The 55,536-nt window shown below is 71.0% G+C and carries 53 protein-coding genes and 2 pseudogenes (2 of these 55 only partly in view); 33 read left to right on the top strand and 22 right to left on the bottom strand.

Translation table 11 applies throughout. The annotated features are described in order from the left end of the window. A protein-coding gene (locus ACFY3D_RS22755; protein ID WP_389982070.1) for a TIGR03617 family F420-dependent LLM class oxidoreductase crosses the window boundary here: on the top strand, positions 1 to 977 show its 3' portion. The gene continues 64 nt to the left of window position 1, outside the view; only the last 977 of its 1,041 coding nucleotides appear in the window; its start codon lies beyond the left edge, outside the window; it ends in the stop codon at positions 975 to 977. Next, the gene (locus ACFY3D_RS22750) at positions 974 to 1,459 is read left to right on the top strand and encodes a nuclear transport factor 2 family protein (protein WP_389982067.1); all 486 of its coding nucleotides are present in this window, start codon (positions 974 to 976) and stop codon (positions 1,457 to 1,459) included. Before ACFY3D_RS22755 ends, ACFY3D_RS22750 begins: the two co-directional genes overlap by 4 nt. 62 nt (positions 1,460 to 1,521) lie before the next feature. On the opposite strand, the gene ACFY3D_RS22745 is transcribed toward ACFY3D_RS22750, so the two are convergent. Then, the gene (locus ACFY3D_RS22745) at positions 1,522 to 2,028 is read right to left on the bottom strand and encodes a flavin reductase family protein (RefSeq protein WP_389982064.1); all 507 of its coding nucleotides are present in this window, start codon (positions 2,026 to 2,028) and stop codon (positions 1,522 to 1,524) included. Positions 2,029 to 2,321: 293 nt separating this feature from the next. Here ACFY3D_RS22745 and ACFY3D_RS22740 point away from each other — a divergent pair, with 293 nt between their 5' ends. From ACFY3D_RS22740 to ACFY3D_RS22730, 3 genes are all read left to right on the top strand, one after another. Continuing rightward, entirely contained in the window at positions 2,322 to 3,632 is a 1,311-nt protein-coding gene (locus ACFY3D_RS22740) for an aspartate aminotransferase family protein (RefSeq protein WP_362901351.1), read from the top strand. A gap of 142 nt (positions 3,633 to 3,774) precedes the next feature. After that, a complete protein-coding gene (locus ACFY3D_RS22735) occupies positions 3,775 to 4,875 on the top strand; it encodes an RNA polymerase subunit sigma-70 (protein ID WP_389982061.1) in 1,101 nt (366 codons plus the stop codon). Positions 4,876 to 4,926: 51 nt separating this feature from the next. Next, positions 4,927 to 5,649, top strand: a complete 723-nt coding sequence (locus ACFY3D_RS22730; protein WP_389982058.1) for an alpha/beta hydrolase — start codon at positions 4,927 to 4,929, stop codon at positions 5,647 to 5,649. Positions 5,650 to 5,765: 116 nt separating this feature from the next. Here the strand turns inward: ACFY3D_RS22730 and ACFY3D_RS22725 are convergent, their stop codons facing one another. Together ACFY3D_RS22725 and ACFY3D_RS22720 are read right to left on the bottom strand one after the other, a co-directional pair. Beyond that, entirely contained in the window at positions 5,766 to 6,593 is an 828-nt protein-coding gene (locus ACFY3D_RS22725) for an SAM-dependent methyltransferase (RefSeq protein ID WP_389982055.1), read from the bottom strand. Positions 6,594 to 6,998: 405 nt separating this feature from the next. Beyond that, a complete protein-coding gene (locus tag ACFY3D_RS22720) occupies positions 6,999 to 8,171 on the bottom strand; it encodes a UDP-N-acetylglucosamine--N-acetylmuramyl-(pentapeptide) pyrophosphoryl-undecaprenol N-acetylglucosamine transferase (RefSeq protein WP_350947222.1) in 1,173 nt (390 codons plus the stop codon). 269 nt (positions 8,172 to 8,440) lie between these two features. On the opposite strand from ACFY3D_RS22720, the gene ACFY3D_RS22715 reads away from it, so the two are divergent. The 5 genes and pseudogenes from ACFY3D_RS22715 (at position 8,441) to ACFY3D_RS22695 (ending at position 12,502) form a co-directional block, all read left to right on the top strand. Continuing rightward, positions 8,441 to 9,667 (top strand): leucine-rich repeat domain-containing protein, encoded by a 1,227-nt coding sequence (locus ACFY3D_RS22715; RefSeq protein ID WP_389982052.1) that lies wholly within the window; start codon positions 8,441 to 8,443, stop codon positions 9,665 to 9,667. Between the two features lie 217 nt (positions 9,668 to 9,884). Then, positions 9,885 to 10,286 (top strand): annotated as a pseudogene (locus ACFY3D_RS22710) (cellulose binding domain-containing protein); the annotation flags it as partial. Between the two features lie 51 nt (positions 10,287 to 10,337). Next, complete coding sequence (locus ACFY3D_RS22705) at positions 10,338 to 11,540, top strand: cellulase family glycosylhydrolase (RefSeq protein ID WP_389982509.1); 1,203 nt, start codon at positions 10,338 to 10,340, stop codon at positions 11,538 to 11,540. A gap of 203 nt (positions 11,541 to 11,743) precedes the next feature. Then, positions 11,744 to 11,872, top strand: coding sequence for a hypothetical protein (locus ACFY3D_RS22700; protein ID WP_389982049.1), 129 nt, complete (start codon positions 11,744 to 11,746; stop codon positions 11,870 to 11,872). Between the two features lie 39 nt (positions 11,873 to 11,911). Further along, the gene (locus ACFY3D_RS22695; protein WP_389982046.1) at positions 11,912 to 12,502 is read left to right on the top strand and encodes a DUF4865 family protein; all 591 of its coding nucleotides are present in this window, start codon (positions 11,912 to 11,914) and stop codon (positions 12,500 to 12,502) included. 14 nt (positions 12,503 to 12,516) lie between these two features. Here ACFY3D_RS22695 and ACFY3D_RS22690 read toward each other — a convergent pair whose 3' ends face one another. Then, positions 12,517 to 13,161 (bottom strand): LysE family translocator, encoded by a 645-nt coding sequence (locus ACFY3D_RS22690; RefSeq protein ID WP_362901337.1) that lies wholly within the window; start codon positions 13,159 to 13,161, stop codon positions 12,517 to 12,519. A gap of 47 nt (positions 13,162 to 13,208) precedes the next feature. Between ACFY3D_RS22690 and ACFY3D_RS22685 the strand changes: the two genes are divergently transcribed. Next, positions 13,209 to 13,373, top strand: coding sequence for a hypothetical protein (locus ACFY3D_RS22685; protein ID WP_389982043.1), 165 nt, complete (start codon positions 13,209 to 13,211; stop codon positions 13,371 to 13,373). A 154-nt stretch (positions 13,374 to 13,527) separates the two neighbouring features. Continuing rightward, a pseudogene (locus ACFY3D_RS22680) lies at positions 13,528 to 14,771 on the top strand (RNA-guided endonuclease InsQ/TnpB family protein). Positions 14,772 to 15,038: 267 nt separating this feature from the next. On the opposite strand, the gene ACFY3D_RS22675 reads toward ACFY3D_RS22680, so the two are convergent. Continuing rightward, positions 15,039 to 16,151, bottom strand: a complete 1,113-nt coding sequence (locus ACFY3D_RS22675) for a winged helix DNA-binding domain-containing protein (RefSeq protein WP_389982040.1) — start codon at positions 16,149 to 16,151, stop codon at positions 15,039 to 15,041. Between the two features lie 116 nt (positions 16,152 to 16,267). Continuing rightward, on the bottom strand, positions 16,268 to 17,065 hold the full coding sequence (locus tag ACFY3D_RS22670; protein ID WP_389982037.1) for a GNAT family N-acetyltransferase: 798 nt from the start codon (positions 17,063 to 17,065) through the stop codon (positions 16,268 to 16,270). A gap of 126 nt (positions 17,066 to 17,191) precedes the next feature. Here ACFY3D_RS22670 and ACFY3D_RS22665 point away from each other — a divergent pair, with 126 nt between their 5' ends. Both ACFY3D_RS22665 and ACFY3D_RS22660 read left to right on the top strand, forming a co-directional pair. Beyond that, on the top strand, positions 17,192 to 18,169 hold the full coding sequence (locus ACFY3D_RS22665; protein ID WP_389775180.1) for a tyrosine-type recombinase/integrase: 978 nt from the start codon (positions 17,192 to 17,194) through the stop codon (positions 18,167 to 18,169). A 268-nt stretch (positions 18,170 to 18,437) separates the two neighbouring features. After that, entirely contained in the window at positions 18,438 to 18,911 is a 474-nt protein-coding gene (locus ACFY3D_RS22660) for a hypothetical protein (protein ID WP_389982034.1), read from the top strand. Positions 18,912 to 18,989: 78 nt separating this feature from the next. On the opposite strand, the gene ACFY3D_RS22655 is transcribed toward ACFY3D_RS22660, so the two are convergent. Further along, positions 18,990 to 19,790 (bottom strand): cellulose binding domain-containing protein, encoded by an 801-nt coding sequence (locus ACFY3D_RS22655; RefSeq protein ID WP_389982031.1) that lies wholly within the window; start codon positions 19,788 to 19,790, stop codon positions 18,990 to 18,992. 788 nt (positions 19,791 to 20,578) lie between these two features. On the opposite strand from ACFY3D_RS22655, the gene ACFY3D_RS22650 reads away from it, so the two are divergent. Both ACFY3D_RS22650 and ACFY3D_RS22645 read left to right on the top strand, forming a co-directional pair. Beyond that, positions 20,579 to 21,229, top strand: a complete 651-nt coding sequence (locus ACFY3D_RS22650) for a lysophospholipid acyltransferase family protein (protein ID WP_389982028.1) — start codon at positions 20,579 to 20,581, stop codon at positions 21,227 to 21,229. A 46-nt stretch (positions 21,230 to 21,275) separates the two neighbouring features. Further along, a complete protein-coding gene (locus ACFY3D_RS22645) occupies positions 21,276 to 22,934 on the top strand; it encodes a penicillin-binding transpeptidase domain-containing protein (RefSeq protein WP_389982025.1) in 1,659 nt (552 codons plus the stop codon). A 259-nt stretch (positions 22,935 to 23,193) separates the two neighbouring features. Here ACFY3D_RS22645 and ACFY3D_RS22640 read toward each other — a convergent pair whose 3' ends face one another. Beyond that, positions 23,194 to 23,481: a DUF3040 domain-containing protein gene (locus ACFY3D_RS22640; RefSeq protein WP_389982022.1), complete on the bottom strand. Its 288-nt coding sequence runs from the start codon at positions 23,479 to 23,481 to the stop codon at positions 23,194 to 23,196. Between the two features lie 504 nt (positions 23,482 to 23,985). Continuing rightward, a complete protein-coding gene (tuf, locus tag ACFY3D_RS22635; protein WP_389982019.1) occupies positions 23,986 to 25,158 on the bottom strand; it encodes an elongation factor Tu in 1,173 nt (390 codons plus the stop codon). A 474-nt stretch (positions 25,159 to 25,632) separates the two neighbouring features. On the opposite strand from tuf, the gene ACFY3D_RS22630 reads away from it, so the two are divergent. Together ACFY3D_RS22630 and ACFY3D_RS22625 are read left to right on the top strand one after the other, a co-directional pair. Next, on the top strand, positions 25,633 to 25,815 hold the full coding sequence (locus ACFY3D_RS22630) for a hypothetical protein (protein ID WP_362901322.1): 183 nt from the start codon (positions 25,633 to 25,635) through the stop codon (positions 25,813 to 25,815). Positions 25,816 to 26,053: 238 nt separating this feature from the next. Then, complete coding sequence (locus ACFY3D_RS22625) at positions 26,054 to 26,344, top strand: DUF1905 domain-containing protein (RefSeq protein ID WP_389982017.1); 291 nt, start codon at positions 26,054 to 26,056, stop codon at positions 26,342 to 26,344. 167 nt (positions 26,345 to 26,511) lie between these two features. On the opposite strand, the gene ACFY3D_RS22620 is transcribed toward ACFY3D_RS22625, so the two are convergent. After that, positions 26,512 to 27,654 (bottom strand): sigma-70 family RNA polymerase sigma factor, encoded by a 1,143-nt coding sequence (locus ACFY3D_RS22620; RefSeq protein WP_389982015.1) that lies wholly within the window; start codon positions 27,652 to 27,654, stop codon positions 26,512 to 26,514. A 113-nt stretch (positions 27,655 to 27,767) separates the two neighbouring features. On the opposite strand from ACFY3D_RS22620, the gene ACFY3D_RS22615 reads away from it, so the two are divergent. Further along, positions 27,768 to 28,622, top strand: a complete 855-nt coding sequence (locus ACFY3D_RS22615; protein WP_389982013.1) for an alpha/beta fold hydrolase — start codon at positions 27,768 to 27,770, stop codon at positions 28,620 to 28,622. A gap of 64 nt (positions 28,623 to 28,686) precedes the next feature. Here the strand turns inward: ACFY3D_RS22615 and ACFY3D_RS22610 are convergent, their stop codons facing one another. Further along, the gene (locus tag ACFY3D_RS22610; RefSeq protein WP_389982011.1) at positions 28,687 to 29,646 is read right to left on the bottom strand and encodes a helix-turn-helix transcriptional regulator; all 960 of its coding nucleotides are present in this window, start codon (positions 29,644 to 29,646) and stop codon (positions 28,687 to 28,689) included. 82 nt (positions 29,647 to 29,728) lie between these two features. On the opposite strand from ACFY3D_RS22610, the gene ACFY3D_RS22605 reads away from it, so the two are divergent. The 5 genes from ACFY3D_RS22605 (at position 29,729) to ACFY3D_RS22585 (ending at position 34,145) form a co-directional block, all read left to right on the top strand. After that, positions 29,729 to 30,475 (top strand): alpha/beta fold hydrolase, encoded by a 747-nt coding sequence (locus ACFY3D_RS22605; RefSeq protein WP_389982009.1) that lies wholly within the window; start codon positions 29,729 to 29,731, stop codon positions 30,473 to 30,475. Between the two features lie 215 nt (positions 30,476 to 30,690). Then, positions 30,691 to 31,662, top strand: a complete 972-nt coding sequence (locus ACFY3D_RS22600; RefSeq protein WP_389982007.1) for an ABC transporter ATP-binding protein — start codon at positions 30,691 to 30,693, stop codon at positions 31,660 to 31,662. Further along, entirely contained in the window at positions 31,662 to 32,387 is a 726-nt protein-coding gene (locus tag ACFY3D_RS22595; protein ID WP_389982005.1) for an ABC transporter permease, read from the top strand. Before ACFY3D_RS22600 ends, ACFY3D_RS22595 begins: the two co-directional genes overlap by 1 nt. 103 nt (positions 32,388 to 32,490) lie before the next feature. Beyond that, entirely contained in the window at positions 32,491 to 33,543 is a 1,053-nt protein-coding gene (locus ACFY3D_RS22590) for a sensor histidine kinase (RefSeq protein WP_389982003.1), read from the top strand. Further along, a complete protein-coding gene (locus ACFY3D_RS22585; RefSeq protein WP_362925698.1) occupies positions 33,540 to 34,145 on the top strand; it encodes a response regulator transcription factor in 606 nt (201 codons plus the stop codon). The genes ACFY3D_RS22590 and ACFY3D_RS22585 overlap by 4 nt, the downstream gene beginning before the upstream one ends. Positions 34,146 to 34,238: 93 nt before the next feature. Here the strand turns inward: ACFY3D_RS22585 and ACFY3D_RS22580 are convergent, their stop codons facing one another. Further along, complete coding sequence (locus ACFY3D_RS22580) at positions 34,239 to 35,129, bottom strand: SGNH/GDSL hydrolase family protein (RefSeq protein ID WP_389982000.1); 891 nt, start codon at positions 35,127 to 35,129, stop codon at positions 34,239 to 34,241. A 164-nt stretch (positions 35,130 to 35,293) separates the two neighbouring features. On the opposite strand from ACFY3D_RS22580, the gene ACFY3D_RS22575 reads away from it, so the two are divergent. Continuing rightward, positions 35,294 to 36,523 carry an isochorismate synthase MenF gene (locus ACFY3D_RS22575; protein WP_389981998.1) on the top strand — a complete coding sequence of 410 codons (1,230 nt, stop codon included), beginning with the start codon at positions 35,294 to 35,296 and terminating at the stop codon, positions 36,521 to 36,523. A gap of 327 nt (positions 36,524 to 36,850) precedes the next feature. Next, positions 36,851 to 37,405, top strand: a complete 555-nt coding sequence (locus ACFY3D_RS22570) for a GNAT family N-acetyltransferase (protein WP_389981996.1) — start codon at positions 36,851 to 36,853, stop codon at positions 37,403 to 37,405. A 20-nt stretch (positions 37,406 to 37,425) separates the two neighbouring features. Here the strand turns inward: ACFY3D_RS22570 and ACFY3D_RS22565 are convergent, their stop codons facing one another. The 4 genes from ACFY3D_RS22565 to ACFY3D_RS22550 all read right to left on the bottom strand — a co-directional run bounded on the left by ACFY3D_RS22565 (position 37,426) and on the right by ACFY3D_RS22550 (position 40,130). Then, a complete protein-coding gene (locus ACFY3D_RS22565; protein WP_389981994.1) occupies positions 37,426 to 38,070 on the bottom strand; it encodes a response regulator in 645 nt (214 codons plus the stop codon). Beyond that, positions 38,061 to 39,164 (bottom strand): sensor histidine kinase, encoded by a 1,104-nt coding sequence (locus ACFY3D_RS22560; protein WP_389981992.1) that lies wholly within the window; start codon positions 39,162 to 39,164, stop codon positions 38,061 to 38,063. The genes ACFY3D_RS22565 and ACFY3D_RS22560 overlap by 10 nt, the downstream gene beginning before the upstream one ends. Beyond that, positions 39,148 to 39,309, bottom strand: a complete 162-nt coding sequence (locus tag ACFY3D_RS22555; protein WP_389981990.1) for a hypothetical protein — start codon at positions 39,307 to 39,309, stop codon at positions 39,148 to 39,150. The genes ACFY3D_RS22560 and ACFY3D_RS22555 overlap by 17 nt, the downstream gene beginning before the upstream one ends. A gap of 95 nt (positions 39,310 to 39,404) precedes the next feature. Then, the gene (locus tag ACFY3D_RS22550) at positions 39,405 to 40,130 is read right to left on the bottom strand and encodes a MerR family transcriptional regulator (RefSeq protein WP_389981988.1); all 726 of its coding nucleotides are present in this window, start codon (positions 40,128 to 40,130) and stop codon (positions 39,405 to 39,407) included. 87 nt (positions 40,131 to 40,217) lie between these two features. Here ACFY3D_RS22550 and ACFY3D_RS22545 point away from each other — a divergent pair, with 87 nt between their 5' ends. Beyond that, a complete protein-coding gene (locus ACFY3D_RS22545) occupies positions 40,218 to 40,694 on the top strand; it encodes a DUF6194 family protein (protein WP_389981986.1) in 477 nt (158 codons plus the stop codon). Between the two features lie 196 nt (positions 40,695 to 40,890). Here the strand turns inward: ACFY3D_RS22545 and ACFY3D_RS22540 are convergent, their stop codons facing one another. The 3 genes from ACFY3D_RS22540 to ACFY3D_RS22530 all read right to left on the bottom strand — a co-directional run bounded on the left by ACFY3D_RS22540 (position 40,891) and on the right by ACFY3D_RS22530 (position 44,506). Next, a complete protein-coding gene (locus ACFY3D_RS22540) occupies positions 40,891 to 41,526 on the bottom strand; it encodes a DedA family protein (protein WP_389981984.1) in 636 nt (211 codons plus the stop codon). 378 nt (positions 41,527 to 41,904) lie between these two features. Beyond that, the gene (locus ACFY3D_RS22535; RefSeq protein WP_389981982.1) at positions 41,905 to 42,534 is read right to left on the bottom strand and encodes a YigZ family protein; all 630 of its coding nucleotides are present in this window, start codon (positions 42,532 to 42,534) and stop codon (positions 41,905 to 41,907) included. Positions 42,535 to 42,577: 43 nt separating this feature from the next. Next, positions 42,578 to 44,506, bottom strand: a complete 1,929-nt coding sequence (locus ACFY3D_RS22530; RefSeq protein WP_389981980.1) for a sigma-70 family RNA polymerase sigma factor — start codon at positions 44,504 to 44,506, stop codon at positions 42,578 to 42,580. A 367-nt stretch (positions 44,507 to 44,873) separates the two neighbouring features. Between ACFY3D_RS22530 and ACFY3D_RS22525 the strand changes: the two genes are divergently transcribed. The 4 genes from ACFY3D_RS22525 (at position 44,874) to ACFY3D_RS22510 (ending at position 49,733) form a co-directional block, all read left to right on the top strand. After that, positions 44,874 to 46,295: a DUF1996 domain-containing protein gene (locus tag ACFY3D_RS22525; protein WP_389981978.1), complete on the top strand. Its 1,422-nt coding sequence runs from the start codon at positions 44,874 to 44,876 to the stop codon at positions 46,293 to 46,295. Positions 46,296 to 46,407: 112 nt separating this feature from the next. After that, on the top strand, positions 46,408 to 47,007 hold the full coding sequence (locus ACFY3D_RS22520) for a DUF305 domain-containing protein (RefSeq protein WP_389981976.1): 600 nt from the start codon (positions 46,408 to 46,410) through the stop codon (positions 47,005 to 47,007). After that, on the top strand, positions 47,004 to 48,374 hold the full coding sequence (locus tag ACFY3D_RS22515) for a ferric reductase-like transmembrane domain-containing protein (RefSeq protein ID WP_389981974.1): 1,371 nt from the start codon (positions 47,004 to 47,006) through the stop codon (positions 48,372 to 48,374). Before ACFY3D_RS22520 ends, ACFY3D_RS22515 begins: the two co-directional genes overlap by 4 nt. 372 nt (positions 48,375 to 48,746) lie before the next feature. Beyond that, positions 48,747 to 49,733 carry a sulfotransferase family protein gene (locus ACFY3D_RS22510; RefSeq protein WP_389981972.1) on the top strand — a complete coding sequence of 329 codons (987 nt, stop codon included), beginning with the start codon at positions 48,747 to 48,749 and terminating at the stop codon, positions 49,731 to 49,733. 81 nt (positions 49,734 to 49,814) lie between these two features. On the opposite strand, the gene ACFY3D_RS22505 is transcribed toward ACFY3D_RS22510, so the two are convergent. The 3 genes from ACFY3D_RS22505 to ACFY3D_RS22495 form a co-directional block, all read right to left on the bottom strand. Further along, positions 49,815 to 50,705 (bottom strand): hypothetical protein, encoded by an 891-nt coding sequence (locus ACFY3D_RS22505; RefSeq protein WP_362925722.1) that lies wholly within the window; start codon positions 50,703 to 50,705, stop codon positions 49,815 to 49,817. A gap of 433 nt (positions 50,706 to 51,138) precedes the next feature. Next, entirely contained in the window at positions 51,139 to 52,461 is a 1,323-nt protein-coding gene (locus ACFY3D_RS22500; RefSeq protein ID WP_362901278.1) for a lanthionine synthetase LanC family protein, read from the bottom strand. Positions 52,462 to 52,588: 127 nt separating this feature from the next. Beyond that, positions 52,589 to 53,425 carry an inositol monophosphatase family protein gene (locus ACFY3D_RS22495; RefSeq protein WP_389981969.1) on the bottom strand — a complete coding sequence of 279 codons (837 nt, stop codon included), beginning with the start codon at positions 53,423 to 53,425 and terminating at the stop codon, positions 52,589 to 52,591. Positions 53,426 to 53,555: 130 nt separating this feature from the next. On the opposite strand from ACFY3D_RS22495, the gene ACFY3D_RS22490 reads away from it, so the two are divergent. Both ACFY3D_RS22490 and ACFY3D_RS22485 read left to right on the top strand, forming a co-directional pair. Then, a complete protein-coding gene (locus ACFY3D_RS22490) occupies positions 53,556 to 54,293 on the top strand; it encodes a GntR family transcriptional regulator (protein ID WP_389981967.1) in 738 nt (245 codons plus the stop codon). Between the two features lie 148 nt (positions 54,294 to 54,441). After that, positions 54,442 to 55,536: the beginning of an AAA family ATPase gene (locus ACFY3D_RS22485; RefSeq protein WP_389981965.1), read on the top strand. Its footprint extends 1,185 nt past the window's final position; only the first 1,095 of its 2,280 coding nucleotides appear in the window; it begins with the start codon at positions 54,442 to 54,444; its stop codon lies off the right edge, out of view.

The following is a 55,536-nucleotide window of genomic DNA, read 5'->3' as shown; positions in this document are numbered from 1 at the left end:
CCGAACAGGTCGGTTTCGACGGCCTGTGGGCCAGCGAGAGCGTGACCGACGCCTTCCTGCAGTCGCAGGCGGCACTCACCGCCACCACCACGACCACGGTCGGCACCGCCATCGCCGTCGCCTTCGCGCGTAATCCGATGTCCACCGCCTACCTGGGCTGGGATCTGGCCGCGCTGTCGGGCGGGCGCTTCGTCATGGGACTGGGCACCCAGATCCAGGCGCACATCGAGCGACGCTTCTCCATGCCATGGAGCAGTCCGGTAGCGCGGATGCGCGACTTCCTCACCGCGATGGACGCGATCTGGACCGCTTGGCGCACCGGCTCGAAGCTGAATTACGAGGGCACCCACTACCGGCACACCCTCATGTCACCGGTTTTCACCCCGCCCCACCACGACCTGGCCATCCCCGTGATGATCGCCGCCGTCGGAGACAGGATGACCGAACTCGGCGGGGAGCTGTGCGACGGCCTGATCCTGCACGGCATGACCACCACGACCTACCTGGACGAGGTCACCCTGCCCGCGCTGCGGCGCGGCATGGAGACGGCCTCACGTGACCGCTCAGAGGTCTCGCTGTACTGTCCCGTCTTCATGGTGATGGGTGACACCGAGGAGCAGTTCGAGGAGATGAAGCGCAAGACCAGGGAGCAGATCGCCTTCTACGCCTCCACCCCGGCCTATCGCGGGGTCCTCGCCTCTGTGGGGTACGAGGAGCTGCAGCCCGAGTTGCAGGCACTGTCTCGCGCGGGCGAGTGGGCCGGGATGGGCGATCTGATCGACGACACCCTCCTCGGGCACATCGCGATCCTGGGGCGGCCCGAGGAGATGCCGAAGCTCTGCGGGGAGCGGTTCTCCGGCCGGCTGGACCGGATCTCCTCCTACCATCCGTGGCCGGTGGACGACGACCGGCTGGCCGAGATCCTCCGCGGGTTCGCGGGCGGAGCGGAGAACAGAGCACAGGAGGTGGCCCGATGAGTGGTCTCACCGAGGAGTCGCTGCGGCGGCTGGCCGACAAGGAAGCCGTCACCGAGGTGCTGCTGGCCTACTGCGACCTGGTGGACCGCGGCGAGGTGGACGAGCTGGCCGCTCTCTTCACCGAAGGCGCCTCGTTCGACTACGGCAACGGCGCGGTCTTCACCGGCAGGAAGACGCTGCACGCACTCTTCACCGACCGGCTGGGCCGGTACCGCGCCACCAACCACCACACGTCGAACATCCGGGTGGTTCTCTCGGGCGACTCGTCCGCTTCGGCCGTCAGCTACGTCTACGCCTGGCACGAGAGCGTGGAGAGCGGCGAGCAGCTGCACATCTGGGGGCGCTACACCGACACGCTGGTGCGGTCGGAGCAGGGCTGGCTGCTGGACACCCGCCAGGTGCGGGTCGCCGGCGCCTCGACGCAGCCCGCTTTCCCGCTGCCCGAGCGGTTCGAGAGGTATCCGCGCAGGGACCTCGGCTGACATGCGCGAGTGCCCTCCCGGCCTGGCCGGGAGGGCACTCGCACCATCTTGTGAGTCCGAGGTCAGAGGGTGATCGGCACGAGCTCGTGGTAGCGGCCGTCCAGGTAGGCCAGCGGGGCGTTGTCGTCGTCGGCGCCCATACGGGCCTCCACCATCCGCCCGATCACGATCGTGTGGTCGCCCGCCTGGAGGCGCTCGGTGAGCAGGCACCTCACCCAGGTGGCGACCCCGTGCAGCAACGGTTCGCCGGAGGGGAGGGTGGTCCACGTCTCGGGGTCGCTGAAGCGCTCCCGCGCGCTGCGCGCGAAGCGGGTCGCCAGGTCCGACTGCCCGGCCGCCGGCCAGTGGATGAGCACGCTCTCGGCTCCGGAAAGCGCCGCCAGGCTCGACGAGGTCTGCGCGATCGCGAACGACAGCAGAGGGGGGTCCATCGACACCGAGACGACCGAGGTCGCGGTGAACCCCACAGGCCCGCTCGGCGACGCGAGCGTGACCACGGTGACCCCCGCCGGATGGCGCCGGAACACCGAACGAAACGACTCGCCTGACACGGAGTGCTCAACAGTCACAGCAACCATCCCGCCGCTTCCAGATCGGTGATCGACTCACCGTGTTCACCAGCCGATTGAGGGACGTCCGAGCTCGAAGCGAGTCCGAGCAGAACCGGGTGACATAACCATCCAGTCTGGACATCTCGACCTTAGGGTTCGGCCGTGTCAATGTCAAGCAATTGCTTGCTTTACATTTTCGGACGCCGAGCGCACACCGCGCCACCGCGCGCGACCCGCCCAGGAGACCTTCGGTCATGAACGTCGGCAGGGCGGCGAACCGCCGTTGGATGGCCATGCCATCATGAGCAAATATGAAAAATGCGTCATTTTGGAATGATGTTGACCGTCACCTGATCCGCTACGGCGCGACGTTCACCCCGAAGGTCATCGAACGGGCGGCGGGGTCGTACGTCTACGACGACGCCGGGACGGCGATCCTCGACTTCACCTCGGGTCAGATGAGCTCGATCCTCGGGCACTCCCACCCCGACGTGGTCGCGGCGGTCTCACGGTCGATCTCCTCGCTGGATCACCTGTACAGCGGCATGCTGAGCCCGCCCGTCGTCGACCTGGCCGGCCGGCTCGCGTCGACGCTTCCCGAAGGCCTGAGCAAGACCCTGCTGCTGAGCACCGGCGCGGAGGCCAACGAGGCCGCGATCAAGATGGCCAAGCTCTACACGGGCGGGTACGAGATCGTCTCCTTCGACCGGTCGTGGCACGGCATGACCTCGGGCGCCTCCTCCGCCACCTTCTCCGCCGGTCGCCGGGGATACGGCCCGCCCATGCCGGGCAACCTCACGCTCCCCACGCCGAACGCGTACCGATCCCCCTTCCGTCACGCGGACGGGTCGTACGACTGGGAGGCCGAGCTCGAGTACGGGTTCGCCCTCGTCGACCAGCAGTCGTCGGGAAGCCTGGCCGCGTGCCTGGTCGAGCCGATCCTGTCCTCCGGCGGGATCATCGAGCTCCCGGCCGGATATCTGCGGCGGCTGAAGGAGATGTGCGCAGAACGCGGGATGCTGCTGATCGCGGACGAGGCCCAGACCGGACTCGGACGCACCGGCGAGATGTACGCCTTCGAACGCGACGGCGTCGTCCCGGATCTCCTGACGCTCTCCAAGACCTTGGGGGCGGGCCTGCCGGTGGCGGTCGTCGTCACGTCGGCGCGGATCGAGGAGGTCTGTCACGAACGCGGGTTCCTGTTCTTCACGACCCACGTCTCGGACCCGCTCGCGGCGACCGTCGCGCTGACCGTGCTCGACGTCATCGAACGCGACGGACTCGTGGCGCGGGCAGCGGTCCTGGGCAAGCAGCTCAACGAGCGGTTGCTGGACCTGCGTGACCGCTTCGAGGTGGTCGGCGACGTCCGCGGCCGCGGGCTTCTGCAGGGCCTGGAACTGGTGACGGACCGGCCGAGCAAAACCCCGGCGGAGGCGCTCGGAAAAGTCGTGACCACGGCGTGCCTGGAGCGCGGGCTGCACGTCAACATCGTCCAGCTGCCGGGGATGGGGGGAATCTTCCGGCTCGCACCACCGCTCACGATCAGCGACTCGGAACTGCACGCCGGACTGGACATCCTCCAGGCGGCCCTGAAAGCGGTCGTCTCAGGAAACGGCGGGTGACCACAGATCACGACATATCTGGATAGGCGCTGATTCGCCGATGTGCCAGGACTCACCGGAGACAACCGTGCCCGACGAGCACGACGGGCGCGTCCCCCGCCCCAGGGTGTGGATAACGTGGCGCCCATGAGTCGGGGGCATCATGGATGAGGTGAGGGCCGAGGAGAGCGCGCCGGTGGATGCCGTGCCCTCGGGCGACGATCGGGCGTTCACCGAGCTTGTCGAGCGTCATCGGCGGGAACTGCGGGTGCACTGCTATCGGATGCTCGGCTCCTTCGAGGAGTCGGAAGATCTGGTGCAGGAGACGTTTCTGCGGGCGTGGCGCGGACGCGGGACCTTCCACGGCCGTTCCACCGTCCGCGCGTGGCTCTACCGGATCGCGACAAACGCGTGCCTGGACTTCCTCGACCGGCACCCCCGCCGTCCGCGACCTCGGGACGCGGGACCGGCACGGCCGCCGCAGCCGGGCTCGCCGCCGTCCGAGGTCCGGTGGTTGCAGCCCTGCCCGGATGAGCTGCTGGAGCCGGCCGCGTCCGACGGCATGGAGCCGGACGCGGCCGCGGTCGGCAAGGAGACCGTCGAGCTGGCGTTCCTCGCCGCCATCCAGCATCTGCCGCCCAGGCAGCGGGCCGCGCTGATCCTGCGCGACGTGCTCGGCTGGTCCGCGAAAGAGACCGCCGCGCAGCTTGAGATGAGTGTCGACTCGGTCAAGAGCGCCCTGAAACGAGCACGATCGACCCTGAGGACCCACCTTCCGGAGCGACGTCTCGAATGGGCGCCGTCGACGGCTCCGACCGCTCAGGAACGAGAACTGCTGCGACGCTTCATGGACGCCCACGACAAGGCCGACCCCGCCGCCCTGGCGAAGCTGCTGAGCGAGGACGCGCGGATGACGATGCCTCCGCTCCCGTTCTGGTTCTCCGGCCGCGACGCGATCGAGTCCTTCGCCGCACACGCCTTCGGCCCGGATTCACCGCTGTATCGAGGACGGTGGCGCAGCATCCCCACGCGGGCGAACCGGCAGCCGGCTGTGGCGGGCTACATCCGGCTGCCGGGTGAGTCCGTCTACCGGGCTCAGGCGCTCAATGTGCTGAGGATCGCGAACGGTGAGATCTCCGAGATCACCGTCTTCGAACCGCACCTGCTGGCCGCGTTCGGACTGCCGCCGACGCTGCCCCCGACGCCGCCTCCGGGCGGCGCGCCCTCGGACGGTGACCCCTTTTGGGAGCCTCACCCGTCTTAACGGTGGACGACCTCGATGAGCGGGGTCGACCACCGTTGGGGAGCACACTCGATGACGATCGACGAAGACGTGACGCGTTTCTCGGAGGGACCGTCCGGCATGACCACCTACGTGTTGATACCCGGCGCCGCGGCCGACCCGTGGTACTGGCACCTGACGGCCGCCGAACTGCGTGCGCGCGGTCATGACGTGGTCACGCCCGACCTTCCCTGCGACGATGATTCGGCCGGGTTCTCCGAGTACGCCGACGCGGTGGTCGATGCCGTCGGCGACCGTACCGACCTCGTCGTGGTCGCCCACTCCTTCGGCGGATTCACCGCGCCGCTGGTGTGTGAGCGGATACCGGTCGAACTGCTGGTGCTGGTCTCGGCCATGATCCCGGTGCCGGGCGAGCCGCCGGGTGACTGGTGGGGCAGCACCGGCTGGGAGCAGGCACGGCGAGAGCAGGACGAACAGGACGGCCGGGCACCGGACGACGAGATCGCCCTGTTCCTTCACGACGTCCCGCCCGATCTGGCCGCGGAGGCCCTGGGAAGGAGGCGCGACCAGTCGGCCACTCCCTTCGACGCCCCGTGGCCGCTCGCCGCCTGGCCGGCGGTGCGGACGGTGTTCCTCCTGTGCCGTGACGACCGCTATCTGCCCGCCGATTTCATGCGCCGCGTCGTCAAGGAGCGCCTCGGCCTGGTCCCCGACGAGATCGACGGGGGCCACAACGTCGCGCTCAGCCGCCCCGCGGAACTCGCCGACCGGCTTGTGGCCCATCGCCGAACGTGAGCCGTGCCGGTGTCACCGTGACACCGGCACGGTAGCGAAGGCCACGGTGTCCGATCACGCGGCCGGCGCCCGTCCGGGGCAGGTCGCCTTCCCCGAATCCGGAAAGGGACAGGCTCTCAGCGGCGGACCGCGGTGAAGAGGGCGTAGCTGATCTGCGGGATCTGCCCGAAGCGCCGGTATATCTCCCCGCAGACGGTGAGCTGCTCGGCGATCTCGCCCCCGAGTCGCATCGCGGAGGCCGGGAGGAGGTCGTCCACGAGCCGGAAAGACCTGCCGACGTTTACCCCTATGTCATGGAATATCTCGATCTTCAACCCGGCCCGGTCCATCTCCTCGTAGAACTCCTCGATGGTGGGCACGAAGTGCACGTGGAAGCCGCGGGAGAGGTCCTCCATGGCCTCGGCGGCGTCGCCGGTGAGAGAGTCGAGCAGATACCACTCCCCCACCACGAACCGCCCGCCGGGACGCAGCACCCGGGCGATCTCGCCGAGGGCCGCCGCCGGGTTCTCCATGTGGAGGAGGGACTCGATGGCGTACGCGGCGTCGAAGGAGGCGTCGTCGAAGGGGAGCCACATCGCGTCGGCGAGCTGGAAGTCCGCCCGCCCCTGCCCCTGACCCGCCTCGGGGCGGGCCTCGGCCAGGTGCACCTGGTACTCGCTCAGGGTGACCCCGGTGACGTGCACGTCGCGCGCGGTGGCGATGCGTACGGCGGGCCTGCCGGTGCCGGACCCCACGTCCAGGACGCGCTCCCCGGGAACGACCTCCAGGCGCTCGGCCACCAGGTCGGTGAGGTGATCCGTCGCCTGGGCGGCGGGCGCCTCGTCGTGCTCGTCCATCCAGTAACCGACGTGCAGATTGCCGCCGAACGCGTCGGCGCGGGAGTCGGTGAGCGGGTCGCGCGTCTCGCCGGTCACCTCGGGCGAGAATTTTTCCTGACGGGTCAATGGCCAACCTGTCTCTCGGGGACGGTCTGCGTGAAACTCCGTACCGGGAAGGCTCCACGAAAGACGCGCCTGCCCGGGAACATGCCGCCGGGTGAGACCGCACGGTCACCCGCGACATTTCCTGGAAATCCAGGACTAACGTGCACCGTGCGATGTTCTCGGCTCCACCGCACTTCACTTCGTGCGGTCGCCAGATTACTCAGGCCGCACTTCGGCGGGCGCCGGGCCGCCACCGCCTTTTCGGTAAACCTTCGGCCAGGAGACACCTACCTCGCGCGGACGCCGAGGAGACTCCCTTCGACGCCCCTCGCACCGGGAAGCTCACCCCTCCCACCCGGCCGGTTCTTCCCGCGACACCGGCCACCGTCCCGTCCGGCCGGCTCTCCCGGGACACCGGCGTCGGGCTCAACCGGCCTTGCCGTCCGTTCCCGCCGCCTCCAGGAGCACCAGTGCCAGCCTGTCGGCGGCGTCGACGCGGCCGAGGGCTCCGGCGGCCCCGGCCATCGCGGCACGGGCCCCGGGGTCGCGCAGCAGGGCGTCGAGCTCGGCCAGGAGGTGGTCGGCGGTGGGACCGTCCTCCAGGAGAGCACGGGCGGCGCCCGCCTCGGCGAGGTAGCGGGCGTTCTGGCGCTGCTCGTCGGCGGCCGAGGGCACCAGGGGGATGAGAACGGACGGCTTGCCCACCGCGGTCAGCTCGGCGACCGTGCCCGCCCCGCTGCGGGAGACCACGACATCGGCCGCGGCGAACACGTCGGCCAGCTCGGCGCCGACGTAGGGCACCGGACGGTAGCGGTCGCGCAACCCCACGGGAAGCCCCGCGGCGGTCCGGGTGAGCTGCGCGATCCAGCCGGGGCCGCACTGGTGGATCACCTGCGCGCGGGCGAGCAGGTCGGGCAGGATCGCCTCGACCATGGTGTTGATCTGGCGGCTCCCCTGGGCGCCGCCGGTCACGTAGACCAGGGGCAGGTCGGAGGAGAGCCCGAAGTGGCGCCGTCCCGCGTCGACGTTGCCACGCAGCAGGTGCGGACGGACCGGGTTGCCGGTGACGACGGCCCGGTCGCGCACCCCCGCGGGCAGGTGCTCGATCGAGGAGGGATGGGTCAGCGCGATCCGCCGCGCGAAACGCGACAGGATGCGGTTGGCCAGGCCGAGGGAGGTGATCTGCTCGTGCATGACCAACGGCCGGCCCAGCACCCGCGAGGCGACTCCCAGCGGCACGCACACGTACCCGCCGGTCGACAGCACCACGTCGGGGCGATGGCGGGCGGCGATGCCGAACGCCTGGAACACGCCGACCGGGATCCGGAACATGTCCGCGAGGTTGGTCGCCAGCTCTCGCGGGTTGGGCGAGCGCCTGAGCTTCCCCGCCGTGATGGCGCGGAACGGGATGCCGTGCTCCGCCGCGACGCGGGACTCCAGGCCGGCCTCCGTACCGACCCAGAGCACGTCCAGGTCGAGCCCTCGCGCGGCGGCGTGGTCGCGCAGGGCCTCGACGGTGGTCAGCGCGGGGTAGGTGTGACCACCGGTCCCGCCTCCGGTGACGAGCAACCGCAGGGTCCGGCGATTTCCGGCCTCCATATGTGTATCCATCCTTCCGATGTCACGATGTTCCGTGCCCGCCCCTGCCCGGTACCCTCTCAGGTCCGTGCTCGATCCGCGCCCGGTCCACGTTCAGGGCCGCGCCGGAGTGCTCAGGGGCCCCGGGCACGGTACCCGAGGTCCCCGCGAAGATCCACTTTGCCCTTCGTCACCGCACGGTCGCGCCCCGTGGTTTCCGACACGCCCGTCATCCGGGAGCGTCGCCCGAACGGCCATCAGAATTCGTGGTGATGAGTACGGTATGTGACATGGATCTGACGGGTGAGCATTTCTCCGGGGCGTCGGAGCGTCTCGGTGACGCGTTGAAGGTGCTCCGGCAACAGGCCGGGGCCGGCGCGGAGGCACTGAACTATTTCGGCGACCTCGCGGAGGAGTTGCACCCGATCGGATCCTGGTTACGTCGACCGGCCCAGGCCGGAGAGTGGCCGCACCACATCATGCCTCCCGTCTACGGTCTGCTGTTCGCGCAGGCGTGGTCGCTGGCGTTTCCCGGCGAGACGCCCTCGGTCTTCCCCGACGGGGCGGAGCGCACGGAGTCGGGGTGGATCGTGCACCGGGCCACGATCTGGTTCGGCGACACGTACGTTCCCGGCGGACTCGACGTGAAGGCTCCGCTGATCGTGATCGGCGGGCTGGCGGTGGAAGGGCTTCTCGACGACGGCGACGCCTCGGAGAGCTACCTCGCGGTCACCGGCGACCTGCGTGCCCGCGCGATCCACAGCGCGGCCGACCACCTGGTGCTCGGCACGGTCGCGGCGGGAGTGATCTTCTGCTCGGGCAACGACGGGGTCCTCGTCGTGGGCGGGGACATCGTGACGGACCTGTTCGTTCCCGCCGAGCACGCGTACGAGCACTACGGCCTGCTGCGGGCCGGAGTCATCGGTGCCGGTGACCGTGCCGACATCGTGGCCGAACGGCTCGCGCCATGGCTGCCCTCGGGGTACGTCCGTCTCGGCGGGTACGGCGCGCCGGTGGACGGATGGCGTGTGCTGCAGGAGGCGGCCGCCGGGCGCTCACCGGTGCTCGCCCAGCCCCGGCCGGTGATACTCCCGCCCCCGGCGCTCCTTCTTTCGGCCCTGGCCGCGCCCACCGGGGTGGAGGAGCTCGACCTGTCGGGCAGCCGTCTGCACCGCATCCCCGAGGACATCTCGGCCCTCACCTCCCTGACCCGGCTGGACCTGGAGCACACACCGCTGACCGGCCTGGACGGCATCGAGGGCCTCCGCACCCTGGAACACCTGTCGATCAGGAACACGCCCGTGCGGTCGCTCGCCCCGCTTCAGGCGCTGAAGGACCTCCGCCACCTGGACGTCTCCTACTGCGACGACGTCCAGGACTGGGGTGTGCTCCTCGACCTGCCCGCGCTCGGCACCCTTGTCGCGCACGGCTGCGCCCTCCCCTCCCACGTACGCGCCCAGCTCGTCACCAGGCTCGGAGAGCGGATCATCGGGCAGGGGCCGGGCCCGATCGGCTGACCGGCGCCCGGCCCGGGAGCGGAGCCGTGCGCGGACGCGCCGGCGGCCGCCACCGGCCCGCGGCGCGCGGCGGGACGGGCGAATCCGCCCCGGGGAACAGCGGGAAGTGTCCGTCGATTGAATTTCCCCGTGGGGAATGGGGATCCAGGTCTTGCATGACAGGCTCCGTCCACCTAACGTCACGTGTCACGTTAGGAAACTTTCCTAATAAAGAGCCATGATCTGCCCCTGTCCCCCCACGCAAGGAGCGATGATGCGGCGCACCACCCCAGCCCTGGTGCTGACCGGGCTACTGACGTTACTGTTCACCCTGATCGTCCCCTCCGTCGCCCACGCGGACACCGCGACGTTCACCAAGGCGCAGGATTGGGGCAGCGGCTACAGCGGCCAGTACACGGTCAAGAACACTGGAACCACCACACTGAACGGCTGGACGGTCTCCTTCGACCTCCCGTCGGGCACGAGTCTCGGAACATACTGGGACTCCCTGATGACCAGCAGCGGCAGCCGGTACACCTTCAAGAACCGGGAGTACAACGGCACCCTCGCCCCAGGGGCGAGCACCACCTTCGGCTTCATCGCCTCCGGTTCCGGCTCGCCGGTCAACTGCACACTCAACGGCGCCCCCTGCGGCGGCGGGCAGAACCCCGGTGACACCACGCCGCCGAGCGTGCCGTCCTCCCTTCGCAGCACCGGCACGACCTCCTCCTCCATCAGCCTGGCCTGGAACGCCTCGACCGACAACAGCGGCACGGTCAAGGACTACCGGGTCTACGAGGGCTCCGCCGTGGTCGCCACCGTGACCGGCACGACCGCCACGATCTCCGGACTGGCGGCCTCGACGGCCCACACCTACACCGTCACCGCCCGCGACGCCGCGAACAACGAGTCGGCGAAGAGCGCGTCCGTCACGGCGACGACCCAGGCGGGCGGCGGTGGCGGCACGCCGGTCGCGGCCAACGGGCAACTGCGCGTCTGCGGCACCAAACTGTGCAACAAGAACGGCAAGCAGATCCAGCTGCGCGGCATGAGCACCCACGGCCTGCAGTGGTACCGCCAGTGCGTCACCACCGGCTCGCTGACCGCGCTGGCGACCGACTGGAAGGCCGACGTCGTCCGCCTGTCCACGTACGTGCAGGAGGACGGCTACGAGACGAACCCGCGGGCGTTCACCGACCTCGCGCACACGCTCATCGAGCAGGTCAGCGCGCAGGGCATGTACGTCATCGTGGACTGGCACATCCTCACTCCCGGAGACCCCAACTACAACCTCGCCCGAGCCAGGACCTTCTTCACCGAGATCGCCCAGCGGCACGCCGCCAGGCCGAACGTCATCTACGAGGTCGCCAACGAGCCGAACGGCGTGAGCTGGGGCGCCATCAAGAGCTACGCTGAGCAGATCATCCCGGTGATCCGGGCGCAGGACCCCGACGGGATCGTCCTCGTCGGCACCCGCGCCTGGTCGTCGCTCGGGGTGTCCGAGGGCGCCTCGGAGACCGAGGTGACGGGCAACCCGGTCAACGCCACGAACATCATGTACACCTTCCACTTCTACGCGGCCTCGCACGGCACCGAGTACCTCAACACGCTCTCCCGCGCGGCCGACCGCATCCCCATGTTCGTCACCGAGTTCGGCACGCAGAACTACGCCGGGGAGGACGCCAACGACTTCACCATGTCCCAGCGCTATCTCGACCTCATGGCGAGCAAGAAGATCAGCTGGGTGAACTGGAACTTCTCCGACGACCACCGCTCCGGCGCGGTCTTCAAGACCGGTACGTGCAACGCCGGAGGCCCCTGGACCGGCACCGCCCCCTTGAAGGAGGCCGGCGTCTGGATCCGTGACCGGATCCGCACCGCCGACGACTTCTGACCGGACAGGGCCAGGAGGAACCCGCGGGAACCCAGATGATCGGAGGGGGTCGGCACCTGAGCCGACCCCCTCGCCCGGAGCACTCCGGATGAGGTAACCGTCAGGGCGGATCGGAAGCCCGACGCCGGAGAACACCGGCCCCGACCACGAAATAACGGGACATCGGTTTTCCGTCGGCGGGGGTTTCCTGCCAGCATTGGGAGATGCCGAGGATCGGGCAGGTGGTGCTGGGCGTCACCGACACGGACCGTGCCGTCGGGTTCCGGACGCGGGCGCTGGGCTACGTGCCCCGCGAAGGCCAGGCCTCATCGACCTCGGTCACGGCTGAGTGACGAAAACCGCGTTCGTCCATCACCAGGGGGACTTCCTTCATGCACGCCATGCAGTACGAGATCGGGCTTCCCGCCGACTACGACATGGAGATCATCCGTGAGCGGGTGGCGACCAGGGGGCACGCACTCGACGGTTACGCCGGGCTGGGGCTCAAGGCGTACCTGGTCAGGGAGCGGGGCGTCGACGGTTCCACGGTCAACCAGTACTCGCCCTTCTACCTGTGGAGTTCCCTCACCGGCATGAACGACTTCCTGTGGGGTGGAGGCGGTTTCCAGAACATCGTGCGAGACTTCGGCAGGCCCGTGATCCGGCACTGGATCGGCGCCGGTTACGAGCGGGGGCCTTCGTCGGAGACCGTTCCCCGCGCGGCCTCGCGCCGCACCGACCCGATCCCCGCCGACACGGACCCCGCCACCGCGGTCGAACGGGCACTGGCCGAGTTGCGCCGATACTCCGGCATGGCGGGCGTGCACTCCGCGGCCCTCGCCGTCGATCCCCGGCACTGGGAACTGGTGCGCTTCACGCTGTGGGAGCACGAGGTCGCCGCCGACGAGGAAGAGACCCCCTATCGAGTGCTGCACCTCTCGACGCCACACCTGGGCGACATCGCGACGGGCCGCCATTGGTAGGCGGGGGTGAGCGCCTACGCGACCCCCGCGGGTGAGCGGTCGGTGGCGATGCGCAGGGCGAGTCCGCCGAGCACGGCGCCCATCAGGTAGCGCTGCACGCGCATCCAGGTGGGCCGCCCGCCGAGGAAGCTCGCGACCGAGCCCGCGGTCAGCACGATCAGCGCGTTGACCGAGAGGGCGACGACGATCTGGGTGGCTCCCAGCAGCAGGCTTTGCGTGCCGACGTCACCGCGTGCGGGATCGACGAACTGCGGCAGCAGGGACACGTACAGGATGGCGATCTTGGGGTTGAGCAGGTTGGTGACCAGCCCCATGGAGAACAGTCGTCGCGGCGGGTCCGCGGGAAGGGCGCCGGGCGCGAAGACCGGCCGGGCGCCGGGCCGGATCGTCCTCCAGGCCAGCCACAGCAGGTACGCGGCGCCCGCGAGCTTGATCCCGGCGTAGAGGGCGGGCACCATCGCGAAGATCGCGGCGATCCCGGCCACCGCCGCGAGCAGGTAGACCAGGAAGCCCGCCGCGACACCCGCCAGCGAGATCATTCCGGCCAGACGCCCCTGCGTCACCGACCGCGACACCAGATAGATCATGTTGGGGCCGGGGGTGAGCACCAGGCCGAGGGCGACCGCGGCGATGCCCGCGAGGGCACTGACAGAGATCATGACCACATCATCGGCCACCTTCCCCGTCAAAAGAATGGCCAATTCCCGTGATTGGCATCAAAGGGGCGCCGCAGGCTCACTCTTGGGTCTTCCCCGACAACCCGCTGATCGATCCAGAGCTGGTCGACACGGGGACCCGTCTGATGAAGGTGATCCTCACCGTGCTGCGCGGCTATACGGCCTGGTCTTGCCGCTCGGCTCACCAGGCATAGGAGACGAGCACGGCGCGTGGTTGCCTGTGGCGCTCCACGATCGTGGGCTCACCGGTAAAGGGGGCGACGTCGAGGCGTCGCCCCAGATGGTTGTGGTCGCGGAGTTGTCGAATACTCAGGCGTTCCGCCATGACCTCATGGAACCCTTGGTGCCGTGCAGCTTCGTTACCGGTACCGGCTCTATCCGGACGCCGCTCAGCGCCAGGCGCTGACGCGGGCGTTCGGGTGCGCGCGGGTGTGGTGTTCAACGACGGGCTGCGCGCCCGCACCGACGCCCACCGGGCGGGCCTGGCCTACCTGGGCGACGCGGAGCTGTCCCAGCGTCTGACCGCCGCAAAGGCGACACCGCAGCGGGCATGGCTGGGCGAGGTGTCCAGCGTGGTTCTTCAGCAGGCGTTGGCCGACCTGAACACCGCCTACCGTAACTTCTTCGCCTCGATCACCGGTAAGCGCAAAGGGGCGAAGGTCGGCCCGCCCCGGTTCCGGTCGCGTAAGGATGCCCGTCAGGCGATCCGCTTCACCCGTAACGCCCGGTTCGCCGTCACGGCGGGCGGGAGGGTGCGCCTGCCGAAGATAGGCGAGGTGGTGGTGCGCTGGTCGCGTTCGCTGCCCGCCGAGCCCTCGTCGGTGACGGTCATCAAGGACGCGGCCGGGCGGTACTTCGCCTCGTTCGCGGTCGAGACCACTGAGGAGCCGCTGCCCGAGGTCGCCGACGAGGTCGGCGTCGACCTGGGGCTCACTCATTTCGCGGTCCTGTCCGACGGCCGGAAGATCGACAACCCTCGTATCCTGCGGAGCGCGGAGAAGAAGCTCCGCAAGGCGCAGAAAGCCCTCGGCCGTACGGCGAAGGGGTCGAACAACCGCAGCAAGGCCGTCGTCAAGGTCGCCCGCGCGCACGCCCGGGTGGCGGATGCGCGCCGGGACTTCGCCCACAAGCTCTCCACCCAGTTGATCCGCGAGAATCAAGCGGTGTACGTGGAGGACCTGTCGGTGAAGGGCCTGGCCCGCACCCGGCTGGCCAAGTCGGTGCATGACGCGGGCTGGTCACAGTTCGTGAACCTGCTGGAGTACAAGGCGAAACGGTACGGCCGCACCTTCGCCAAGATCAACCGCTGGTTCCCGTCCTCGAAGATGTGCTCGCGGTGCGACACCGTCGCCACCGCCATGGCGCTGGGCGTCCGGGAATGGGCCTGCCCCTGCGGCGCGGTCCATGACCGCGACGTCAACGCCGCACGCAACATCCTGGCCGAAGGCCGACGGACCGTCGCCGCTGGACGGAAACCCGCCGCCGGGAGGCGGCGGGAGGCGGAGACGTTAAACGCCTGTGGAGGTGACGCAAGACCACCGCTCGCGGTGGCCGACGCCGATGAAGCAGGAAGCCACAGAGGTGCCGCATGACGCGGCACGGACTGAATTCCCGGCCTTTCGCTGGGGAGCGCGTCAAGAGACGCTGATCGCCATGGTCGTCTCGGGCCTGCCCCGGCCGCCCGTACCCTGAACGCCGCGCGAGGCCGCCATGACCGGCTCCGGCCACGCGAAGAGCGATGCCCCGGACCCCGGCCTCGCGGAAACGCCCTCGCTCCGGTCGCACGGAAACCCACACACCCGGACCTCCGCCTCGCGGAAGCGACGTCTCCCACTCCGACCGTCATGGGAACGACGGGCTCAGGCTTCGAGGAGGCGGATGTCGCGGGACGTCGCCTCGGGGGCGACGAAGTCGAGCATGCGCGCCCCCTCCACCTCCAGATCCGCCCGCTCCCGCTCGCTCACCGGTGCGAAGAGCTCGACCTCCATGATCGCCTCGCCCCGTTTTCGCGTCACCTTCCACATGCCCCGTACGAAACCGTCGACCAGCACCGTCGCCTTGATGATGCCGTTGACAGTGAAGATCCGCCCGCGGTACTCCTCCTCCGCGATCCGGGTCCTGGTCCGCTGGGCGAACGACAGCAGCGTGTTGTCGAACTCCGACAGGTAACGCACCGGGGCGGGAGTCCCGGGGTCCGGGCGCGACGCCTCCGGCAGGTCGAACACCTCCGCGCCGTCCTCGGTCGTGAAGGTCCGCAGGCCCATTCCCCGGACGATCTCCCCCAGCCGGGTCATGCCCGACCACTGCTGGACGTCCATCACCGTGGCAGGACCGTAGGCGGCGAGGTAACGGCGGATCGCCTCCTCCGCGGAGACACGGCTGGGCCGCTCGTCCTGGGAACGGCCCAGCCACGCCTCGGCGGTGGTGTGGGCGGCCTGCCCGCCCACCCCCCAGATCCCCCTCGGCGGGACCTGGACCAGAGCCAGTGTGTTGCGCACCCCGGCGACCAGGTCGGAGGCGGGAGCCTCCGGCCACCGCTCCCGCAGGAGCGCGCCGAGCTCGCGGAAGGTGAGGGGGCGCTCCTCCACCAGCTTCCGCCCCGCGGCGGCGAGCTCGTCCAGGTCCACCTCCGCCAGGCCCCTGCCGTGCGCGGGACCGCGTAGGCCCCGCGCCAACATGGGGCCGAGCAGCGGGCGCAACGCCAGGCAGTCGTCGGCGGTGACCAGGTGGATGGTGGAGCGCATCAGCGACAGCCGCACCACCAGGCGCTCGTTGATCAGCCGGGCGAGATCGTCGTGGGCGAACCCCGACAGGCGGGTCCACAATCCGATGTAGGGAGGATTCGGCGCCTGGGCCTGCATGCCGTACAGATGCCGGACCGCCTCCAGTGCGGACAGCTCCGCACGGGCCAGCAGCAGCTGCCGCTCCAGCGTGGCCCGGTTGAGCGCGCGCCGGCTGAGCACCTCGGGCATGCGTGTCCTCTCGTGACGCGTCACGATGTCGCGGCCCCGGGGCCCGACGACCCGTGATGTCCGTTCGCGGATCCGCGCCAGGATATCGCCGGCATCCGACAAAACATCCCGGGTGATCAGAGGGTCGGTGGCACCCACACGTACGGCGTCGTCGTCGTGATCGCCTCCAGGCCCAGCCTCGCGAGGATCGGGCGGCTGTCGCCGGAGGCGTCCACCTGCACCAGACGGAAGCCCCGCGCCACCGCCAGCTCCGCCCGGTACGACACCATCGCCCGGTAAACGCCCCTGCCCCGCCACTCCTTCAGGGTCGAACCGCCCCAGAGCGAGGCGAAGTCGGTGCCCTCGTGAAAGCGCGCCCACGCCGCGCACACCACCTGCCCGTCCGCCTCGGCGATCACCACCGCGCACGGATCCCCGGGCCCCGCGAGGTCGCGCTCCAGCATGCCGGGCAGCCAGCCGTGGTCCGCGTCCCAGACCGTCTCCTCCAGCTCGCGGATGCGCTCCAGGTCGTCCCGCCCCGTCACCTCGCGCAGCCGTATCCCCGCGGGCGCCGCCTTGGTGTCGGCCAGCTCACCGGCCTCGCCGACGAACACCGTCTCCCGTTCCCCCGGCTCGAACCCGGCCGCCGCGAGCCGCTCGGGCAGGTCCGCGGGCAGGTCGTAGCCGTGGTACTTCCACTCGACCTCGCGTCCGACCCGGGTGAAGAAGTCCCGCTGCCTCGCGATGAAAGCGTCCAGTTCGGCGCCCGCCAGACCACCCAGGTCCCGATATGTCAGGAAACCCTGGCCGTGACCGTTCGACACGGTCCTCAGCAGCGGCCCGATCCGCTCGGCAGTGCGACCCGGCATCGGCCTGGCCCGCAGCTGCTCGTCGTACGCCCTGAGATAGGCGGAAGCCCGTGATGAAATGTTCATTGCGAACAGCCAACCACACACTCATCGCCCTCGACATGCCCATGGGCCTGGACACGGTCTGCGGGTTCCCGTTTCGTCCCGGCTCCTTTACAGCGTAGATTCCGACAGGCGGCCGCTAGGATCCGCATGGTGAGCGTGCCAGCCGTCCCCGCCTCGCCCGGCCCGTCCATCGAGCCCGCACGAGATCCCTATCGGGTGTATCTCGACTCCCTGACCAGCGCGGAGTCCCGCCGCACCATGCGCGGCTGCCTCGACAGGCTCGCCGCGCTCGTCTCCGGCGACGAGGTCTCCTCGGGCGCCGGTCAGCCCTGGCACCTGCTGCGCTACGAGCACACCGTGCGCATCCGCGCCCTGATGACCGAGCGCGGCTGGTCTCCGTCGTACGTCAACAAGCACCTGGTCGCGCTGCGCAGGGTGCTGCGCGAGGCCTGGCGGCTCGGCCTGATGACCGCCGAGGAGTACCAGCGCGCCGCCGACCTGCCGACCGTCGAGCACACCCGCCTGCCCGCGGGCCGGCACGTGCCGCCCGAGGTGGTGGGCGCCGCGCTCGCCGCGTGCGACCGCGACGACTCACCGGCGGGGGTCCGCGACGCCGCCCTGCTCGCGGCGCTCTACTCCACCGGTTGCCGCCGCGCCGAGATCGCCGGGCTCGCGCTCACCGACTACGACCCCGGGTCGCGCTCGCTGCGGGTGCGCGGCAAGCGCGACAAGGAGCGGCTGGTCTACCTGACCACGGAGGCCCTCGCCAGGATGGAACGCTGGCTCGCGGTGCGAGGCCGCCCCGCCGGCGCCCTGTTCTGCCCCATCAGCAGGCTCGGGCGACTGCGGATCAGGAACGGCGGGCCCGCCCCCATGACGGGGCAGGCCGTCGCCGACATCCTGGCCAGGCGCCTGGCCGAGGCGGGGGCCTCGGCACGCACCCCGCACGACTTCCGGCGCACCTTCATCGGCGAGTTGCTCGACGCCGGGGTGGACCTGGCCACCGCGCAGGCTCTCGTCGGCCACTCCTCCCCCGCCACCACCGCGCGCTACGACCGCCGCCCGGAACGGCGTCGCCGCGAGGCCGTCGACAGGATCACCCTTCCCGCGCCCAAGCCTCTCTGACCACCGGCGAAGATCCGCCTCCGGAGAATGGTCGTTTCGTCCGGCCCTCGGCCACGGACCGGGCGAAAGCCGGTCCGCACCGGTTCTCGCCCGGTCGAGGGCCGATCGAAGACCGGTCCGCGTCCGTCCGGGGGCCGGCAGGGCCGCCGCCGACACCCCCTCTCGCGGCACCGTGGCCGAGATCTGATCCCGACACGTTTCACCGGGCGCGCCGTAACTGTCGGTGGCGACCCCTACTATGAGCCACCTCAAGGAGGGATAGCCGCTCATGGTGGACGCACTGCGGGTTTCGCTGCTGGTCACGACCGATCTGCCGCCCGATACCGACCTGAAGGAGTTCGGGCGCCTGCTGGCCGATTCCGTGCTCACGCTCCAGCGGGACGAGGTGACATATCCCGCGCTCCTGCGTGGCGGGGTGTTCTGGCTGGACCGGCCGCTGCCGCCGTCCGACGACGGGCTCCCCCGCGCGGCGGCCGAGGAGTTGCGGTTCGCGGCGCTGCTGGGCCACCTGTCGGTGGCGCGCCCACCGGGTTCGGCGAGGGAGACGGTCGCCGACGCGGGCCGGGCGATCACCGCGGCCGTCGCCGCCCGGTACGGCGACCTGGGCAGCCCACCCGCCGTGATGGCGATCCGCAGCGAGGACGTGCGTGAGCGGACCCCCCGTTCGGCCATCCTCGTGGGATCGGAGACGGCCGTGGCTCCCTTGCCCGAGGCGGTGCCGTCCCTGAGCGCCCCCGCCTGAGCGGAGTGCCCGGCAGGCCGTCAGGCCCGGGAAGGATCACCCCGCTCCGGCGGTGCGGCGCTGTGGGCGGCGAGTGCGCTAGTCGTTGTCCTGCTCGACGGCGTCCCACAGGACGGCGCTGCTGCCGGTGATCCCGCTGCTGCGGGAGTCGAAGGTCGCCAAGCCGTTCACCGCGTCGCCGTCCTCGGCCGCCGTCACGGTGAGGTCCTGAGGAACATCCCAGTTGTCCGGGGTGAAGGTCAGCGGCGGTCCGGCGGACAGGTCCGTGTCGCCGTAGACCCGCGCGGTGCCTACGACGATGTTGCCGGGAGGCCGCTGGCTGAGCCTTACCTGGACGCTCGCCGTGCCGCCCTCGGGCACCGTGATCCTGGAGGGGGAGATGAGGATCCGCAGCCGCTCGGGGGAGGGCGAAGGGCTGGGTGAGGGGGTGGGACTCGGCACCAGCTTGACCGTGCACGGCACACCGTTGAGGGCGAAGTCCGTCGGCGGCGGGTTGCCGCCGGTCCAGGTTCCGTTGAAGCCGATGCTGAAGGTCCTTCCGGAGCCGATCGATCCGCCCCAGGCGGGGTTTCCGGCGGTGACCCGCTGTCCGCTCTGGCTCCACTGCGCGCTGAAGCCACTGGTGACCCGCTGGGTGCTCGGGAACGTGAAGGTCAGCGCCCAGCTCGAGAGCGGGTCTCCGGTGTTGGTGATGTCGATGAAGGCGACGAAGCCGCCCGCCGAGGTGCCCCAGGTGTGCGAGGTATAGGTCACCGCGCAACCGGCCGCCGCGGCGGCGGAGGTGGCCGTGCCGCCTATGACGGCCCCTGCCGCGAGAAGCACGGTGGCCGCGGCCGACGTCAGAACCCTGTTCCGTAACGAGCCCCTACCGAGTCCCACGAATGATCATCCTCCCGTTGAAACGCCCCGTTGACTGCTGCCCGCCCCCGTCGGCGATTCCAGGTTCGGACGGTTCTCGGAGGATGTACAGATACCGTCATCGCCCGTACGGTCATCGCCTCCCCGCAGTCCGGTGAGGCCTGGGAACGGCCTTCGAGAGCTCGGGAAACGCCGCCCGCACACCCGTTGTCCGGTTGAGGACAGCAGACGGAGCAGGTGAAAGTTTCACATCTCGCGAAGACGGGACGTCCCGCGGTTTCGCGTCGCCGAGGCGGTGCTCGCCGCCCGCTCACCGATGAACACCCGCCGAACACAGGTGACGACGGGCTCGGCCGACGGTTCTGTGGAAGAGCATCGAAGAGCTGTGACCTGCGGATCTTCGGGGCCCGCGGCCGCGTGGGACACGCCGGTGGCCTCAAAGCGGAATAACCAGCGGCAGACGTCGGTTAGAGTGATCGTGCCGATGTGGTTTGTGTCCCCCGGGCCGCAAATTACCGCCTTCACGGAATACCGTTCGGCTGGAGCCGTGTTGTGCCTCTCGCCGAGGAGGCGACCGCCACATCGGCACCAAACGTCACGCCCCGCGGGCCCCTCCGGCCCGCGGGGCGTTTCTTTTCCCCCTGCTCCCTTCGCGCCTGGTGAGCGGTTTCGTCGGACTCGTCACGGAAAGGCACGACGGTGTTGGAGGAGGGCTACAAACCTGTGAGCTCCGCTTGTGTGGGTGCGTACAACCGTTGGCCGCCGGGCCACCGCCTAGTGTTGGGTAACCCGTCCCATGAGGAGAGCCCGTGCTCTATCGCCTGACCAAGATCGTCAGCGCTCCGATGCTGCACCTGCTCTGGCCGACCACGGTCACCGGACACGAGCACGTCCCCGTCTCGGGTCCGGCCATCATGGCCTCCAACCATCTGTCGATCCTCGACTCGACCTTCCTGCCGCTGGTGCTCAAGCGCCAGGTGCGCTTCGTCGCCAAGGCCGAGTACTTCACCGGCAATCCCGTCACCGCCATGTGGATGCGCGCCACCGGCCAGATCAGCATCGACCGGCAGAGCCCCACCTCGGCCCAGGACATGCTGGACGCGGCGGCGGAGGTGCTCAGGAAGGGTGAGCTGTTCGGCATCTATCCGGAGGGCACCCGCTCCCCCGACGGACGCCTCTACCGGGGCAAGGTCGGCGTCGCCTGGCTGGCCCTGGCCACCGGCGCGCCGGTGGTCCCGGTGGCGATGGAGGGCACCGGGGAGGTTCTGCCGATCGGAGCGGCCAGACCCAGGCTGGGCCGGGTGAAGGTACGCATCGGCAAGCCGATGACCTTCAGCGGCTCGGAGACGAGCGCGCGTGACCGGCGCAGGGTGACCGACGAGATCATGTTCGCGATCCAGGAGCTTTCCGGCCAAGAGTACGTAACAAGCTACGCACCCAGCCGTTCACAGACCAAATGATCTTTTATCGGCATATGTCGCGTTAGTGCACGCTAGGCTGCGGCCCTTGGGCGAAAAGATCTGGGGGGATCAGGTGGCACGGGGCAGAACGATCGCGATCACGTCGGCAGCCGTCGTCCTGGTGGCGGGGGCCGCGGGGGGCGGCGCCTGGTGGTACCTGCACACCAGGGGAACCCCCCAGGAGACCGCGGAGCGGTTCGTCGGCGCCTGGCAGCGCGGCGACCTGGCGGGCATGCGCGCCGAGCTGGGAGCGCCGGACCCGGCGTTCCCGGCGGCGTACGAGAACATGCGCAAGGCCCTGGCGGTGCAGAGCACCGCCGTGCGGCTCGACGGGGTACGCGAGACCGGGGACGGCACGGGACAGGCCGCATACACCGCCACCCTGAAGCTCAAGGACATCGGCGAGTGGAGTTACTCCGGCAGCGTCGACCTCGCGGTCGTCGACCGGCACTGGCGGGTCAGGTGGTCGCCCAAGGCCGTCCACCCCGACCTGACCGCGAAGACCACCTTCGCGCTGAAGACGAAGTGGCCGGAGCGAGCCGCGATCACCTCGGCGAACGGCGGGCGCATCGACGGCTCCGACGCGGGCGGCTCGGTGCAGCAGATCGTCGGCTACCTGGAGAAGGCCACCGCGAAGAGCGTCGCGAAGCTGGGCGTGCCCTACAAGGTGGGCGACGCGGTCGGCGCGAGCGGACTGCAGCACACCTTCCAGAAGCGCCTGGCCGGCACCCCGGACACCGAGATCGAACTCGTCGGCGCGGACAAGAAGACGGTCAAGACGCTCGACACGATCAAGGGCGAGGCCGGCGAGGATCTGGAGACCAGCCTGGACACGCGGGTCCAGCGGGCCGCCGTCGAAGCGGTCCGCGACCTGAAGAAAACCGCCGCACTGGTCGCGATCAGACCCTCCTCCGGCGAGATCCTCGCGGTGGTGAACAACGTGGGCGGCTTCAACCGTGCCCTGGACGGCAACTACCCTCCCGGCTCGACGTTCAAGGCGGTCACCGCCGTGGGACTGCTGGCCGAGGGAATGAGCCCTCGCGATCGGGTCACCTGCCCCAAGGACGTCACGGTCGGCGGTCTGCCGATCCGCAACTCCAACCACGCCGCCTACGGTTCGGTGTCGCTGTCCGACTCCTTCGCCTACTCCTGCAACACCACCATCGCCCCGCTGGCCAAGGAGCGGCTGAACGCCGACAAGCTGCTGAGCACCGCGGAGCTGTTCGGTTTCAACAAGCCGCTCAACATCGGCGTCGCGGCCGCCAAGGGCAGCTTTCCCAAGGCCGAGAGTGACGCCGAACTGGCCGCGGAGTCGTTCGGCCAGGGCCGGATCACCGCCAGCCCGCTGATGATGGCCTCGGTCGCCGCCGCGCTCGCCGACGGCACCTGGCGTCCGCCGACCCTGGTCCCCTCGCTCAAGCAGGAAGTGCAGCCGCAGGCCCTTCCCGAGGAGGTCATGCCGAGCATCCAGCAGATGATGTCCGCGGTCGTGACCAAGGGCACCGCCAAGGACGCGGGCCTGCCCCGGGGCACCCGGGGAAAGACCGGAACCGCCGAGTACGGCGAGCAGGGCGACCTGAAGACGCATGCCTGGTTCATGGGTTTCCGCGGCGAGGTCGCCTTCGCGGTGATCGTCGAGGAGGGCTCGGGCGGCGGCGCGGTCGCCGCCCCGGTGGCCGCCGACTTCCTGCGCGCTCTCGGCTGATCTCGCGCGAGCCGTCCGTTGCCGGACCTCCGGCCGCACCCCGCCCGGCAGCGCCGCCGATCAGGACGTTCGCGCCTACCCGCCGGTCACCCCACCGGAGCCGTACTCCGCCTTCGTGAACTCGCCGTTTGAACCCATGCCGCGACCGGCCGCCGACCGAGCCTGCGCGCCGCCCGCCGTCTTCACTCCGAACGCCCGGAATGCTCCGAGCGTTCGGGCGGTCGCGACATCGACCGGCGGACGAAGGTGGCGACCACCATCACAACGGGAGCGCCGCGACCGCCTCGTGACGTAGCACCATGATGAGGAGCGTGGCGATCAGTGTCGCGATCAGCAGCCAGCTGAACATGATGATCACCGTCGAGCGACGGAGACGCCAGGAGGACCGCCCCCGCCCTTTCCTCGCGCCACGCCTGCGGCCGCCGCCCTCCTTGCGCTGGACGCGCTCGTTGAACGACTCCAGCCGCGCGGCGAGTCGCGGATCCTCGTCGATGAGGTGCCGCTCGATCTGCAGCAGCATGCGCTCCTCGTCTTGTGACCAGGCCATGCATCACCTCCCCGGAACGCAAGCCGTGTGCGGACGTTCTGCCCAATCGTGAAGATCATTATCCTTTCCGAGAGCTTCGATTTACCCGTTCTTTTCGTGGACGCAATCTGAGCACGCGATCATGCCCTCTCACGGGGGCGATACGGCGCCCGCAGAGGTGTCGGGCGATTCCCAGCCTTCTCCGCGATCTCGACATTCCACCGCCCTGACCTTCTCCTTCGCACCACCCGGCAGGTCGCTTGACGCCGCGTCCACGTCCTCGGCGGCGAGGATGGTGCGCCGGTGAGCGAGAGCGCTTGGCCGGGCCTCCCACCGACCTCGCGAGAAGGGTGGCGATCTTCGCGCCGGTGACGTCCCCGCCTCCTACGGCGACTCACCACAGGAGGCGGGGGTGTCACCGGCACGGTCCGTACCGGATCGTCACGCGGTGCGGGGACATCACCGGCACGGCCCGCGTCGAACGGCCGCCCGACGCGGGCCGTGCCGGATCGCGCCGAGCCCGGTTCAGTCGAGCGGGGCCGTCACCGTTCCCGCGCCGACCGTCTTGCCGCCCTCGCGGATCGCGAAGCCGAGACCGGCCTCCAGCGCCACCGGCCTGCCGAGCTCCACGGTCACCTCGACCGTCTCACCGGGCAGCGCGAGGCCGGCGTCCCCCAGGTCCATCCGGCCCGGTACGTCGGTCGTCCGCAGGTAGAACTGCGGCCGGTAACCCGTCGCGACGGCGCCACTGCGCCCGCCCTCCTGCCCGGTCAGGAGGTAGACGCGGGCGGTGAAGGCGCGGTGGGCGCTCTGGGAGCCGGGTGCGGCCAGCACCTGACCGCGCCGTACCTGCTCGCGCCGGACCCCGCGCAGCAGAAGCGCGGCGTTGTCACCGGCCTCGCCCCGCTCCATGGTCTTACCGAAGGTCTCGACCCCGGTGACGACGGCGGTGAAACCCTCGCCGAGCCCGACGGCCTGGACGCTGTCGCCGACCTTGACCGTGCCGCGCTCGATCGCCCCGGTGACGACCGTGCCCCGCCCGGTGACGGTGAGCACGTTCTCCACCGGGAGCAGGAACGGGGCGTCGGTGTAGCGGACCGGCAGCGGGACGTGGTCGTCGACCGCCTGGAGCAGCGTCTCGACCGACGCCGTCCACTCCGGGTCTCCCTCCAGTGCCCGCAGCCCGGAGACCCTGACGACGGGCACGTCCAGGTAGCCGTGCTCGGCGAGCAGGTCCCGCAGCTCCAGCTCGACGAGGTCGGCCAGCTCCGGGTCGGCCCCGTCGGACTTGTTGAGCGCGACCACGACGTGCTCGACACCCACCCGCCGCGCGAGCAGCACGTGCTCGCGGGTCTGCGGCATGATTCCGTCCAGCGCGGACACCACCAGGATCGCCCCGTCGAGCTGCGCCGCTCCCGTGATCATGTTCTTCACGTAGTCGGCGTGGCCCGGCATGTCCACGTGCGCGTAGTGCCGCGTGGCCGTCTCGTACTCGACGTGGGAGATGTTGATCGTGATGCCCCGCGTCGCCTCCTCGGGAGCACGGTCGATCCGGTCGAACGGCACGTACCTCGCGCCGCCCCGCTCGCTGAGCACCTTGGTGATGGCCGCGGTGAGCGTGGTCTTGCCGTGGTCGACGTGTCCCATCGTGCCGATGTTGAGGTGCGGCTTGTTCCGCACGTAGGCCTGCTTGGCCATGACTGTTCTTTCCCTCGATGCTCGCCTGTGGTGGCGACCCGTGCTCGGCCGACCCCTCCCCGCCGGGTCACCCGGGACTCACGAGAAGGGGTCAGCGCTCCGCGCCGTCGAGCCGCGGTGCGGCGGACATCGGGGCACGCTCCGGCGCGCCCGCGGTGGCGGGCGTCGCGAGGGTGGCGTGCCGGAACATGCGTTCATGGTCGGGTACGGCCGGATGGGACCGCAACCGGATTTCCGGCCCGGTGCGCGGCGAGCGGGCACGGCGAGCGGGCACGGCGGCCGGCGCCGCTTCCGGCGGCCGGAGCACAGGACTTCGACATACGACCCGGCATCCGACGGGTCCCATCACGACATTCGGACACACTCCGTGTCCGACAGGACACCGAACGTGGATGATTGATGCCGGTAAAGGGTATTAAACCGCCTTGAATGCCTAATCGAAGGCATCGTCCATCAAGCACAACGGGGGAAACGATGACGGACGCCAAGGAAGCCAAGGATTCCAGGAACAAGGCCGCGAAGAGCTCGGGAAAGAGCAAGAAGGCCGCGATCAAGGCGACACGAGCGGCGAAGGAGGCGAGGAAACACTCCGGGCAGCCCGAGGTCAGGGTGCCGGAGGCGGAGCCCGCCCACCCGGGTGGGCGGTCGGTCCAGTAGCCGAGGGCGTGAGACCGTGATCGGGTGTCGGGGGTCCACCCCCGACACCCGATCACGGTTCGGCGCGATGTCCGCCGACGGTCCGCGGACGATTCTCGCCCATGAGCGACGATTCCATCCCGTCGCGGGAGTCACCTCTTCCACCGGCGCCAAAACCTCCGGCCCGGTGGCGACACCTCATCGGCAGACGGCTTTCCCGATGACTTCCGGTGACTCAAGACGACGTCAGGAGACGAAGATGTCCGCGCAGAAACCCGCACAACCGCTCGACCACGCCTTCACAGCGCCCATCGAGAAGGACGGAGCCTTCGCCACCTACGTGACCGTGCCGGACTCCGCCGAACTCCTCGGCACGAGGCGGGCCGTGAGGGTCGGCGGGACGATCGACGGCCACCCGTTCACCGCCACCCTCATGCCGTCGGGCGACGGCCCGCACTGGCTTCCCATCAGGGCCGCGCTGTGCAAGCTCATCGGCAAGAACCAGGCCGGCGCCGAGGTGACGTTCCACCTCGACCGGCGGTTCAGCTGACCCCCGGGCGGAGCGGCGGCCCCGTGCCGCCCTGAGAGAGGTGCCCGAGTCCTGGTCGCGAGTCCGGGCCGGCCTCCCGTGACGCGCCGACGGATCGGCCGATGCCGCGGTGCCGACGGGCATGCGTCGTCCCGGCGGGGGGACCGGCTCCTCGGCCTGCTCCGGGCTCAGGGCAGTGACGCGGGCAGTCCGAAGGCGGCGAAATGGCCGGGGTCGACGAACGAGGTGATGCCGGCGATCCGATCGCCGCGCAGGGTGAACACGTTGATCGACCAGGCGAGATGCGCGGCGGCGCCCTCGTCCCAGAGGTAGCAGCCCACTCCCGGCTGGCCGTTCGCGCCGACCGGGAGGTGCCGCCAGCTTCCGCACGTCGTCAGCGGAACCCGTACGGCGAAGTCGGTGACGGCCTCCAGACCGCGGTACCAGTGCGCCATCGGCGGCATCGACCAGGTGACGTCCTCGGTCAGCAGCGCGACCAGGGCGTCGGTGTCGCCGCGTTCCAGCGCGGAGGAGTAGTCGGCGACGATCTCCCGTACGCGGGCGTCGCCGATCTTCCGCAATGTCGGCTGCTGCGTGCGGGGGAAGACCTTGTCCGCGACGACCCTGCGCGCTCGCGCCAGGGCGCTGTTCACCGACGTGGTGGTGGTGTCCATCGTGAGGGCGATCTCCGCGGCGGAGAAGCCGAGGACCTCGAACAGCAGCAGTGCCGCCCGCTGGTTGCCCGGCAGGTGCTGCAAGGCCGCGACGAAGGCGAGCTCGACGGCTTCGCGCTGCTCGTAGCGGGTGTCCGGGCCCACGGGGGCGCCGGTGAGACCGGCGTCGGGATAGGGGCTCAGCCAGGCGACGTCGGTCAGCGGGGGGTCGCCGAGCACGGCCCGGTCGCTGGAGGGGCCGAGGTCGACGGGCAGTGCCCGCCTGCCCCGGGCGCCGACGACGTCCAGGCAGGTGCGGGTGGCCACGGTGTAGAGCCACGAGCGCAGCGAGCTTCGGCCCTCGAAACGAGCGAGTCCCCGCCAGGCCCGCAGCAGGGCATCCTGCAAGGCGTCGTCGGCGTCGTGGGTGGAGCCGAGCATGCGGTAGCAGTGGGCGTGCAGTTCGCGGCGCAACGGCTCCACGAGACGGGTGAACGCCGCGTCGTCCCCGGCACGCGCCCGGACCAGGTCGGTGTTCCCGTCGATGTCCCTGTCGGTGTTCCCGTCTGTGTCCCCGTCGCGAGCCGGATCGGTGCCCCCGTCGCGGCCCGGGGCGAGGTCCTCGTCCCGGGCACGCGTCCGCGCCGGATCGGCCTCCCCGGCACCTTCCACCGTCATGTCCGCGAACCGCGAAGAAATTTCCCTCACGAGCGACGATTCTGCCCCACGCTGGCAGTCTTCACTTCGACCGAGCACCACAGCACCGTTCCGGACTGTTCCAGGAGATCGCGATGAGCCGCACCACCGTCACCACCGGGTCCCTCAAGGTCCCCGGCGCCACACTCCACTACGAGGTGCGGGGGCAGGGCCCTCTCGTGGCGCTCGTCGGCGCCCCGATGCACGCCGATCACTTCGCGCCGCTGGCCGGCCTGCTCGCCACCGACCACACCGTGCTCACCACCGACCCGCGGGGCGTCAACCGAAGCTTCCTCGACACCCCCGGCCAGGACTCAACCCCGCGACTGCGCGCCGACGACCTCTCCCTGCTCCTCGCCCACCTCGACGCCGGCCCTGCCGCGGTCTTCGGCTCCAGCGGCGGCGCCGTCACCGCGCTGGCGCTCGCCGTCGCCCATCCCGAGCGGGTGCGTACCGTGATCGCGCACGAGCCCCCGCTGAACCGCCTGCTCGACAACCCCGACGAGCGCGACGCGGCGGTCGAGGACATCATCGCCACCTACGTCTCCGGCGACGTCACGGGTGCCTGGACCAAGTTCATGATCAACGCGAACATCCCGCTGCCCGACTTCGAGGAGTCCGCCGACGGCCCCGCGCAGGCACCGGACGAGCCCGATCCGCAGCAGGCGGCGGACGAGCGCTTCTGGTTCCTGCACGAGATGCGCGGAACCACCCGCTGGCAGCCCGACATCGCCGCGCTGCGGGCCGGGTCGCCCCGCATCGTGGTCGGCATCGGGAAGGAGTCGGCAGGCCAGCTCTGCGATCACACGTCGACCGCGCTCGCCTCCGCGCTCGGCACGGAGCCGACGTACTTCCCCGGTGGCCACATCGCCTTCCTCGACGACCCCGAGGGATTCGTCCCCCGGCTGCGCGAGGTCCTGCGGGAAAGCGAGCCCTCGCGGGAAGGCTGAGCGACGGCGCCGTGAGCACGCGTGACGGATCCCCACCGGCTGGAAATCCTCCTCCCGAGCGCCTTCAGGGCGGGGAGGCGTCGGCGGAGGCGACGAGGCGGGCTGCCAATGCCCTGACCTCGTCGCGCAGCTCCGCAGGGGCGATCACGGTGAACGGCCGGCCGAACCCGGCGAGCATGCGCGCCATCCCGTCCAGCCGCTCGGCCCTGGTGGACAGCAACACCCCGCCGGGGACCTCGGCCAGCGTCGCCGTGGCGGCGGGGATCCACGCGGCGGCCTCCTCCAGGGTGGTCTCCAGCAGCACTTTGACCTCGTGCCGGTACGGCACCGCCGAGAGCGATCCGACCACGTGGGCCACCGGGTCGAAGCCGTCGGGAACCTGGAAGCCCCGCTCGGTACGCGCGGCGTCCGCCACCCGATCCACCCGGAACGTCCTGATCTCCCCGCTGCCGTGGTCAAGCCCGGCGACGTACCATCGGCCGGAGTGGAAGACGATGCCGTACGGGTCCAGATCGCGCTCGGAGGCGTCACCGCGCCAGGAACGGTAGGCCAGCCGGACGGTGACCCGGCGCCGGGCGGCGCCGGCGAGGGCGAGCAGCGGTCCCGCCCTCGGAGCGCTCACCCTCGGCGCCGCGTTCCCGGTGTGCCCCAGCGTCTCCGACACCGCCTCGACGCGCTCGCGCAGCGGGCGCGGGAGCACCCTCTGGATCTTGGCCAGCGCGCTCTCGGTCGCGGCCTCCCCCACCGCGAGCCCGGTCCGTCTCCCGGCCAGCAGCCCCAGCACCACGGCGGTGGCCTCGTCGTCGGTGAGCATGAGCGGCGGGAGCTTGTAGCCGGGCAGCAGCCGGTAGCCGCCGTACCGGCCCCGCTCGGCCTGGACCGGCACCCCGAGCTCTGACAGCCTCACCGCGTAGCGGCGGACCGTGCGCTCGTCCACCTCCAGCCGCGCGGCGAGGTCGGAGCCGGTCAGGCCGGGGGCGGCCTGCAGCAACTCCAGCAACGCGAGCACCCGGGCTGCGGTCATCCGTAAATCCCCTCGAAAATCAGGACGGATACTGTCCGGATTCGATCCTAGGGTGAAACCAGGCGAACAGAGGAGAGACAGTATGAGCACCTACGTCCTGGTCCCCGGTTTCTGGCTCGGCGCGTGGGCCTGGGAGAAGGTCACCGGGCCGCTGCGCGAGGCCGGACACGACGTCCGCCCGGTCACGCTCACCGGCCTGGGTGACAGGGTTCACCTGGCGGGCCCCGAGGTCGACCTGGAGACCCACATCCAGGACATCGTCAACACCGTCGTCTTCGCGGATCTGACCGAGGTGATCCTCGTCGCCCACAGCGGGGCCGGCGCCCCGGTCACCGGTGCGGCCGACCGGATTCCCGAGCGCGTCGCCCGGATCGTCTACGTCGACAGCGGACCGATGGTGGACGGGATGTCCCAGCTGGACCTCCAGGAGCCCGAGTGGCGAGCGTTCGTCGAGAGGCGGGTCACCGAGCGGGGCGAGGGAGTGCACTACCCGTTCCCCTCCTGGGAGGAGCACGAGCGTGCCGGCGCTGGCCTGGAAGGACTGGGCCAGGCCGAGCGCGAGTGGCTCGCCGCCCGCGCGACCCCGCAGCCGTACGGGACCATGACCCAGCCCCTGATGCTCAAGGGGGGCGCGGACGAGCTGCCCAAGACGCTTGTCACGTGCTCGTTCCCGCTGGAGCAGGTGCACGCCATGATCGCCTCCGGTCATCCCTTCTTCGCCGCGCTCGCCGGGCCCGAGTGGAGCTTCGTCGCGGTGCCGACCGGTCACTGGCCGATGGTCTCCAGGCCGCGGGAGACCGCCGCCGCGCTGGCCGCGCTGGCGGGCTGAGAGGGGGCAGGCTCGGGCGGGGAACCTCGGAGAACCTCGGAGAGCACGGCGCCAGGGCCCCGCGATGCCCTGGCGGACCGGCCGGGCCCCGGCGAGCCCGGGAGGGCCGGACATCCCGGAGTTCTCGGAAGGGCGGAGCACCGGGACATTTGTCATGACTGGCTGTGGATCGATGGATCTGCCTCGAACAACGCACGCTCCGTAGCGTCGTCCACATGACAGACGACACGAATGACGCGAATGACACGGTGTCACTCAAGGACGTGACCAAACGCTTCGGGGCGGTGCGCGCCGTGGACGGTCTCAGCCTCGGCATCCCCGCCGGGCGCACCGTCGCCCTCCTCGGTCCCAACGGCGCGGGAAAGTCGACCACGATCGCGTTGCTGCTCGGGTTGCTGACCCCCGACTCCGGGACGGTACGCGTCCTCGGGGGCACCCCCGAGGACGCGATCCGGAGCGGGCGGCTGGCGGCGATGCCCCAGGAGGGCGGCCTCGTCTCCCGGACCACGGTCCGCGAGCTGGTCGGATTCGTCTCGGGGACCTATCGGGCGCCGCTCCCCCTGCAGGAGGTGCTGTCGATCGCCGGGCTGGAAGGGCTCGCCGGTCGCAGGCTGGAGCGGTTGTCGGGCGGCCAGGCACAGCGGGTCCGCTTCGCGCTCGCGCTGGCCGGAGACCCCGAGCTGATCCTGCTCGACGAGCCGACCGCGGCGCTGGACGTACGGGCCAGGCGGGAGTTCTGGGAGAGCATGCGCGCCTTCACCGCGCGCGGCAGGACGATCCTGTTCTCCACTCACTACCTGGAGGAGGCCGACGAGTACGCCGACCGGGTCGTGGTGGTCGACAAAGGCCGGATCGTGGCCGACGGCACCAGCGGGGAGATCAAGCGGCTGGTCGCGCTGTCCACGGTCAGCGTCACCGCCGGCGGGGACGGCGCCTTCCTGGAACGCCTGCCCGGGGTCGTCTCCGTCGAGATCCGGGGGGAGCGAGCCCACCTGCGTACCCGCGACGCCGACGCCACCGTCGTGGCACTGGCGGCGGCGGGAGGCGTACGAGACCTCGAGGTCGTTCCCGCCGCGCTCGAGGACGCCTTCCTCGCACTGACAGGACAGGCAGGCCGGACGACAGGGCCGACAGGACCGGCGGGACGGGCAGGGCGGGCACCGAGACCGTCGGAGGTGGAGGTCTGATGCTCGGCTACGTCCGCCTGGAGGTCACCAGAATCCTCCGCGACCCCGGATACGTGATCATGGGTTTCGCGATGCCCGTGACGATGTACCTCGTCTTCACCAACCTCGGAGTGGCGGGCGACGACCGCGTCTGGGCCGCCCTCTACATGATGGTCAACATGGCCGCCTTCGGCGCGATCGGCTCGGCCTTCAACAACGGCGCCGGCATCGCCGAGGACAGGACCGCGGGCTGGCTGCGGCAGCTGCGGACCACTCCCCTCGCCCCGGTACGGGTGGTCGCGGGCAAGGCGGCGACCGGTGTGCTCATGGTGCTGCCCGCGATCACCGGGGCGTGCCTGTCGGCGGCGCTGCTCAACGGGGTACGGCTGGAGGTCTGGCAGTGGATCTCGATCGTGCTCCTGCTCTGGGTGGGTTCCCTGCCCTTCACTCTGCTCGGCATGGCCCTCGGCTACCTGTTCAGCGGCCAGACCGCCGCCGTGTTCACCATCGCGGCCAACATGACGATGGCGATCGTCGGAGGACTGTGGCTGCCCACCGAGGGCTTCCCCTCCTGGCTGAGGGTCGTCGCACAGTGGACGCCGAGCTTCGGCTACGCCGACCTGCCGCGTAAGGTCGCCTTCGGCGAGACGCCCGGGGCCGGCACGGCGCTGATCCTGACCGGCTGGCTGGTCGTCTTCGGAATCCTGGCGGTGTACGGCTACCGCCGGGCAGGGCGCGTGCGATGAGCCGCGTGATGGGAGTGGCCGGGTGAACGGGAAGGCGGAGCGGCCCCGGGAGACGCCGGGGAAGGTGCCGGGCGGGGAAAAGGCCCGGAAGGGGCAGGGGAGGGTGACGAGGCGGGGAGGTCCGGGAGAGTTCGCCTTCTACCCGTGGCTGCTGCTCGCCTACCCCCCGATCAGTGACCTCGCGGCGGGCCAGGTGCGGCCCACGGTGCCGGCCGCGCTGGGCGTCGCCGTCTTCGCCGTACTGTACGTGCTGTGCGTCCGGCTGGCCTTCCACAATGGGCGGCGCGCGGCGACCGTGGCGCTGGCCGGGCTGCTCACGGTGGCCTTCCTGCTGCTGGCGGGCTTCGCGCACAACTGGTTCTACCTCGCGCCGCTGATGACCATCGCCTGCGGGGTCGTACTGCGCGGCCGATCCGTCTACGTCATCCTCACCGCGCTCACACTCGCACTGGTGGCGGTGATGTGGCGCTCGGGGGCGAGCTGGCAGAGCATCTCCCTGGCCAGCTGGGGGACGACCACCGGCGGCCTCGTGGTCAGCGTCGTCCTGAAGCTGTTCTCCGTGATCGCCGAACTCCAGGAGACCCGTGAGGAGCTGGCCCGGGTCGCGGTGGCCGAGGAGCGGCTGCGCTTCTCCCGCGACCTGCACGACCTGCTCGGGCACACCCTGTCGGTGATGGTGGTCAAGGCGGAGGCCGTACGACGGCTCGCCCCCCGCGACGCCGAGGCCGCGGCGCGGCAGGCGGCCGACATCGAGGCTGTCGGCAGGGAGGCGCTCACCGAGGTGAGGGCCGCGGTCACCGGCTATCGGGGCCGAGGGCTCGACGCGGAGCTGGCCTCGGCGCGCACGGCCCTGGCCGACGCGGGTATCACCGTCACCGTCACCGTCACCGGGGAACGGCGGGCACCGGAGGCCGACGCCCTGCTGGGCTGGGCCGTGCGGGAAGGGGTGACCAACGTGGTCCGCCACAGCGCCGCGGGCACCTGTGAGATCCTCCTGGAGGGAACGACGCTGGAGATCCGTGACGACGGCCGGGGACGCGGCGGGAGCCCGGCGGGCAACGGCCTGCGCGGCCTGACCGAGCGGGTCGTCGCACTCGGCGGGACGCTGGAGACCCATGACCACGACGGCTTCCTGCTGAGGGTGACGCTTCCATGATCAAAGTTCTGCTCGCCGAAGACCAGGGCATGATGCGCAGCGCGCTCGCCCTGCTTCTCGACCTGGAGGACGACATCGAGGTGGTCGCCACGGTCACCAGGGGCGACGAGGTCGTGCCGGTCGCGCTCGCCGTGCGACCCGACGTCGCCCTGCTGGACATCGAGATGCCGGGAGCGAGTGGCCTGGAGGCCGCGGCCGGGCTGCGGGACGGGTTGCCGGGCTGCAGGGTGCTGATCCTGACCACCTTCGGCAGGCCGGGCTACCTGCGGCGGGCGATGGAGGCGGGCGCCGCCGGGTTCATGGTCAAGGACGGTCCCGTCGAGGATCTCGCCGCGGCGATCCGCCGGGTCCTGGCCGGCGAGAAGGTGATCGACCCCGTACTGGCCGCCGCCGCGCTGAGCACCGGTACCAGCCCGCTCACCGATCGCGAACGGGACGTGCTCGCCGCGGCGGCCGACGGCGCGGCGATCTCCGACATCTCACGGCGGCTGCACCTGTCGGAGAGCACCGTGCGCAACTACCTGTCCGCCGCGATCGGCAAGACCGGCACCCGCAACCGCATCGAGGCCGCCCGCACCGCCCGGCACAACGGCTGGCTCTAGACCACCCGCCTCACCTCCCCGAAACGAACCGGCCACGAGGGAGAACCGGCGCCGTGCGCAACGGAGGCGCGCACGGCGCCGGGCGGGCCGAGATCAAAGAACGGGGGCCGGGGCCGGGACGGGCCCGGTGTCGCCCGCTGTGTCGTCCTCGGTGAGCCAGTCGCGCATCATCGCGTAGGTCTTCTCCGCGATCAGCTTCTGGCCCGTGGCGTTGGGGTGGAAGAAGTCCCACTTGCTCAGGTGGCCGATCGTGAAGCGCTGCCTGAAGACCTCGTTGCCGTCGAACCTGCAGGCGGGGCCGTACGCCGCGCAGACCCTGGCGAGCGCGGCGTTGTAGTCGGCCACCCTGGCGCGCACCCGGTCACGGCGCGCCTGGTCGGCCGCCGAGGTCGAGGTGGGCCGCGCCAGCATGGTGGGGCAGATCCGGCCCACCGCCCAGAACCCGCGCGCCACCGAGTTCTTCCTGCCGATCTGCCACAGCCGCTTGAGGTCGGGGACGCTCGCCACGAACACCCGGCCGCCGGGCCGCCCGGCACGGAACAGCGCCAGGGCCTCGGCCACCCGCCTCTCGTAGACGGCCACGGGGGTCATCAGCCGTTCGGCGGACACGCAGGCGTCCTGGGCGCCGATCAGCACCGTCACGTAGTCGGCACGCCGACTGACCGCCCGGGCCACCTGCCCGGCGAGGTCGGCGCTGGTGGAACCGGGGACGGCGAGGTTCACCGTGCTCCCGGCGACCACGTCCGCGGCCCGCAGCCTCGTGTACTGACTCTGGACGCTCGGATGGTCACCGGTGGACCAGGAGCGTGAGGCGCAGGTGAGATACCAGCCGCAGGCGTTGAATCCCGCGCTGATGGAGTCGCCGAGCGCGGCCATGACCACCGGCCGCCAGGGCTCCGCCGTCCGGGTGGCTCCGGCCGGGGGCACCCAGGCGGTCATGAGGGCGGCCAGCCCTGTGAGTGCTGTCACAGTCGTGCGAAGCATGACACCTCCGCTGAGAGATCGCGTCTGCTTCGGATCTATCACCGCAGGCCAGGACGGTAGAGTCTGTTGACCGAGTGCCTTGGTTTTCTTGACAGCGCGTGGCGGATGTGCTGGCGGGCATACTGCCGTCGAACACGTTCAGTTCCCCGCATAGAGTGGCGGAGGTGAGTGTAGCGCTCGGATCAACCCGTCCTCTCGTGGTGACGACCACCCCCATCGACGACCCCGGTGACCTGTTCAGCCGACTGCCCGAGGCCGCCCCCTACGCCTGGGTGAGACACGGAGAGGGCCTCGTCGCCTGGGGCGAGGCCGTCCGCCTCACCGTGCCGCCCGGTCCGGGCCGTTTCGACTGGGCCCGCGACCGGCTGTCGGGCCTCTTCGGTGAGGCGCACGTCGACGACGACGTGACGGCGCCCGGCTCGGGTCCCGTCGCCTTCGGCTCCTTCACCTTCGATCCGGAGGCGCACGGCTCGGTTCTCGTCGTCCCCCAGACCATCCTCGCCCGCCGCGACGGCCGCGCCTGGCTGACCACCGTCGGCGAGCGGCGGCTCGACGCGGTCACCCCACTCCGCGCCCCTGGCAGGATCCGGTACGGCGACGGCAGCCTGACCGCGCCCGAGTGGGAGCACGCCGTGGCCAGGGCCGTCCGGCGTATCAGGTCGGGCCGGCTGGAGAAGACCGTGCTCGCCCGCGACCTGACCGCCGTCGCGGAGCGTCCGATCGACGTCCGGCTGCTGCTCGCCCGCCTTTCCGGACGCTACCCGGAGTGCTACACCTTCTCCTGCGCGGGGCTGGTCGGCGCCACACCCGAACTGCTGGTCCGGCGCGCCGGGGAGACCGTCGAGTCCCTGGTGCTCGCCGGCACGATCCCGCGGGGCGCCGACGAGGCCGACGACGTGGCGCGCGGCACGGCCCTGTTCGCCTCGGAGAAGAACCGCTACGAGCACGCCTGCGCGGTCGCCTCGGTGCGCGAGGCGCTCGACCCGCTCTGCGCCGAACTGAAGATCCCCGAGGAGCCCGAGCTCCTGGTGCTCTCCAACGTCCAGCACCTGGCCAGCCCGGTGCGAGGACGGCTTTCCGACGGGGCCTCCGTCCTTGACGTGGTGGCGGCCATGCACCCGACCGCCGCCGTCGGCGGCACCCCCACGGGAGCGGCTCTCGGCGTCATCCGCGAACTGGAGGGCATGAACCGCGCCGGGTACGCGGGCCCGGTGGGCTGGATCGACGCGCGGGGCGACGGTGAGTGGGGCATCGCGCTGCGCTGCGCCCAGATCGAGGGCCCCACCGCCCGGCTGTTCGCCGGCTGCGGCATCATGGGCGACTCCGATCCCGCCTCCGAGCTCGCCGAGGCCGAGGCCAAGTTCCGGGTGATGCGATACGCCCTGGAGGGCTGAGGCCGATCCGGCGCCCTCCCCTCCCGTCCCGGAGAGGCGGGCCGTTCCTCCCGGCCGTCTCCCGGCTCCGAGGGCGGGCCGATCCCCCTTTCCCGCGCCCTCCCCGGGAGAACGCGGGCGGTCACGGCGGGTGATGCCCGCCCTCCTTTTCGGGAGACACCAGGGAGACGTCCCGGCTATCCCCGCCCTGCTTCGCCGCTACCCGGTGAATAGGCGTACTCTCACAAGTGCAATACGTCGGATATTTCCAGCAAGAAACCGATATTTCTCCAGGTCGGCGTCCTCTCGTCGCCGTACGGCCGGTCAACTCGTCAGGGAGAGGAAAACATGGCCCTACTGACCACCGCCCGCCTCACGGTGCGTGACTGGAGTCCCGATGACGCCGCCGAGGCCCTCGCCATCTACGGTGCCCCCGAGGTCACCCGGTGGCTCTCCCCCGCGATGACGCAGCTCGAGGGCGAGCAGGCGATGCGGGCCACGCTGGAGTCGTGGGACCGTAACCGCAGCACCCTCACGCCCCCGCTGGGCCGGTGGGCGATCGTCCGCAACTCCGACCAGCGGATCGTCGGCGGCCTCTCCCTGCGCTACCTGCCTCCCGACGAGGAGGACATCGAGATCGGCTGGCAGCTCTCCCCCGACGTCTGGGGGGAGGGCTACGCCACCGAGGCCGGCCGCGCCCTGGCCGCCTGGGCGTTCTCCATCGGCGCCCACGAGCTGGTCGCGGTCGTCCGGGTGAACAACGACCGCGGCGCGGCGACGGCCAAGCGCATCGGCATGCAGTGGGTCGGGGAGACGGACAAGTACTACGAGACGCGTCTCAACGTCTACCGGCTCTGGCCCAGCGATCTCTCCCCCGCCGACAAGGACCCGCTCCGCCCCTGAGGCTCCGGCCCGCCGGAGCGTCAGGAGCCCAGGTAGCGCAGTACGGCCAGGACGCGGCGGCTGTAGCCGGTGACGTGCAGCAGGCCGAGCTTGTCGAAGATGGCGTTGACGTGTTTCTCGACGGCGCTCTGGGAGATGTGCAGCCGTTCGGCGGTGGAGGCGTTGGTCAGCCCCTGGGCCATGTGGTCGAGCACCTCGCGCTCGCGGGAGGTGAGGCGGCCCAGCGGGTCGGTGTGGGTGGTCCTGGCCAGCAACTGGCGTACCACCTCGGGGTCGAAGGCCGCTCCCCCGGCGCCGACGCGGTCGAGCGCGTCGAGGAAGTCGGCGACCTGGGCCACCCGGTCCTTGAGCAGGTAGCCCACCCCGTTCACGTCACCGGTCATCAACTCGGTGGCGTAGCGCTTCTCGACGTACTGCGACAACACCAGAACGCGCGTCCCGGGGTGGCGGCGCCGGATCTCCAGCACCGCCCGCAGCCCCTCGTCGGTGTGGGTCGGCGGCATCCGCACGTCGGCGACGACGACGTCGGGCCGGTGCTCGGCGACCGCGGCGACGAGCGCCTCACCGTCGCCGACCGCGGCCGGGACCTCGTGGCCCTCCTCCAGCAGCAGCCGGACCAGCCCTTCGCGCAGCAGGGTCGAGTCCTCGGCCAGGATCACCCGCACGGGATCTCCGCGGTGATCGTGGTGGGTCCGCCCGGCGGGCTGTCGACGCGGAAGCGGCCGTCCAGTGCGGCCACCCGCCGGGCCAGGCCCGACAGGCCCCCGCCCTCGGGGTTCGCCCCGCCCACACCATCGTCCTGTACGCGCATGATGAGCATTGTGTCGCGTTCACGGACCTCGACGGTGATCGCGGTGGCGCGGGCGTGCTTGGCCGCGTTGGTCACCGCCTCGCTGACCACGAAGTACGACGCCGTCTCCACCGCCATCGGCAATCGCGCGGGCGGCTCGCAGACGACCTTGACCGGGACAGCGGAGCGTTCGGCCACCCCGGCCAGCGCGTTGGCGAGACCGAAGGAGTCCAGCCCCGAGGGATAGACGCGCCAGGCCACCTCGCGCAGCTCGGCCAGCGCCTGCTGCGCCTCCTCGTGTGCCTGCGCGAGCAGTTCCGGCCGCCCTCTGCGTGCCCGCCCGACCAGCATGGACAGCGCGACCAGCCGCTGCTGCAGTCCGTCGTGCAGGTCCCGTTCGATCCTGCGCCGCTCGGAGTCGACGGCCGCCAGCACGCCCGCCCGGCTCTCGGCCAGCTCGGTGATGCGGCGCCGCAGCGTCTCGGTGGGATCGGGTCCGAGCATGCGTACGGCCAGCCGCCGCTCCAGCGTGTGCACGCCCACCAGGCCCGACAGCTCCAGGAACAGCAGGACGACTCCCGCGAGGACGAAGTAGGCGAGCAGTGGCGCGCTCGGTGTCATGCCGTCGACCGGCAGCCCTCTTCCCCAGGACCAGGTGATGACGAGGGCCGCCCCGACGCAGTAGGTGAGCAGGACGAGTATCAGGCCGCCGAGTACGCCCACCGGCACCCTCGCCGCCAGGTAGCGCAGTTCCCGCCCGTCCGGAGGGTCCGCGGCGAATCCGAGGACGGCGGGATCGAGGCGCAGGCGACGGGCTTCGAGCGCGGCCAGCCGCCGGGACGCCCTCCGTACGGCCGGATGACCAGCGAACGGCAGCGCGAGCAGCAGGAAGGCGACGCCGATCAGGGCGGTGACCGTCCCGAGAACGACCACGCACAGCAGCCGCAGTCCTTCAGCGGCGGGACGCATGCCGGTCCCCGGGCCGCTCGATCGACCCGGCGCCCGCGAGGGCCGGGACAGCCGGGAGCACCACGAAGGTCGGGGTGAGCGAGAGCACCGGCCCCGCGCCCGGCGCTCCGGGGTTTTCCGCAGGTTCGACCCGCCGATCTGACATGCCCCAGAGGTTACAAACGATCAGGACATGACCGGAATGAGGTACGTGGCCGCTTGCCGGCTGCGGAAAACCACACCCCCGCCGGAAGCCGGGACTCAACCCCGTACGTCCACGGCGGTCTCCCTGGAGGCGCCCACCGGTGGGATCAGCGTGCTGAGCACGGCGGCGGCGTCGAGGAGGGCTCTGGAGCGGGCGTCGACGCTCGCGTCCCTGGCGGCCAGCGTGGTCATCACCTCGTCCCAGCGGCGGGTGCGCCGCAGCTCCGGCATCAGGGCCCGGAGCGGGGCGACGCGGTGGCCGGCCAGGCGTAGCTGATGGACGATCCGCGCGTCCCGGACATCGTCCGGGAAGTATCGCCGCGGTCCTCCCAGGGAGGCCCGGCGGGGGACGACGAGGCCCTCCGCGTCCCAGTGCCGCAATGTCGAGGGGCGTACCCCGAGCGCGGCGGCGAGTTCGGAGACGCTCATGACGTCCGAGGGGCGTACGTCGCCGATCGTCTCTCCGGAGATCGTCGCGGCGGCCTCCCTCGCCAGCCTGAGCTCCCGTCGTTCCGTGTCGAGCCTGGCGTGCGCCGCGTCGAGCAGGGCGAGCACCTCCGAGGCGGGGCGCGCGTGCGCCGCGCGCATGATCCTCCTGGCCTCGACGGGCCCCGTGGCCTCGGCGAGGGCCCGATAGGCGAGCGCGGAACGCAGATGGACCTCGCCGTAGATCCGGTATCCCGTGCCGGTGCGCGTCGCCGGGGGCAGGACGCCGTCGCGTTCGAGATTGCGCACCTGCTGGACGGAGTATCCGGCCTGTCGCGCGACATCGACCGTCCGCATATTTCCTGATTTGCGGCTTTTCACCCCACTACCTCGGGGTGTTCGGGGAAAAGTCTCCACAACCACATGAATGAAACGCTACAACGCATGAGTATCGACGAGATCATCGAGTTCCTCGCCGGCCTCGACGGGGTTCTCACCCTCAGGCCCGCGCCCGGTGACGGTTCACCCGAGATCAGCTGGGGTGACGCGTTCTTCTACTACGCGCCCGACGGCGAGGTCCCGAAGGCGACCCAGCCCTTCGCGACGATCGTGACGAAGGACTATCCGGACGACGAGTTGTCGCGTCTGAACCGTCCCGGCGTCTTCCGCCTGAACCTCTTCGCGGGAAAGGACGCCTTCGTCGGCTGGACGGGCCGCCGGCCGCGTGACACGGCCACGGACGAGGCCGACCCCAGCGTGATCGACTCCGTGATGGCGCACCCCGTCTACGGCCCGCTGGGCTGGCTGGCCGTGGTGAATCCGGGGCCGCGGACCGAGGCTGCGGTCCTGGAGTTGCTGCGCACGGCCCACGGCCTGGCCCGCTCGCGCCACCGGCGACGCGCCGGATCGGCGTCACCCTGATCACCGATCCCCGCCGCACCGTCGCCGGCCCTTCGACAGCCCCTCTCCCTCGCCGGCGCCCACAGACCTCCGGAACGCGCGGAAAAGGTGTCGCGAACGGGAAAGGACCCGCCGGGAGAGGCGGGGAGCGCCCGGGGTGACAGACCCCGGGCGCTCCCCGCCCGCGCCGGGCGGGCCCTGATCGGAGTGTTCGCGGCTACGCGTGGTGCCTGCCCTTGCGCCTGTCGGACAGCTTGACCACGATGAAGACGATCATGGCGAGGATCACGATGCCCAGCACCGACTTCGACACCACCCCCATGTACTCCTCGACCAGCTCCCACTGCTCACCGAGCAGGAACCCCGCCATCACGAAGGCCGTGTTCCAGATGAGGCTGCCCAGGGTGGTGAGGAGCGTGAAGATCATGATCGGCATGCGCTCGATCCCCGCAGGGATCGAGATCAGACTGCGGAAGATGGGGATCATCCGCCCGAAGAAGACGGTCTTCCTGCCGTGCCTGGCGAACCACGCCTCGGTCTTCTCGATGTCGGAGACACTGACCAGCGGCAGCTTGGAGGCGATGAACACCACGCGCTCCCTGCCCAGCAGGGCTCCGACCCCGTACAGCGCGAGCGCGCCGACCACCGATCCCAGGGTCGTCCAGAGCACGGCGTCGAACAGCCCCATGTTCCCCTTGCTCGCGGTGAACCCCGCCAACGGCAGGATCACCTCGCTGGGCAGAGGCGGGAACAGGTTCTCAAGTGCGATCGCCAGCCCCGCCCCGGGCGCACCCAGGGTTTCCATAAGGTTGACCGCCCATCCGGCGACTCCGTCGAGATTCGGTGAACTCATAGGGACAAGGCTACGGAGAGCTGCGTACGGTCTGGATGAGGAACACCGCCTTCCTCACCTGGTGTGCGCCGCGGAGCTCGGCTGTGGAAAACCGCAGCCGAGCTCCGCGCGGGCGTGACGACCGGATGTCGTTCGCGGTTTTCCCACGTCAGAGGGGAATCGGACGGTCAGGGCGGAGGCGACGGTGGCGCGGAAGGATCCCGTACCGCCTCCGAGGACGGGCGGTCATGGCCGTCGGCCGGCACCGTCACCCCAGCCGAGTGTGACCCATCCCACATTTATTGCCGACGGGAACGGCGCGTGCCGAGGGCTTTCCCGGGGAAGGAGCGCCGTCTTCCAGCCGGGTCCGGCCTGCGACAGGCACAGGACGGGCGCGGGTCAGGCGTCCTTGAGATGGACCGCCTCGCCCGGCTCGATCCCGGCGCGCCCCGCGGTCAGCGTCGCGACCCAACCGGGAAAGGCGGGCAGATCCCGCTCGCGCACCGCGACGCGGAAGCCGACGTCCGCGCCGTAGCGGACCTCTCTCACCTCGTACGGCGAGGCGTGCAGGTCGTTCTCCAGCCGCCCGGCCCTGACGTGGTCCACGGTCACGGTCATGACCCTGGCGGGCACCATGCCGACCAGCGGCGTGAGGTCCAACGTCTTGCCGACCGACGAGCCGTACGCGCGGACCAGCCCTCCGGCGCCGAGTTTCACCCCGCCGAAGTATCGGGTGACCACCGCCACCACGTCGGCGACGCCCCGGCGCAGCAGGGTCTCCAGCATCGGGGTCCCCGCGGTGCCGCCGGGCTCGCCGTCGTCGTCGGCCCGCTGGACCCGGCGGTCGCCGCCGATCACGTACGCCGAGCAGTTGTGCGTGGCGTCGCCGTACAGCCGCCTGCGGGCGGCGACGAACTCCCTCGCCGCCTCCTCCGAGGAGACCGGGCCGACCGCGCACAGGAACCGGGAGCGCTTGATCTCGATCTCGTGTTCCACGGTCTCCCGCGGAGTCAGGTACGGGTCGGGCACCCGGCAAGGCTATCCGTCCGAGTGCCGCCCAGGGACACGACGCTCAGCGTGCCGCCTGGAAGGCGCGGCCGGCGCGGGTGGCGGTCCCGTCGCCGCGGAACAACCCGCTGCCCGGCTCGGTCTCCGAGGAGGGCAGGCCGAACCAGGCGTAACGTCGCACGTACGGCAGGGAGGCCAGCATCCTGGTGGAGGCCGTGACGAACGCGGCCTGCTGGGCGTCACTGGCGTAGCGGGTGCCGTTCGAGAAGTCGATCAGGGCGTACTCGGTGAGCCAGATCGGCTTGCGGTAGCGCTGGTACACGGCCTGGATGTACGACTTGAGCTGGTTCACCGCGGGCTGGGGACGGAAATCCGCCCCGTACCAGTGCAGCGCGATGAAGTCGACGCGGTAGCCCCGCTCCTTGGCTCCGGACATGAAGCGGTCCAGCCAGCCGCCCGGGGTGTCGGCACCGAACGCGACGGAGGGGCTGCCGAGCACCCGGCCCGCGGACATGAGGTCCGGCCAGAGCGACAACGCCTCCTCCACGGTCATGTTGGCCTGCTCGGGCAGGTCGGGCTCGTTGAAGGCGAGCAGGTAGGGCCCGGCGCGCCTCGCCTGGGCGAGGTTCTCCGGCGTGACGCTGCCCGCCCCCCAGATCATCGGGACGAACCCGTCCGCCCTGGGACCGGTGACGCCCTCGCGGCGCGTGGACCAGGTGTAGTACCAGCTCGCACCGGACTTCGCGAGGGCCGAGCTGAGGCCGGGCATCTTCCACACGCCCACCCCCTTCCTGGGGGAGGTCACGACCGCGGGCGGCGGGGTCGGCGTGGGAGTGGGAGTGCGGGAGGCTCGCCTGCGGCTGGGCGCGGGGGACGGGGAGGCTTCGGGGGTGGCGCGCGCCGACGGCGTCCGCGCCGGGGGCGGCGACGGCGAGACCGTCGGCGCGGGTACGGCGAGCGAAGGAGCGGGCTCGGGGGCGGGAGCCGTGAACTGCCCGAACACCAGGACGCCCGCGACGACGACGGCCACCGCGCCGCCGATCGCGGCAGGGGCGGAGGGCAGGGAGGCCGACAGGCCCGTCCGCGCCGTCTCGGTCGCCTTGAGGGCGTGCGCGCCGTGGGAGGCGGCGTGCGCCACCGCCTCGACGGCGGGGGGAGCGGCCTGGAGATGGTGCAGGGCGAAGCCGACGGGGACGGGCAGCAGCGGCAGCCCACTGAGCAGCCGGTCGATGGGCAGCAGGCCCGCGGTGTGCCCCTGGCAGACGGCGCAGTCACGGATGTGCCGGGCGAAGCGCTTGCGCCACAGCGGGCTGGGGAGGCCGTCCCAGTTCGCGGTGAGGGCGCCGAGCCCGGGGCATCCCGAGCCGGCGCGCAGCGCCCGCACGATGGTGCGCGCCGTCTGGACCTGTTCCTTCATCCGCTGGACGCGTACGGCGGTGTGGCGCCCCGACAGGCCGAGGGCTCCGGCGAGATCGGCGCGGTCGAGTTCGCCGGTCTCCTCGAGCCACCACAGGGCGAGGAGCGCCTGGTCGTCGCCGTCCAGCCAGCGGGTGGCCTCGGCGACCTCGCGGCGCTGGTCGGTGAGCCCGAGCCTCAGGATGGTCACGGCGGCGAAGTCCGAGGCGGGGTCGGGCACCTCCTCCGCGGTGTCGAGGTCCGCCCTGCGGTGCTGGGTGGTCCTGCGATCCTGCTCGTGGTCGCGCACCTGGCGGACGGTGATGGCCACCAGCCAGGACCGGTACGCCTGCGGGTCGCGCAGGTCGGGCAGCGCGCGGACGACCCGCAGGAACGTCTCCTGGACCACGTCGTCGACGTCGGTGTGGCCGTTCAGCGCTCGCCCGACGATGTTGTAGACGAGCGGGAGGGAGTCGGCCACCAGCGCGTCCAACGCCTGCTGGTCCCCGTCGCGTGCGGCGGCCACCATCGCCGTGTCGGGTCCGCCCCTGCCGGTTCCGCGCATCGCACTCCGCTTCCTGTCGCCGTCCACGGTCATCGCCCCCGAGCCGCTCCGGGCGGCGCGCAGGGACGATTCTCTCCATAACCCCTCATAGCGGAAGACCAACGAGCCCCCCCTACGGAGACCGGCAGCAGGTCAGGGAGACAACAAAAATCTTCTCCGTCCTTTTTCTGAGATTTCCTTGGGTTTTTTGTTGTCGCCCGTCCCCCCACCGGTCTCCAGTCCAGGAACAGAACACGCCCGGCGCCGGGCGTGACGGCGAAGGAGGCTCGTGACGGTGACACCGCGAAGGCGCACGGTGACACCGCTGTCCGCCGACACACCGGGCCACGAGCCGGTCCGTCCGAGACGCCGTCGAGCATCACGTCCACCACAACTCGATCCCCCTAAGGACCTCATCCACATGAGTGAGACCGTTCCGAACACCACGGCCCCCGGCCGCAGATCGGGCGGGCGAGTCCATCGCCTCGCGCTCGCCGGCACCCTCGCGACCGTCCTGGGCGTCTCCCTGGTGAACGGCGTCACCCCGGCCGGCGCGGCCGAGGCCCCGCTGTCGCAGAGCGGCAAGGCCACCGCCTCCTCATCCGAGAGGGGCGACCTGTCCGCCGCGGCCGCGATCGACGGCAAGGAGAACACCCGCTGGTCGAGCGCCTTCAGCGACCCCCAGTGGCTCCAGGTCGACCTGGGCGCGTCCAAGGCGATCAAGAAGATCGTGCTGAAGTGGGAGAACGCCTACGCCACGGCCTTCACGATCCAGACCTCCTCCGGTGGAGGCCAGTGGAAGACGATCCACACCACGACCGCGGGCAAGGGCGGCGTGCAGACCCTGAACGTCTCGGCCACCGGCCGCTACGTCCGGCTCAACACCACCAGGCGCTCCTCCCAGTACGGGGTCTCGCTGTGGGAGTTCGAGGTCTACGGCACCGGCTCGGGCACCGCCACCCCCAGGCCGAGCGCCACCCCGACCACTACCCCGACCACCATCCCGACGAAGCCGGCCCCCACCACCGCGACCCCGCCTGCTTCCGGCACCAACCTGCCCAAGGGCCCGGTCCCGCCCGGCGCGGTGCGGGTGGCGGAGTTCCTCGCCGAGTGCCCCTACACCCACCGGCTGCCCGACGACCCGATCGTGATGCCTGGCCTCTCCGGCGGGTCGCATATGCACAGCTTCTTCGGCAACACCTCCACCAACGCCGACTCCGACATCAAGAGCCTGCTGAAGGGTGGCACCACCTGCAGCCCCAAGGCCGACCTGTCCTCGTACTGGGTGCCGACCCTCTACAGCGACGACAAGCCCGTCGAGCCGACCGGCACCACGTTCTACTACCTGGGTGAGGGCATCAAGGACGAGCTGATGGCCCAGACCCGGCCGCTCCCGCTGGGCCTGCGCATCGTGGCCGGCAACGCCAAGGCGACCGGTGTCAACGACCCCACGAGCAGCTCGCGCTGGTCGTGCCTGCACGCCGGCGAGGTGGGCTCCTCCAAGAACTTCGTCAACTGCCCGGCAGGCAAGATGCTGGAGTCCTACCTGGACTTCCCGCACTGCTGGAACGGCAAGGACCTGGACTCGCCCGACCACAAGAGCCACATGTCCTATCCGGTGAACGGCGCCTGCCCGGCCTCGCACCCGGTGATCGTGCCCAAGCTGCGCCAGGTGCTGCGCTACCCGGTCAGCGGCGACCCGGCCAGGTTCCGGCTCTCCTCGGGCCCCGGATACACCATGCACGCCGACTTCTTCAACGCCTGGCCCGAGGCCGAGATGGAGCGCCGCGTGCGTGACTGCATCCGCCCGATCGTCAAGTGCGGCGCCGGCGGCACCCCCTGAGACGACGGGTGATCGCTTTCAGGCGTGAGACACACCGTCCGGCCTGAACAGGGCGGGGCCCCACACACCGGGCCTCGCCTCACCACGGGATCGGCGTGAGCGAAGGAGCGACATGAAGGCGTCCACGATCGGCGCGACGGTACTCGTCGTGCTCACCGTGCTGCTGGTCTCACGATGTGTCGCCGCCGAGCCGCCGCCCCATTCGGCCGCGAATCACCCGTCGCCACGAAGCGGACCCGACGCGCCTCCCACACCGACCGGAGGCGCGTCGGGCTCCTTCAACGGCACCGACATCGCGTGGTTGCAGTTGATGATCCCGATGACCGAGCAGGCGGTACGCCTGCTGGAGCTGGCCCCCGGCAAGACCTCGAATCCGAACATCACGCGATTCGCCGAGGAGAACGTCGCCGATCACCGTACGACGCTCGGAAGGTTGCGCGACCTGCTGCGGAGGTCCGGGGTGCCGGAGAGCGACGAGCACGAGGGGCACGACATCCCCGGCATGGTGATCCCCGACGACTTCGCGGCCCTGAGACGGGCCGACGGCGCCGCGTTCGACCGGCTCTTCACCAGGGACGCGCGCGAATATCTCACCCAGTCGGTCCTGGTCGCGAAGGGCGAGCAGAAGTCGGGCTCCGACCCGGAGACCAGGGCGTTCGCCGCCACCCTGGAGAAGGACCACGGCGACCGGCTCACCCGGCTGGGGCCGTGAGCGGCCCCGCCTCCGGCACGCGCGCACGGCGACGCGCCGCCGTCCGGCCGCCCGCGCGCCGGGCGCGGCCCTTTCCGGTCCTCGCCCTCATCTGCGCCGGAGCCGTCGCGGCGACCGCGACGTGCTGGTCGGACCTGACCTCGGTCTCCGGGGTCGCCGGGGCACTGGCCTGGGCGGGCAGGCTCACCGGCATGCTCGCGGGCTACGCCTGCGCCGTCCTGCTGGGGCTGATGGCCCGCGTTCCCGCGCTGGATCGCGGGGTCGGGACCGACCGGCTGGCCCGCTGGCACGCGACGGGCGGCCGCCACACCATCGTCCTGTCGGCGGCCCACATGCTGTTCGCCGTCGCGGCCCATGTGGCACGGTCCGGCACGGGCGTGTTCGAGGGGACCGCGGGGCTGATCCTGGACGGCCCGGCCATGCTGGAGGCGACGGTCGCCCTCCTGCTGCTGACCGGCGTCGCGGTCGTCTCGGTGCGCGAGGTGCGACGCAGGATGCGGTACGAGATCTGGCACTACCTGCATTTCATCACCTACGGGGCCGTCTTCCTCGGGTTCGGCCACCAGCTCACCGGACCGGACCTCGCCGGCGGCGTCGTCATGAGGGTGTTCTGGTACGCGCTGTACGCCTCCGTCGTCGCCCTGCTGGCCTGGTACCGCTTCCTCACCCCCGTCCATCGCGCCCTGCGCCACCGGCTGCGGGTCGCCGGAGTCCGCAGGGAGTCGTCCACCGTGGTGTCGGTCTACCTGACCGGGGAGCACCTGGAGGAGCTGGGCGCCGAACCCGGCCAGTTCTTCCGTTGGCGGTTCCTCGCCCCTGGCATGTGGTGGACGGCCAACCCCTACTCGCTGTCGGCACCCGCCAACTCCCGCTTCCTGCGGATCACCGTCAAGGGTGTCGGCGACCACAGCGGCGCGCTGGCCGGGTTGCGGCCCGGTACCCGCGTGTGGGCCGAGGGCCCCTACGGGGCCCTCACCGCCGCGCGGCGCCGCAGGCCGCAGGTTCTGCTGGTCGGCGGCGGCGTGGGGATCAGCCCGCTGCGCGCGCTCTTCGAGACGCTGCCCGGCGAGGTGACCCTCGTCTACATGGCGCGCCGCGACGAGGAGCTGATCCTCCGCGACGAGCTGGACGCCATCGCCGCCGTGCGCGGCGCGACGATCCACTACACCGTGGACGAGCTCACCGGATCGTCGGGCGGGCGGAGCGTGCCGCTGACCGGGCGCGCCCTGCGGGCTCTGATACCCGGTCTGGCCGTCCACGACGTCTATCTGTGCGGCCCCTCCGGCATGACGGTCGCGGCGCGCCACGCCCTGCGCCGCGCGGGCGTGCCCGGCCGGCGCATCCATGTGGAGTCGTTCGACTTCTGAAGGGCGAGCCGGGTCGCGGCGACGGCCTCGTCCGGCTCCGGCTCGGCTTTGTGACCGCGGTATTCGCGCCGCCGGCTTTCGCCGATCACCACCGTGACGTGACGGCACCGTCCGGCGACGCACCCGCGCCGGTCACCCCGGCGCAGCGCGACAAAACTCCTTCACAGTGGCGAAATAGCAGAAAAGAACTCGGCGTTCATCGGACGGGGCAAACCTCTTCGCATCCATGACCTGGAGATAGATGCGATGACTGAAATCTCCACCATCGGGAACTCCCCCTGGGGCACGGCGATCGCACGAGCGGGTGCTTGCCTTCGCCCGAGAAAGGGCTATATTTACCAATAATCATAGTAGGGATTAAGGGTAATAACGATGCCCCTGCCGAATTTCCTCACGATCGGTGCCCCGAAAGCCGGGACCACCGCCCTGCACGCCGCACTGGCCCGGCACCCGGGACTGTTCATGTCCCCGGTGAAGGAACCGAAGTTCTTCCTCAGCGACGGCCCGCCGCCGACCAAGGGGGGACCTGGCGACGCCCAGACCTACCGCGAGCACGTCTGGCGGCGCGAGGACTACGAGGCCCTGTTCACGGCGGCACCGCCGGGCACGCTCACCGGCGAGTCGACCCCGTTCTATCTCTACGACCTGGCGGCGCAGCGGCGCATCAGGGAGACCATCCCCGGCGCCAGGCTCATCGTGGTGCTGCGCGACCCGGTGGAGCGCGCCCACTCCAACTGGACCCACCTGTGGTCGGCCGGGCTGGAGCCGATCGGCGACGTGGTCCTCGCCTGCGCCGAAGAGGAGCGGCGGGTCAGGGCCGGCTGGGCGCCGTTCTGGCACTATCGCGGGCTCGGCAAGTACGGGGAGCAGCTCGCACACCTGTTCACCCTGTTCCCGCGCGAGCAGGTGCTCGTCTACCGCTACCGCGACCTGGTCGACCGCCCCGCCGAGACCCTCGACCGGATCTTCCGCTTTCTCGGGGTGGAGACCGGCGTGGTCACCGAGGTCCCCAGGGAGAACGTGACCGCCCACCCCGAGCCGACCCGCGGGCACCGGATGCTGTCGCGGGCGCTGCGGGTGGGATCGTCCGTGGGACGTTTCCTGCCGTCGCGGGTGAGCGTGGCGCTGACCGACCCGCTGGAGCGCAGGCTGCAGGAGCGGGCCCGCTCCCGCCAGCCGCTCACCTGGGACCAGCGGGAGAAGCTGATCTCCTACTTCACCGAGGACGTGGCGCTGCTGCAGACGGTGACCGGCGAGGACTTCAGCGACTGGCTCCGCCCCCGCGAGCGCTCGGGCGGCCTGGTTGGCACCCGCCCCAACGGCCAGCGCCAGGCGCGCAACGGCCGCCCCCAGGCGTAGCGAGACGCTCCGGGACGCGGCTCGACGACCTCCGCCGGACGGTCCCGGGCACCGTGGCACGCCCGGGACCCCGTGCCGTGATCAGCGCAGTTCGGTGCGGAGCTCGTGCGCCCCGTCCGCACGGGTGTACTCGTAGTAGAGCCGCCGCCCGCCGCCCGGCAGATCCACGATGTCCAGGTAGCGAAGGCCACCGCCCGCGTACGGCGAGACCCCGACGGGCTCGGTGCCGAGGGGGGTCAGCTCCGCCGGATCCGTGCCGACCGCGACACCGGTCTTCTCCTCGTAGTTCTCCGCCGCGGTGGCCCTGCCGTCGTAGAAGGCCACCACCCTGTCGCCGAGGAAGCGGACCGCGGCCACCCGCGCGCCCCTGGCGTCCCAGGTGCCGGGACGGCCGCTGAGCGCGGTGCCCTGCCAGGTCCACTCGATGCCGTCGGCACTGGTGGCGTAGTCGGTCACCATCTGGTCGGCCTCGTGGTCCTCCTCCAGCGGGTGACAGGAGGCCCACAGGTGCCAGAGGCCGTCCCGCAGCACGATCACCGGGTCCTTGACGCCGGTCTTCGGGTCGCCCGGCAGCACGACCTGCCGCTGCGAGGCCCGGAAGCCGGACGGGTCGTCGGCCTCCAGCACCTCGACCCGCCAGTGCTTGGTGTCGTAGGTGGCACAGCTGAGGTAGAGCCTCCAGCGTCCCTCCGGCGTGCGTACCAGGGTGGGCCGCTCCAGCGACTCCGTGTCCATCTCCTCCCTGCCGATCGTGAGCAGGGTCTCGAACCGCTCACCGTCGACGGAACGGGCGACGGCGACGGCGTAACCACGGCCCTCGCCGACGGGGCGGCGCAGCCGGTAGGCGAGGTAGATGAGCCCGTCGCTCGCCACGGCGCTCGGCGCGCCGGCCCAGTGGCCGGCACCCGGCTGTGCCGGTTCGATCGCGACGACGGAACGGTCGGGGTCGGGAAGGAAGTCCTCGATTGTCACGACACCGAGATTAGGCATGCCTTGCGCAACACTCACGGAGAATCACCAATCATCATCACGAGCTTTGTCACCCCTTGACGGCCAAAGGGCAGATCATCCTTGGTTTCTCCGGCGCGAGGGGCGCCGGTGGCCGCCACCTTCCGCGACCGGGTCGGCACGATCGGGCGTACCGGGGGTGACCCGGTCCGGGGTGCCGGGACGGTGCCGGAGAGGTGTTCGCGACACCGGGCCCGGTGAAGGCCTCGATGCCCGACCGTACAGGGTCCGGAGAACTGCTCGGACGCGGCGGGCCGAGGACGCGTCCCCCTCGCCACCAGGTCGCGGATCCGCGCCGCGCCCTCCGCGCCATCTCGCCGCGGCGCCCCCTCGTCACGCTCGTCCGCGAGAGCGGCCGGCCCGCCGGCGACACGCCTTCCACGATCGTCCGGAGCCGTCAGGAGCGTCGGAGCGTCGCGCTCGGCAACGGGATCGCGGGGAACGGATTGTCCGGCGGCAGGATGAGCCGCCTCGCCTCCTGCGGGCGGGCGGTGGCCTCCAGGTGCAGGAGTGCGGCCCCGACCCCCGCCGCCCCGACCATGTAGCCGGTGTCGGCGGTCACCTCCCAGGGGCGCAACCGCCGGTAGGCCTGGTACCAGCGGGTGCCCCTGCCGTCGTGGCCGGTGGCCCGGCCGACCAGGTTCTCCCCCAGCGTGCGGGCGAACTCCAGATGCCGGCTGTGGCCGGTCGCCGCCCAGAGTCCCACGAACAGCTCCACCAGACCGGCGGTGCCGCAGCACTGGCAGGCCGAGTTCCAGGAGCCGCCGCTCTGGTTGGCGGGGGCGCCGCTGCGGACGATCCCCCGCGCCAGCCGCTCGGCCCAGTCGAGATCCCCGGCGTCGCCCGACACCCGGTGCAGCTCGTAGAACATCCGGGCGACCCCGGCCGAGCCGGAGCAGAAGCCCAGGTAGTGCAGGTCGCGGCCCTGCGGGATGTGGTGCGGCACCAGCGCGCACCGCTCGTTCACGGCGCTGACCGCGCGGACGAAGTCGGCCCCCCTGCGGGAGGCGCCCAGGAAGGCGCTCTCGCCGGTCACGCCGTACAGGCGGGCGAGCAGGAAGGCGGTGCCCGCGGTGCCGGACAGGAAGCCGGGGGTGACCGCGTCCAGGGGCAGGTCGGCGCAGGCGCCCTCGCCGAAGCGGTGACCGGGGACGACGAGCGTGGCGATGCGGGCGCCGGCCTCGACCGCGACCTCCTGGTAGGCGGGCACTCCCAGGATGCCCGCGGCGTGCAGCAGGCCGAGGATGATCCCGCCGTCGCCTCGCTGCGCGGGGTCGCCGGTCCAGCCCAGGCCGCCGTCGACGGGGCGGGCGCTGCGCACGATGCGGTCGGCGACGGCGCCGGCCTCGACCTCGAAGCCACCCTCGCCGGTGGCCCAGCCGGTCTCGGCCAGGGCGAACATCACTCCGGCCAGGCCGTGATGGAGGGAGAGGTCGGCCTGCTCCCGCCAGGTGGCGGCGAGGTATCGGGCTCCGGCCGTGGCGTCGTCGAGGTAGCCGTCGTCTCCGGTGGCGGCGGCGAGTTCCAGGAAGAACAGGATGATCCCGGCCGCCCCCGAGTACAGCGAGAGGGGGTGGTCGGGCATGGCGGCCCGGCCTCGGGGGTCGGGATTGGCCAGCCAGTGCCGTCCGCGTTCGTCGTCCACGGCCGCGGAACGAATCCAGCGCGCGGCGCCGACCGCGGCGGCCAGCGGGCTCTCGGCCTCCGGCTCCAGGCTCATGGCGGCTCCTTCGTACGGCGAGACAATCATTTTACCTGTATTTCCTACAGGATCAATAGGTAATCTGGTTCACCGACACGCGGAACCTGCCCCGCGCGAGGGTCGACCATGCGGGCCCTTCGCCGGCTCACCCCGGCCCGCCGACGTCTCGGACCTGGCGGTCGTGAAGGAGCAGCTCGCTCATGACCGATCCCGCCAGGTCGAAGCCTCCGACGTGGGCGAGGTAGCCGCCGGCCTCGAAGACCGACCCGTCCAACGGGATGAAGACGCCTCCCGCCCGCCGGACGAGCAGCGACCCCGCCGCCATGTCCCACGGACTGACCCTACTGCCGTAGGCGACGTCCGCCCACCCGCCCGCGACGTACGCCAGCTTGAGCGCGGTGCTGCCCGGGCGGCGCGTGGAGGCGAACGCCTCCAGCATCCTGCCGAACCGGCGCAGCGTCTCCTCCCCGCCCTCGGTCACCTCGCGGGGAGTGGGATAACTGGTCAGCAGAACCCCCTCCCGGTCACGCGTCGCGCCGGCGCTGCGCAGCCGCGTGCCGTTGCACCGGGCACCGCCAGGATCGGCTCGGAACTCCTCGTCTCGCACCGGGTCGTACACCACCCCGGCGACCACCTCGTCCCCGACTGCCGCGGCGATCGACACGCAGAAGAACGGCAGCCCCGCGGCGAAGTTCGCGGTCCCGTCGATCGGGTCGACGTACCAGCGGATCTCACCCGAACCCGTGCTGCCGCCCTCCTCGCCGATGACCGTGCTCCCCGGGACACGCCTGTCGATGACCTCTCGGATGATCTCCTCGGCGGCACGGTCGTGCTCGGTCACCGGATCGTGGAAGTCGCTCTTGGTCTCGACCGCGGGACGCGACCTGAACGCCCCGCGGAGCCGGTCGCCCACCGCGCGGGCGGCCTCGGCCGCGACGGCGGACAGCTCCGTCGCGGTGCTCTGATCCCTGCGCTGATCCATGCTTCCTCCAGTGGCGCGAACGGCGGCGCGAACAATGGTCCCTGTCCCGGTGGCCAGGACCGGACGGTTTTTGTCAAGACATTCTGATGTCCGCTAGCCTGACGGCGCGGCGTGTCAACGGGGAGGGCGAATGACGCAGCTCGCCATCGATCTCGACCGGTCCAGCCCGGTCCCGCTCTACTTCCAGGTGGCCGAGCAGATCTCCGAGGCCATCCGCCGCGGCGATCTGCCCCCGGGGTCGCGTCTCGACAACGAGATCCTGCTCGCCGGTCGGCTGGGCCTGTCGCGGCCGACCATCCGCCAGGCGATCCAGTATCTGGTCGACAAGGGCCTGCTGGTGCGCAAGCGAGGTGTCGGCACCCAGGTGGTGCACGGCCAGATCAGGCGTTCCATCGAGCTGACCGGCCTCTACGACGACCTTCGCAGGGCCGGCCAGGAGCCGGCCACCAGGGTGCTGCTCCTGGGCCCGGCTCCGGTGGGCGAGGATGTCGCCGCGACCCTCGGCGTCGCGCCCGGCACCGAGATGCTCCGCCTGGAGCGGATCCGCTACGCCACGGGGGAACCGCTCGCCCTGTTGCACAACTGGCTGCCCTGCGGGCTCGCCCCGCTGACCGCCGAGGGCCTTCGGGAGCACGGGCTGTACGAGACGCTCCGCGCCTCCGGGGTGCGGATGCGCGTGGCGAACCAGCGCATGGGGGCGCGGGCGGCCACGGCGGCCGAGGCGAGACTGCTCGGCGAGCGGCGCGGGGCGCCGCTGCTCACGCTGATCCGCACCACCTACGACGACCAGGGCAGGGCCGTCGAGCACGGCTCCCACCTCTACCGGGCCTCGCACTACTCCCTGGAGGTCACGCTCATCGAGCGCTGACCGGGCGGCGGGCTCCCCAAGGTCAAATCTGCGCCAAACAACCGGTGCGCGATGGTGCCCGACGCGTGATGATTCGTCCCTTGGGGATGTCATATGCGTAATCACCGCTCAGGAAGCGCCGGTATGACGCCAGATCCGAGACAAGACCATGCGCGGCCGGAAGGATGAGTGGGCGGCGGCCCTCGCCCTGCTCGAAGGCGTCGCGTCCACGACCGGGAACGTCATGCTCGTCGAGGGCGAGCCGGGGATAGGCAAGTCGCTGCTGCTCGCCGAGGCCGCGAGCGCCGCGAGCGCGCGTGGGATGTCGGTGGCGGGCGGCCGGGCCGACGAGCTGGGACGGCTCACCCCCCTGGGGCCGCTGCTGTCGGCGCTTGAGGAGTCGCCGACGACTCCGATGCCCCTGACCAGGAGTTTCTTCCCCGACGGGCCGGAACTGCTGCTGTGGCTGGCCGAGCAGGTCCGTACCTCGCTGGAGAGAAGACTCGCCTCGGGGCCTCTGCTGGTGATCCTCGACGATCTCCAGTGGGCCGACCCCGCCACGATCATGGCCCTGCGGACGATGCCCTCGCGACTCGCCTCACGCCCGGTGACATGGCTGCTGGCCCGCCGCGACGCCCCGGCCGGCGGCGACGCGGGCCGGCTTTTCGACCTGCTGGAGGAGGAGGGGGCCGCCCGGACCGTTCTGCGCCCGCTGGACGAGGGCGCGGTGGCCGAGGTCTCCGCCGACATCCTGGGCGCGCCACCCGGGCGGGAGCTGGCGGCGCTGGCCGCCCAGGCCGCCGGCAATCCGCTCCTGCTCTCCGAGCTCCTCACCGGGCTACGCGAGGAGGACGCCGTCCTGGTCGAGGACGGCGTCGCCCGGCCGGCCGGGATCACCTCCGCCCAGGCGGCGCTGCCCGCGCGCCTGCACGACGCCGTCCGACGCCGCCTGAACGAGCTCGGCACCAGGACCCGTTATCTGCTGGAGGCCATCGCGGTGCTCGGCCGCTCGGTCACACCTGCGTACGCGGCCAGGATGCTCGGCGAGACCCCGGCCGCGTTGCTCCCTCCGCTGGAGGAGGCACTCGCGGCCGGGGTCCTCGTGGCCACCTCCGACGAGCTGACGTTCCGTCACGAACTGGTGTGGCGGTCGGTCGTCGACAGGGTGCCCTCACCGGTGCGCCGGGCGCTGCGGGAGCAGGTCGAGCGCTCCACCGCGCCCCTCCGGGGCGGCGACGGCGGGAGGCTCCTGGACCTCGCCCTG

Source organism: Streptosporangium sp. NPDC000509 (assembly GCF_042898365.1).
GTDB lineage: Bacteria > Actinomycetota > Actinomycetes > Streptosporangiales > Streptosporangiaceae > Streptosporangium.
The sequence above is the reverse complement of the archived record's forward strand: the minus strand, read 5'-3'. Positions and strand labels throughout refer to the sequence as shown.

Bases quoted from the DNA above. Each gene is read 5' to 3' on its own strand.
- ACFY3D_RS22750 (WP_389982067.1), top strand. From the start codon at position 974: ATGAGTGGTCTCACCGAGGAGTCGCTGCGGCGGCTGGCCGACAAGGAA.
- ACFY3D_RS22740 (WP_362901351.1), top strand. From the start codon at position 2,322: ATGAAAAATGCGTCATTTTGGAATGATGTTGACCGTCACCTGATCCGC.
- ACFY3D_RS22735 (WP_389982061.1), top strand. From the start codon at position 3,775: ATGGATGAGGTGAGGGCCGAGGAGAGCGCGCCGGTGGATGCCGTGCCC.
- ACFY3D_RS22730 (WP_389982058.1), top strand. From the start codon at position 4,927: ATGACGATCGACGAAGACGTGACGCGTTTCTCGGAGGGACCGTCCGGC.
- ACFY3D_RS22720 (WP_350947222.1), bottom strand. From the start codon at position 8,171: ATGGAGGCCGGAAATCGCCGGACCCTGCGGTTGCTCGTCACCGGAGGC.
- ACFY3D_RS22715 (WP_389982052.1), top strand. From the start codon at position 8,441: ATGGATCTGACGGGTGAGCATTTCTCCGGGGCGTCGGAGCGTCTCGGT.
- ACFY3D_RS22700 (WP_389982049.1), top strand. From the start codon at position 11,744: ATGCCGAGGATCGGGCAGGTGGTGCTGGGCGTCACCGACACGGACCGT.
- ACFY3D_RS22695 (WP_389982046.1), top strand. From the start codon at position 11,912: ATGCACGCCATGCAGTACGAGATCGGGCTTCCCGCCGACTACGACATG.
- ACFY3D_RS22690 (WP_362901337.1), bottom strand. From the start codon at position 13,161: ATGATCTCTGTCAGTGCCCTCGCGGGCATCGCCGCGGTCGCCCTCGGC.
- ACFY3D_RS22675 (WP_389982040.1), bottom strand. From the start codon at position 16,151: ATGCCCGAGGTGCTCAGCCGGCGCGCGCTCAACCGGGCCACGCTGGAG.
- ACFY3D_RS22670 (WP_389982037.1), bottom strand. From the start codon at position 17,065: ATGAACATTTCATCACGGGCTTCCGCCTATCTCAGGGCGTACGACGAG.
- ACFY3D_RS22665 (WP_389775180.1), top strand. From the start codon at position 17,192: ATGGTGAGCGTGCCAGCCGTCCCCGCCTCGCCCGGCCCGTCCATCGAG.
- ACFY3D_RS22660 (WP_389982034.1), top strand. From the start codon at position 18,438: ATGGTGGACGCACTGCGGGTTTCGCTGCTGGTCACGACCGATCTGCCG.
- ACFY3D_RS22640 (WP_389982022.1), bottom strand. From the start codon at position 23,481: ATGGCCTGGTCACAAGACGAGGAGCGCATGCTGCTGCAGATCGAGCGG.
- tuf (WP_389982019.1), bottom strand. From the start codon at position 25,158: ATGGCCAAGCAGGCCTACGTGCGGAACAAGCCGCACCTCAACATCGGC.
- ACFY3D_RS22630 (WP_362901322.1), top strand. From the start codon at position 25,633: ATGACGGACGCCAAGGAAGCCAAGGATTCCAGGAACAAGGCCGCGAAG.
- ACFY3D_RS22625 (WP_389982017.1), top strand. From the start codon at position 26,054: ATGTCCGCGCAGAAACCCGCACAACCGCTCGACCACGCCTTCACAGCG.
- ACFY3D_RS22620 (WP_389982015.1), bottom strand. From the start codon at position 27,654: ATGACGGTGGAAGGTGCCGGGGAGGCCGATCCGGCGCGGACGCGTGCC.
- ACFY3D_RS22615 (WP_389982013.1), top strand. From the start codon at position 27,768: ATGAGCCGCACCACCGTCACCACCGGGTCCCTCAAGGTCCCCGGCGCC.
- ACFY3D_RS22610 (WP_389982011.1), bottom strand. From the start codon at position 29,646: ATGACCGCAGCCCGGGTGCTCGCGTTGCTGGAGTTGCTGCAGGCCGCC.
- ACFY3D_RS22605 (WP_389982009.1), top strand. From the start codon at position 29,729: ATGAGCACCTACGTCCTGGTCCCCGGTTTCTGGCTCGGCGCGTGGGCC.
- ACFY3D_RS22600 (WP_389982007.1), top strand. From the start codon at position 30,691: ATGACAGACGACACGAATGACGCGAATGACACGGTGTCACTCAAGGAC.
- ACFY3D_RS22595 (WP_389982005.1), top strand. From the start codon at position 31,662: ATGCTCGGCTACGTCCGCCTGGAGGTCACCAGAATCCTCCGCGACCCC.
- ACFY3D_RS22585 (WP_362925698.1), top strand. From the start codon at position 33,540: ATGATCAAAGTTCTGCTCGCCGAAGACCAGGGCATGATGCGCAGCGCG.
- ACFY3D_RS22580 (WP_389982000.1), bottom strand. From the start codon at position 35,129: ATGCTTCGCACGACTGTGACAGCACTCACAGGGCTGGCCGCCCTCATG.
- ACFY3D_RS22570 (WP_389981996.1), top strand. From the start codon at position 36,851: ATGGCCCTACTGACCACCGCCCGCCTCACGGTGCGTGACTGGAGTCCC.
- ACFY3D_RS22560 (WP_389981992.1), bottom strand. From the start codon at position 39,164: ATGCGTCCCGCCGCTGAAGGACTGCGGCTGCTGTGCGTGGTCGTTCTC.
- ACFY3D_RS22555 (WP_389981990.1), bottom strand. From the start codon at position 39,309: ATGTCAGATCGGCGGGTCGAACCTGCGGAAAACCCCGGAGCGCCGGGC.
- ACFY3D_RS22550 (WP_389981988.1), bottom strand. From the start codon at position 40,130: ATGCGGACGGTCGATGTCGCGCGACAGGCCGGATACTCCGTCCAGCAG.
- ACFY3D_RS22545 (WP_389981986.1), top strand. From the start codon at position 40,218: ATGAGTATCGACGAGATCATCGAGTTCCTCGCCGGCCTCGACGGGGTT.
- ACFY3D_RS22540 (WP_389981984.1), bottom strand. From the start codon at position 41,526: ATGAGTTCACCGAATCTCGACGGAGTCGCCGGATGGGCGGTCAACCTT.
- ACFY3D_RS22530 (WP_389981980.1), bottom strand. From the start codon at position 44,506: ATGACCGTGGACGGCGACAGGAAGCGGAGTGCGATGCGCGGAACCGGC.
- ACFY3D_RS22525 (WP_389981978.1), top strand. From the start codon at position 44,874: ATGAGTGAGACCGTTCCGAACACCACGGCCCCCGGCCGCAGATCGGGC.
- ACFY3D_RS22520 (WP_389981976.1), top strand. From the start codon at position 46,408: ATGAAGGCGTCCACGATCGGCGCGACGGTACTCGTCGTGCTCACCGTG.
- ACFY3D_RS22510 (WP_389981972.1), top strand. From the start codon at position 48,747: ATGCCCCTGCCGAATTTCCTCACGATCGGTGCCCCGAAAGCCGGGACC.
- ACFY3D_RS22500 (WP_362901278.1), bottom strand. From the start codon at position 52,461: ATGAGCCTGGAGCCGGAGGCCGAGAGCCCGCTGGCCGCCGCGGTCGGC.
- ACFY3D_RS22495 (WP_389981969.1), bottom strand. From the start codon at position 53,425: ATGGATCAGCGCAGGGATCAGAGCACCGCGACGGAGCTGTCCGCCGTC.
- ACFY3D_RS22490 (WP_389981967.1), top strand. From the start codon at position 53,556: ATGACGCAGCTCGCCATCGATCTCGACCGGTCCAGCCCGGTCCCGCTC.